The following is a 57,671-nucleotide window of genomic DNA, read 5'->3' as shown; positions in this document are numbered from 1 at the left end:
TTCAATCATGACCTGCTCGTTCAACTCTCTGTCCACACAACCTCCACCACGAGATACTGTATAAACATACAGTAGCACGTATTCATAAAAAGAGTGAAGCGAAAAATCAGAACCCTTCACGGTATGTACATGATATGGATGGAGATTAGCGGGTTCTCTGAGCGAAGCGATCCGTTAAATACCCAATACGTTCAAGGATTTTCCGCGCCTTTTGCTGGTAAGAACACGGTGCCGGAAATAGCGATCCGTCAGCTGCGCCCCTGCACCATTTATCCTTAAAGCGGCTGATGCCTCCCGCCATCAGATGCAGGGCTTCTGCCCGGCTGATGGTTATCCCTGTAGCGAGCCCTATCTCATCGATCACCTTCTCCGGTACCCCGTTCTGCGGGTCGCTCGCGTAGACGACGGACGCTGTAGCGCCAGGGCGGATGAATTTGATGCGTTCGGTTAACGCCCGCCTCGCACGCCGGTTAAGAGATTGAGAAAGATCGGTCAGCGTACAGTTATTGACAGAACTCCGAGAAGGCGCAGAAGCATCCTCAGGCTCCAGGGCCCGCTTGGGGACAATTTTCCACTGCGTGAGTCGGGTTACAATCGGGCTGCCCGCGCCAACGGCGGAATCGTACACGCCGCGGATGCGGACCGTTTCCTCGCCGTACTGGTTAAACCCGGCGCGCAACTCATAAAGCATGCGCACCTGTAAATCATCGCGACGCACAAACGGCCCGCCCTGCGCAGAGACGTAACCCGCCCAGTCCCCGGCGTCGGCAGCTTCATGGACGGCAGCAAACTCAACGCTCAGACCGCGCGCGGCATCGGTATCCGCCAGACGTCGCAGCTCGCGGTAGACCGTTACCGGCGCGCCGCCGATGAACTGAAACTGGCGAATGTGCCAGCGTCCCGCCCAGGCCGACACGGCGGACGCTGTCTCCTTTAGCAGCCCGCCGCTTTCGTTATCGGTCTCGCCATCGAGCGCATAGCCGTCGATATTCTTTGAGATGTATTTGGCGATATAGCCGGTAGCGCTGCCTTTCTGAGGATCGATCGCGTCCGCGTGAAAGCGCGCCTGTCTGGCGCTTTCGCTCTGCAGCTCAACGGCATCCTCCTGCCGGGCGTAATCCCCGATAATCCGGCGAACGCATTCGACGTCTTCCGGCAGCATAAACATCAGCATGTGCCAGTGGGGCGTACCGTCGTGATGGGGTTCCGCAACGCGGATACCAAAGATACGGCGCCCGTCCCGGTGGAGCTTTGCGCGGATACGCGCCCAGAGACGGGTAAAGTAGATTTGCGTCTCCGCCGGGCTGGCCCCGTTCCACTTCGCGTTGGGGAAGCCTGATTTCAGCGTCGCGTGATACTGCGCGGGCGCGGTTAAGGTATAGAACTCGCCCACGTAGCCCAGCGCCTCACAGATATTTTCAAACCCGCGGATACGGGTCATCAGTTCACAGCGACGTATCGCCGGGTTGGCCACCGAGATGTCGTATTTTTCAATCAGGCTGATGCGGTTGCCCTCTTCATCTTCCAGCTCCATGCCCTTGAGAAATTCGCGCGTGCGGCGCTTCTGCTCGCGCCACTCGGTCACGCAGCGTTTGCTCGCATACGCCGCTCTCCGTTTGCTGACGTTGCCGAGGGCAATCTGCAGATGCTCGCGCCAGGCAGCCGCGACCCGACGCAGGCGCCCGCGCCACCACGCCTCGGAAAACATGCGGATCACCGCCGCGGCAACGTCTTCTTTGTTGAAAAACGTCTTCGACACCCGCTCCCAGTGCGGAGGCGACACGTTGAACTGCCGGGCGATCAGTCCTGCGCGCTGATACCAGACGTACAGCGTCTGGTATTCGCCCATTTCAGCATCGTTAATATTCGCCAGCTCGCCGCGAATAAAGCTGGCGATATCTGCGGCCAGCAGGTCGATGTCCGCGCGGGACATATCCGGAAGGCGGTTATAGCGGGCAACCAGTTCGACCATCCGCGAGGCGAGGTATTGCAGAAGCTGAGTGTCGAAATGGCCGTCGAACACGGCCCTGGAGACCTCGTCGTGCAGGCCTGTGCAGGCATAGCGATCAGAGACCCGCCGCAGGCGAGGTAACATCCTTTTGCAGAAGCGGATCAAAAAGGCGTTAGCCTGCGGGCTGCCCCGATGCTGTTCGAGGGCGTCAACCGTGCGCCAAATTTCGAAGCGTACGCAGTCAGGCTGCTGTGAGAGGGAAATTCTTGCCTGCTGCAGCGCCGCGAAAAGGCGATCGCGGCGCTGCTGTTGGGCATGGGTGAGATAAGGGCTGGCAATGGCCAACCGTGGGGCATTCCACGGATAAGCAAATGACGTAGCCAACTTATCCTCCCCGGACGTGCTTATTTTTCATCTCTGCAATCTCCTGGCAGGTTACGCACAGGGCTACGCCGGGCACCGCTATTCGGCGCGCCTCCGGTATCGGCGCCTCGCAGTTCTCGCAGAGGAAACGCGAAGGCGATACGGGTCGTCTGCGGGCGCGATTAATGTACCGCTCTCTGTCTTCCTGCTCGCGCGCCTGCGCAAGATCGATAAAATCGGCCATCAGTGCAGCTCCTGGGATTCGCGCTCGTAGCGGGCCGCCTCATGGCACAGCAGTTCGGCAACATCTTCTCCGCTCATGCCGGTTTTGTAGATATGGCTCGCCAGGGCCTCCAGACGAAGGGAGACCGCGAGAGCTCGCGCGCATCGTTCCTCTGTTTTTGCCTCTGCCAACAAGCGCTTCAGTTCTTCACTTCCGGTTGGATAAGGGCGGTTTTCACTGTTTCGCATCACGCGTTCTCCTTAAATTCAGGCAACAGGGTGCCCGGCGGGTTTACGCCATTAGGTTTCTGGTTGGGTTAGATCGGCATGGTCAGCCGTTCAGGAAATAAACTCACGACAGCACGAAAATGATTCATGGCGTTAATCAGCGCCCTTTTCTCCTCTGTGGTTAGCTCACCGAGCTCGCACTCATGACGGGCGACGGGCAATCTCGCCAGGAAAAAGAGAGCGGCCAGCGCCCTGCTGTTCTCCTCAAAACAGGGATCGCGCTTATCGCGCATTTCGGCCATAAACCGCGCCAGCTCTTTTCCGCTATCGCTCCCGTATCGGGCGCGAAGTTCAGCGACGTGGTTAAGGCCGCTAAGGCGCGCCCCCACGCTAAGTGGAACCCTTGCACGGGCAGCTTCTATCGCCATATCTCCCCTCGCGTAAATTCACGCATGCTAGTGCGCTGAAATCGGGCAGAGCACGGTTTTTTCCGCCGTTTGATGATTGCGATTTCAGATGCCATGCTGCATGATTCCCATTTTGATAATGTCTGCAATCACTAGCCTCTGTTTGCCAACGTCTGCCGCTGATTGCCCGAATTTGTAATGATACTAATACCCAAATGAGTATTAGTAAACACCCAAAGGAATATATTTTGATTTTAGATTCTCAAGTGAATAATGAAGAGTTACTCGATAGAATCTGTCAGGTATATGGTTTCACGCAGAAAATCCAGCTGGCCCGGCACTTTAATATCGCCGCCAGCTCGCTTCAGAACCGCTACGCGCGCGGCACCGTCTCTTATGACTTTGCGGTTCAGTGCGCGCTGGACACCGGCGCCAGCCTTCGCTGGCTGATGACCGGACAAGGTGCGCAGTTTGAAGGTCACCCCGCGCCGGGCGATCCGGTTTCGGTTTCCAAATTCACACTGAGTGATGGAAGGCTGGAAGAAAATACCACTTTGAGTATTGACTCTGGTTTCTTTAGCAAACCGCTGGCTCGCGGCATCGCCGTTCGGGCGGAGGGAAAGCTGCACTTTATTGAAAAAGAAGCATCGTTAACCGACGGCCTGTGGCTGGTTGAGATTGAAGGTACTGCCAGCATCCGCGACCTCACGCTGCTGCCGGGTAAAAAACTCCACGTGGCGGGCGGCAAGGTTCCGTTTGAGTGCGGTATCGACGAGATAAAAACGGTGGGTCGCGTGGTGGGGATTTACAGCGAGGTTAATTGAGGGTGGGTCGTGAGAATCCTACCGGCGGTTGGATTTGCGAGCACTTACCAGACGGTGCAAAAGGCAAACGTATCAGAAAGAAATTCGTCACCAAAGGCGAAGCGCTGGCGTTTGAACAGTACACCGTCCAAAACCCGTGGCAGGAAGAAAAGGAAGACAGGCGCACTTTAAAAAAGCTGGTTGATTCATGGTATAGCGCTCGTGGCATTACCTTAAAAGATGGCTTAAAACGCCAGTTAGCCATGCACCATGCTTTTGAGTGTATGGGCGAACCACTCGCACGCGATTTCGATGCGCAGGCATTTTCCCGCTACCGAGAAAAACGGTTAAAAGGTGAGTATGCGCGTTCAAACAGGGTTAAAGAAGTGTCGCATTGCACGCTTAATTTTGAGTTGGCCTACTTCCGGGCGGTGTTCAATGAGCTAAAACGCCCTAGAGAATGGAAGGGTGAAAACCCACTGAAATACATGCGCCCATTCCGCACAAAAGAAATGGAAATGGAATGGCTAACTCACGACCAAATATCGCTACTTTTAGGAAAGTGCAAACGGCATGACCACCTTGATTTAGAAACCGTGGCAAGAATCTGTCTCGCCACTGGCACACGGTGGTCTGAGGCCGAGAGACAGAGAAAAAGCCCGCTCGCGAAATACAAAATCACATATACCAACACGAAAGGCAGAAAAAACCGCACTGTTTCTATTAGCAAAGAGCTTGATGACTCTCTACCTGATGATAAAAAAGGTCGGTTGTTTAATGATTGCTATGGCGCGTTCCGGTCTGCGCTGGAAAGAACAGGCATCGAATTACCGGCATGGCAACTTACCCACGTTTTGCGTCACACCTTTGCCAGCCACTTTATGATGAATGGTGGTAATATTTTGGTCTTGCAGCGCGTGCTAGGCCATACCGACATAAAAATGACGATGCGGTATTCACATTTTGCTCCAGATCATTTAGAAGATGCTGTTAGATTAAATCCTATCAACAATATTCAGAGGTAAATATTCATGACTATAAAGCCTAAAGTTCATATTTCTGGAATAACATTTTCTGATGGGCAAACAATCTCTTTCAACGAAAATGAAAAAATAATCATCGTTGGACCAAACAATAGTGGGAAATCTCAAACACTACGAGAGATGATTGATATAAGCTCATCTGATGGAACTGATAGTGGCCAAGTTATCAAGCATTTAGTTCTGCACAAAACAGGTACCAAAGAAGATCTTATACAAATGCTTAAAAGCGGCGGTAGATTTAAAAATGACAACTACTACTATGGTGCTCAATCAATACATCACTCATGGCTTTATTCATGGGATAGTGGCGGAAAACTAACAAACATATCTCCAGTTTTCATGAAAAACATAACCGCTAATGATAGATTGAGTATTTGCAACCAACAAAACAGCATACGTTCAGATGAACCCAAAACACGCCCTCAGCATATATTATACGAAAACAGTCAATTAATGAGCCATATTAGCTCCTTATTCAAAAGAGCATTTAATAAAGACATAATTTTTAATTACCGTGGAGGAAGTGTTTTGCCAATCCATGTTGGTAATCTTCCTCAGGAAAATTTACCGGCAGACAGGGTTAGTGATGAATATGTTGAATTAGCAACTCAAAACCCGTTACTTGACAAACAAGGCGATGGTGTAAAAAGTTATGCTGGGATACTATTTGAGTGTATTGTCCAAAAGCTTGACATCATCATGATTGATGAACCTGAGGCTTTTCTTCACCCTCCACAGATGAGATTGCTTGGCGAAACTTTATCTTCAGAAGTATCAGGTCAACTTTTTGTTGCAACACACAGTAGTGATATTTTAAGGGGCTTCTTAGAAGGCACTAAAGGGAATATTAAGATACTAAGAATTCAACGAGAAGATGACAAAAACGTCGTTCATGAAATAGACAAGAAATCCGTTGAGTTATTATGGTCAAAACCAGTTCTACGATATTCCAATGCCTTAGATTCTCTATTTCATGAGCAAGTTATAATATGCGAAGATGATAGTGATTGTCGTTTATTTAACTTTGTAGCAGATCATTTAAAGAATAACAGCGCTCATATTTACCCAGATACCTGTTATGTCCCCACAGGTGGCAAACATGCTATTCCAGGAATTGTTGAAGCGTTAAGGCCTTCAGGTGTTCCGGTAAAGGCCATTTTTGATTTTGATTTAATATCCGAAAGAAACACACTGTCAAAAACCTTAGATTCTTTTGGGTGTAATGACTCACTTAAAAGTGAAATACTTGAACTATGGAAAAGAATTAACGCTGAGGTAATACAAGATTTCAAACCTATCGCTCCTGATGTATTTAAGAAAAATCTGATGAGTTTCATCGAGTCAACCGCTCCTGATAAACTATCAAAAAGTATAGTAGAAGAACAATTTAAAAATAAAAAGCCATGGAGCAATGTAAAAGCCAATGGGTTTTATGGTTTGCCAAGAGGCAAAATACGTGATGTATACAAAGAACTAAATGAAAAATTAAAGTCATTGGGTATATTTTTAATTCCCGTTGGGGAGGTTGAAAATTTTAGTGCAGAAACAGGATTACATGGTCCGGCTTTTGTTGAAGCATTCCTTTCTTCACGCGATGTATCTGAAACTGATTTGGCCCCATTACGAGAGTTTGTTCATGATGTATACACTAAAAAAATGACCCTACCAGCACTCACACGGCTATGAGTGATAGCACTCGTAGTAATGGCGATGAAGTGGCGGTAGAAATGGCGGATAATGGAATATCATTGGCAAATGGTGGCAATCTATGTCAATGATAAATAAGGTAAACCATTGATTTTCTGTTGTTTCGACAGGAACTCATAATCGCTTGGTCGCTGGTTCAAGTCCAGCAGGGGCGACCAAATTTTAGCTTTGTAATCATATAATTAAGCCACTCCAGCGAGTGGCTTTTTTCTATGTTACTGACAGCGGCCCTTTATCGTCCCCCTACTTCTTAACTGAACCCGTTCCCAATCCAGACCCCAACTGTATGACGCAGAGCAGGACAGGCTTAACTTCGCCTCGACGACCACCTTGTGGGTCAGTTTTATGATTAGCTTTTGTATCGAGTGAAATGCCGGTAAATTTTTTTCGTTGCCAAAATGGCGAGTACGCCCAGGAGAATTGAAGCTAAGCCAAGGAAAACTAGTAAAGAAAGGAGATGACTGAACAAGCCACCAAAGCTTGTGAAATCACTCAATCGTGCAAACTGCTCCGGAGTGAGTACACGAACGACGATCTCTGGAATAGTTAGAAAGAAAATAATTACTACCAGAACATAAATTGTCACTCTACCGCTTTTTTTCATTATCTTCCTTGCCCCCTATGACAATGATGATCAATTATTGACAGGGTCATGTTACAACAAGGGAAATTACAATGGCAGACGGCTATGCAAAAATGAAGCTGCAATCAGAAAGGAATTTAGCTCTGGCGCTTACCAAAGCATTGCGAGAAATCCAAGCCACCAATATGAGCACTATCGAAAATCTGAAGCTTGGTACACAGCGTTTAATCAACTATGGCTCGTGCTTGATACCAGACGATTACTATCGCAATGCCTGTCGCGAGCTAATAAATGAGGACCGCCGTCTAACATTAGCACTTGCTGAAATCTATAATCGAAACGATGTTGCTCTTGATATGGTTGAGATTTACTTTCGGAAAACTCTTAAACGACTTGGAGAGCAAAAGAGTAGCAATCTCGCTGTCTTTCTTAAAAAGGAACTAGGCGATAAGGCTTATGAGTACGCCGAAAAATCCAGCAAACTAGCGCTGTCCTTAACTATTGCAAAGCTCATAATCAGTAGTGGTGATTTTCATCAGTCGCATATCAGAATGGTCAATTCATTATCATCAATGTACGTTAACGGCGCCATAATCTATTCGAAAGCGCAGGTGGCTGCATTAGCGGCTAATAAGCTCAAATTTCAGGATTCAGCATATTATCAGGCCTTGTACCAACAGAATCTTGAGATGCTTTACTTTCTTATTGAACCACAAATGACAAAAATAATTTATCAAGTTGAATCAGGTGGGAACAATGAGGAAATAATCGGCGATGCTTTATATGAGTTATTAAAAAGATGAAACGAGCAATATTATGGTTTCTGCAGTCTTATATTTATTACATCCCTATAGCACTCATCGTTGCTGGTGCTTATATATTCGCGCGTTTCCTGCCTGACTATTTTGGTTTTCTTACTTTTGCATGGATCATCATTGTTACCTATTTTTATGTAAAACATAATCGTTGGTTCTGATGGGAGCAGGGAAATCAACAGCCCTGACGCGCGCAAAAAAAGCCAACCCCGTACTCTCCAGGTGTTGGCCCTATCTTAAAGCTGCGACAATCTCACCATGTTAAAACACGTACGCATGTCCAGCAAAAATTCGTTAGAAACGATATGTGCCTTCAATCTATATACAGATGCTCAACCGGCGTGTAGCTACGCCTGCATCTAACGCGAAGTCAGATAATTTTACGCGAGCCGTATTCACGGCCAGGATTGTCCTGCCTGCTGCCTGAGTATTCCTTCTCTTACCCCCACACTGCCCGCCCCCCCGGAAAGGAACTAGAATCCCTCTGGTATCCATCTCTCTGGCCCACTGCCTAATCTACAGATATTTTACCGAATCGTAATGCCTTTACTTGCGTATTTAGCGTAGGGATCCGCCTTGCTTCAGAGATTATTTCCTTATATTTCAATGAATTATATTTAACTTCAAAAAGCAACTCTCTTATTCTTCTGTTAAGCGCCCATCTTCACACTCTGTAAATTCTAAAGAAATCCCCCATCGCGCCGATCATCATCCGTGTGTATTATTTCCTGTAGCTTTTACAACAACTAACCTTAACTCAAATACTTAAGCGCCAAAGCGAAAGGCATCATGAGCACACCGATCAAACGGCTAGAAATCATTAAAAATGCCATTGAACTGGAAGATGACGACATCATCCAGAGCCAGCTGACACGCCTGAAAAATGAAGCGTTTGACGATGAGCTACAGGCAATCGTCGTGGCGCTTGAGGAGAAGAACTACACCTCTGCGATGGCGGCCATTACCGCCTGGCTGCAGGGTCAGTGCGCCGTAACCCAATGGCGCGATCCGCAGGTGGCCGCCAGCAAGCTGGAGCTGAAGGCGCTGGAAGAGCGTCTGCGCGATCTGATTGACCGCCGCAACGCCCGGGTGCAACAGCTTGATGAGTTCAACGATCTCTATTTTTCTCGCCTCGGACCACTGATGCAGCAGATCCTCGCCCTGCGTAAAACGCTGGCCGAGCTCAACCTGCGTCGTCAGCAGGCGGAAGCGCGTCGTCGCGAGGAAGATTACCGTCGCTGCCAGCGCTATATGGCGCAGGCGGTAGAGGTGCTGACGACGCTCACCCAGAGCTGGCGCGATCTCCCGGCCGACTCCGTGCAGGCAGCCGAGGCGCGTAAACATCTGGAGCAGCAAAGCAATCTCATCGCCAACCTGCTGGCCGAAGCGCTGGAGCTGGAGAGCGGCTTAACGCGCGAAGAGGAGCCTGCGCGTCAGGCGCGCGACGACGCTAATGAAGAGTACGAGAAATATCGCGAGCAGCATCACGATGCCGAAGTGCGGCTGCGCAAGGGTAAGGACCTTTCGGAAGAGGATCGGAACGAGCTGAAGCGCCTCTGGCGGCAGGCGAGCAAGCTCTGCCACCCGGATCTGGTGGCGGATGACCTGAAAGAGGAAGCCAACGCGATGATGGTCCAGCTCAACCAGGCGAAGCAGCGTGGCGACGTTAAAACCATTCGCTCACTGGTGGCCCGCCTGCAGCAGGGCTTTGAGCCATTGATGGCAAGCGACAGGCTGAACGATCTGGAACGTATCCGCAAAAAAATGGCGCAGGTTCGCGAGCAAATCGACATTTTAGTGAACGAGCTGGCAGAGCTGGAGAAAGAGGAGTCCTGGCTTCTGGTCTCGTCGCTCAACAATATGGAAGCGTACTTCGCTCAGCAGGAGAAAGCCCTTCACGAGGTCCGCGCCTCGCTCGAACATCAGGTGAGCGAAGCGCAGCTGGATTCCGCCGCCTGATTATTTGGCGTGCCAGTATGCGCTGGCACGCACCAGCTGTGGGTCAATCGCGTCGGTTTCAAACTGACGGCTGAGCGTCTTCACCACCTTCCCTTCCCCGGTCAGCCAGATGAAGTAATCTTCCCCTGGGACGGTCAGCGCCGTCAGATGGTCCGCTACCGCCTGCTCGCTGTGGCCCACCACCCAGGTGATGTCGAATTCACTCAGGTGCGCCAGATACGCCTTATAAGAGTCGTCTCCGACCGTCACAACCGCATGAATTTCCGGGCGAACCGGCAGTTTAGCAATGCTCTCTAAGCGTCGACGCAGCGCGGGCATACCGGACTCGTCGCACACGTACAGCTGCCAGGCGTAATCCTCAGGCACCACCAGCGAACCGCGCGGGCCGCCGATGGTCAGGCTGTCCCCCGCTTTCGCCTCGACCGCCCAGCAGCTGGCAACGCCGCCATCATGAATGAAGAAATCGAGTACCAGCTCATGATTTTCCTCATCGTACAGAGGCGTATAGTCGCGCGCCTGAGGACGTACGCCATCGCCCCAGTCGATGCCTTCATCGGTGACCACCGGCGGCGTAAACGTCGTCCCGGGTGCCGGGAAAAAGACTTTGGTATGGTCGTCGAAACCGCGGGAGCTAAAGCCCTCCAGCGCCTCGCCGCCTAAAACAATGCGCTGGAAACCCGCGCTGGCGCGCTCGACGCGGAGCACCGTCAGCTCGCGAAAGCGCAGGTCATTACGAACACGCTGTGGATAACGCGTAGATGCCATTTTTAGCCCCTTCTCTGATAAATACGATATATCTAAATCAATTTTCAAATGATAATGATTACTAATAAGGAAAAATGCAAGATCTTTTAGATTGCATCTGAATATATCTTAGATATAGTTTAGATATATCAAATTGAGAGGGCTACTATGCGACACGAACACGAGGGCGGCGGGCGTCGACCACGCTTTTTCGGCCACGGCGATCTGAGGCTGGTGATTCTGGATATCCTGACCCGCAGCGCGAGCCACGGCTACGAGCTGATCAAAGAGATCGAGAATCTGACTCAGGGGAATTACACCCCGAGCCCCGGAGTGATCTACCCGACCCTGGATTATCTTCAGGATCAGTCGTTTATCACCATTACGGAAGAAGAGAACGGTCGTAAGACGATTAGGATTACCGCTGAAGGACAACGCTGGCTGGACGAGAACCGGGAGCAGCTGGAACAGATACAGGCACGTATTAAAGCGCGTTCCGTCGGTTTTCAGCTGCGCAAAAACCCGCAGATGAAGCGGGCGCTGGATAACTTCAAAGCGGTGTTAGACCTGAAGGTGAATCAGGGAGAGCTCAGCGACGCGCAGCTCAAGCAGATTATCGGCGTGATTGACCGCGCGGCGCTCGAGATCTCCCAGCTGGATTAAGCCGGAGCGTGCTCGGTCACGCGGAAGACGCGTACCAGCTCTTTCAGGTGCATCGCCTGTTCGTTAAGGGATGCTGCTGCAGCCACAGACTCCTCGACCAGCGCGGAGTTCTGCTGGGTGGTAGCATCAATCAGGCCAATCGCGCTGTTAATCTGCGAGATACCTTCCGTCTGCTCGTGGCTTGCCTGGCGGATTTCGCGCAGGATCACGTCCATCTCCTCCACGTTACCGACCATCCCGTTAATCAGCCCACTCGCTTTTTCAACCAGGTTCATCCCGTCCTGGGTCTGGCTGGTAGAGCTCTCAATCAGCTCGCGGATTTCGCTGGCAGACGACGCGCTCTTCTGGGCAAGCTGGCGAACTTCACCCGCCACCACCGCAAAGCCGCGACCGTGCTCGCCGGCGCGTGCAGCTTCCACCGCCGCGTTCAGCGCCAGAATATTGGTCTGGAAAGCAATGGCGTCGATCAGGTCGATAATGTCGGACATCCGGTTCGACGTCTCGTTAATCAGGCGCATTTTGCTGGTCACCTGCTTCATCATCTCGCCGTTGTTTTTAACCACCGTGGCGGCATCCGCCGAGAGGTTGGTCGCTTCCCCGGTATGCGAGGCGGTATTTTTCACCGTCGCGGTGATCTGCTCCATCGAGGCGGCGGTCTGTTCTACAGAACTTGCCTGCTCTTCCGTGCGCGCGGCCAGATCCTGGTTCCCGGCGACAATCTGCGCGGCTGCGCTGGAGATATTCTCCGAGCCGGTTTGCACCTGCTGCACGATGTCCAGCAGCCGCGTTTTCATCTCCATCAGCGCATGCAGCAGCAGACCCGTTTCGTCTTTACCGTGTGGCGTGATGCTGCCCGTCAGATCGCCCTCAGAAATGGCTTTTGCAAAATGCACCGCCTCGCCGAGCGGACGAGTGATAGCGCGCACGATAAACCAGCCAATCATGCTGCCTGCCGCTACGCTAAAGAGCGTGAGCAGGATTAGCAGCAGACGGTTAGACCTGAAATCCCCTTCCACCTGCGCGCCAGCGCTTTGCATCTCGCTGTTTTGAATGGTAATCAGCTCCTTCACCTTCGCTTTATAAGCCTGCTGCACGGCGAGGGTGGTGGTGGTCATCTCCTGAATAGCACCCGCACGATTGTTGTTCTGCACCGCCTGCAAAATGCGGTAGCGCGAGTCCAGATACTGCTGGCGCACGCTGCGGATTTCCGCCAGCACCTGCTGAGACTTTTGATCCTGCAACGCGTTGTTCAGCTCGCCCAGGATCACCGTAATGTGCTCGCTGATCTCTTTCAGGCGCTGCTGAGATTGCCCCGTGTAAGTGCCCTGCTCGTCCAGCAGCATCAGCTGTTGAGTGCTAATAAATTCCTGGAAGTTATCGATTAACTGGTTCGCTTTTACCGTGGTCGGATAATCACTGGTAATAATCGATTGCATCCCGTTATTAGCCCGGTTCAGGCTCATCAGAGACAGGTTCGCGCTGATGGCCATCAGGACAATAAAGAACCCAAACGCCAGAAATAATTTCGTGCCGATCTTTACGTCATGTAAGAACATATTTTCTCCATCGATGTGATTATTTCTCAGACGATCGCTGTTATCGGTAACGATTCCGCTAACTTTATGAGTTTGATCGTTTTTTTATTTCATAACCGTCGCAATGGATAGGTAGAGGCTATTAATATTGCTCCATCGATCGTTACCAGACCACCAGAGGGGTATTTTTCAAAATAGCGTTCTGTATAACTGACTTAGGCAGGAATAAATAACTGAGGCACTTTCTTTAGTTATTTAATATTAAATTAACAATAAACCACATTAATAGTCACAACCAGAAAAATAAAAAGCCGCTTATTCCTTACGGAATAAGCGGCTTTTTTGGAACATTACTGGCTCAATGAAGTACAGTCACCGCATCCTTGAGGCGTCCGGCGCGGTGCTTCACCATAGCAGAAATGTGCGCGCTCTCCTCGACCAGGTCGGCGTTTTTCTGCGTGATGCTGTCGAGTTCAGCCACCGCGCGGGTCAGCTCTGACAGCCCGGTTGCCTGCTCGGAGGTCGCGTGGCTGATCTGGGCGATAAGCTGCGTCACGTTTTTCACCTGTACAACGATATCATCCATCGTGCGGCCTGCGGCATGCACCTGCTCAGAGCCGGACTGCACCTTGCTGGCGCTGGCATCAATGAGTTTACGAATATCATTGGCGGCGCTGGCGCTGCGGCTGGCGAGATGGCGCACTTCGCCTGCGACCACGGCAAAACCTTTTCCCTGCTCTCCTGCCCTTGCCGCTTCAACCGCCGCGTTCAGCGCCAGAATATTGGTCTGGAAAGCGATGTCGTTAATCAGGGAGGTAATCGAGCCAATCCGCTGCGTGCTGTCGGCAATGTCATCCATGGTTTTGACGACGGTCTGCATCGCATTGCCCCCTTTCGTCGCCGCGCTGCTCGCGGCCACGGAGAGTTTGTCCACCTCGGCGGCGGTTTCAGAGTTACTCTGAACGGAAGCGGCCATCTGGTTCATTGTCGCGACGGTCTGCTGCACGTTCGCCACGGTCTGACGCGTGCGATCGTTCAGGTCTTCATTTCCCTGCGCCAGCCTGTCGCTGCCGTCACGGACGCTTACCACCTGGCTAGACACGTCATTAATCAACCAGCGGCACATCAGGCCCAGTTGCCCGACCGCGCGCAGCGTCAGCCCGAGCTCGTCGCTGCGGTTCAGATGCTGCACGCTATTGCGCTCGCCGGTTGCGACCTTCAGGGCCTGTCGCGCCACATTCTCGATAGGGCGGACAATCTGTTGCTCAAACAGCAATGTCCCCAGCAGCATCACCACCGCGGCAGCAACCAGCGGCATCCACCCGGCGGAGGTCGCGACCAGCGTGGCGGCGAGCAGGGCAAAAAGCACCGCCATCACGCTGCGCACGCGCCAGCGCAGCGGCATCGCCGGCAGTTTGCCCAGCCAGCCTTTTCCAACCACCAGCCCTTTATGAATACGTTTTTTACAGCGCCCGTCGTTCAGCGCCCGGTAGAGCGGCTCTACGGCGGCAATCTCTTCCGCGGTGGCTTTGGTGCGAATGGACATATAGCCCGTGACCTGCCCGTGGCGCACCATCGGCACCGCATTCGCACGCACCCAGTAGTGGTCGCCGTTTTTGCGCCGGTTTTTGACAATCCCGCTCCACGGCTCGCCCTGCTGCAGCGTGTACCACATATCGGCAAACGCGGCTTTTGGCATATCGGGGTGACGAACCATATTGTGCGGCTGGCCCGTCAGCTCATCGAGCTGGTAGCCGCTCACCTGCACAAAGGTGTCGTTGGCGTGCGTGATGTAGCTGTGGACGTCTGTGGTAGACATTAAGGTGGTGTCATCGTCCAGAGGATATTCATTCTGGGTGACATAGGTTGGAGAGGACATCGTGGGCATCCCTTGCAGGTTATTTGAATGTTAATTTTGTGGGTCAATGTTTTTTCGGCGGTAAACAATTTATCTTTAGTTGTTAAACTTGATGAAGATCGCAGATTTGACTTAAACCATACTTTTTGTACGATTTTATAATTCATTGATTTCAAATACTTTCGTAAAGAAATTACCTATAAAGCATGACCAGTTAACGCCCACTTAAGTTGCAGCGAATGCACTTCTTTAGTGCAGATGCGCTTTTCCGCCTACATTTATCCTTTCTGTCCTGTACGGCTAAATCCCGTTTAGGTTGCTCCGGCATGATTAAATATTGTGCAACATTAATTTAACCTGGCGTTTATCCCGATTTTCGTTAAGTCATCTGAAGTGGCGTAATCCCTGCAATACTTAAACCAGTATCATGTGATACGCGATCCCCGGGAGCACATTTTGAACAGGTTACCTTCCAGCGCCTCGGCTCTTGCCTGTACCGCGCACGCACTGAATCTCATTGAGAAGCGAACGCTCGATCATGAGGAGATGAAACAACTTAACCGAGAGGTCATCGATTACTTTAAAGAGCACGTCAATCCAGGGTTTCTTGAGTATCGCAAATCTGTTACCGCCGGCGGGGATTACGGAGCCGTAGAGTGGCAAGCGGGGAGTCTTAACACGCTTGTCGACACCCAGGGACAGGAGTTTATCGATTGCCTGGGTGGTTTTGGTATCTTCAACGTGGGGCACCGTAATCCAGTTGTGGTTTCCGCCGTACAGAATCAACTTGCGAAACAACCTCTCCATAGCCAGGAACTGCTCGACCCGCTTCGCGCCATGCTCGCGAAAACGCTGGCGGCCTTAACGCCCGGCAAACTGAAATACAGCTTCTTTAGCAACAGCGGCACGGAATCGGTCGAAGCGGCGATAAAACTCGCCAAAGCGTACCAGTCGCTGCGCGGGAAATTCACCTTTATCGCCACCAGCGGCGCGTTCCACGGTAAATCTCTGGGCGCACTGTCTGCTACCGCCAAATCCACCTTCCGCAAACCGTTTATGCCGCTGCTGCCGGGCTTCCGCCACGTGCCGTTCGGCGACATTAACGCCATGCGCACCGTGCTGAGTGAATGCCGTAAAACCGGCGATGACGTGGCGGCGGTGATCCTCGAGCCGATTCAGGGTGAAGGCGGCGTGATCCTCCCTCCGCAGGGCTATCTGCCTGCCGTGCGTCAGCTGTGCGATGAGTTTGGCGCGCTGCTGATCCTCGACGAAGTCCAGACCGGGATGGGGCGCACCGGCAAAATGTTTGCCTGCGAGCACGAGAACGTGCAGCCGGACATCCTGTGCCTGGCGAAGGCGCTCGGCGGCGGCGTGATGCCGATTGGCGCGACGGTGGCTACCGAAGAGGTGTTCTCGGTGCTGTTCGACAACCCGTTCCTGCATACCACCACCTTTGGCGGTAACCCGCTGGCCTGTGCGGCCGCGCTGGCAACCATCAACGTGCTGCTGGAGCAAAACCTGCCCGCGCAGGCGGAGCAGAAAGGCGACATGCTGCTGGACGGCTTCCGTCAGCTAGGCCGGGAGTATCCGGACCTGGTGCAGGATGCGCGTGGGAAAGGGATGCTGATGGCAATTGAGTTTGTCGATAACGAAACCGGCTACAGCTTCGCGAGCGAGATGTTCCGCCAGCGGGTGCTGGTGGCCGGGACGCTCAACAACTCGAAAACCATCCGCATTGAACCTCCGCTGACGCTGACGATTGAGCAGTGCGAGCAGGTGCTCAAAGCGGCGCGTAAAGCGCTGGCAGCGCTGCGGGTGAGCGTGGAAGAGGCGTAATTCCTCGCGGTCATGAAAAACGCCGGGTGGCGCTAACGCTTACCCGGCCTACATAATCAACACAATCTCTTACCCGTACAGCTACTCCGGCAACAACCCAACAAAACTGCGTTTCTTACGCGGCTCCGACATCAGCTCTTCAAGCCTATCCACGCACGCCAGGTAGTGCGGGGTTTGCTTATGCGCCAGCACCGCCTCCTCGTCTTTATAGGCCTCGTAGATAAAGAACCGGGTTTTCACCCGCGGGTCCTGCAATACGTCAAAGCGCAGGTTTCCCGGCTCCTTGATTGCCCCCTCGTGGTTGGCGCGAAACACCTCCAGAAACTCGTCCACCCGCTCGGGCTTGATGTTGATCTCCACCAGCGTCACGTTCATTTTGCTTCTCCCTGTTTCTCTTCCTGCCAGAACTGAAACGCGTCACGGGCATTCCAGTTCTCGTGAACCACTTTCTTCACCGCCTTCAGCATGGCGAGCGGCGCGCTGGACTGGAAGATGTTGCGCCCCATGTCCACGCCGGACGCCCCCTGGTCGATCGCCCGCCAGCACATCTCCAGCGCCTCGTGCTCCGGCAGCTTTTTGCCCCCGGCGATCACAATCGGCACCGGGCAGCTGGTGGTCACTTTTTCAAAGCCCTCGTCCACGTAGTAGGTTTTGACGAACTGCGCCCCCATCTCGGCGGCAATGCGGCTGGCCAGCGAGAAATAGCGAGCGTCGCGCGCCATCTCCTTGCCGACGCCCGTCACCGCCAGCGTCGGCATGCCGTAGCGCGCGCCCGCGTCCACCAGCTTGATGATGTTGTTGATCGACTGATGCTCAAATTCGCTGCCGATATACACCTGCGCCGCCACCGCGCAGACGTTCAGGCGCAGCGCGTCCTCCATCGCCACCGCCACGCACTCGTTCGACAGCTCGCCCAGAATCGAGTTACCGCCCGAGGCGCGCAGCACCACCGGTTTGTTGGTGGCGGCTGGCACCTGGCTTCTCAGGATACCGCGCGTGCACATCAGCACGTCGGTTTCGCCAAACAGCGGCGCGATGGAGAGATCGATACGCTCAAGGCCGGTGGTCGGCCCCTGAAAGTAACCGTGGTCAAAGGCCAGCATCACCGTGCGGTTGCTCTGCGGGTTGAAGATGCGCGAAAGCCTGGACTGCATGCCCCAGTCCAGCGAGCCGCAGCCCTTCAGGGTGTAAGGCACATTCTGCTGCGGCGTGCCGATGCCAAAATCCTTGCCGTCTTTGATGTCGTCTAAATCAGCCATTTGCTCCCCCGTCAGAAATCGTATTTGCTGATGTTCTCTTTGGTGAACACCACCCGCTCCGGCAGCAGCACGATGCCGTTGCCTTTCGCCTCATACTGGTAGCCCTGCACGCTGTTCGGCTCGACCTTCAGCGCGCCGATATTTTTGACGTCCACGCTGTCGCCGACGTTAAGATCGCCTTTTTTCAGCAGGCGATCGGCGACATTGACCGCAATTTTGCCCTGTTGCACCACATCCCACAGGCCGAAGGCTTTTACCGTGCCGCGCTCAACGTACGGGCGCATCACGTTCGGTGTGCTGAAGCCGACAATCGCCACCCCTTCGCGCTTCAGATTTTCCGCCGCCTGCGCCGCAGCCGGCAGCGCGTTGGCGTCCGGGGCGATGATCGCATCCAGATCCGGATACGCTTTTAAGATCCCTTCGGCGGTTTGCAGGGATTTGGTGGCATCGTTATAGCCAAATTGGGTCGTCACGACCTGCCACTGAGGGTGGTCTTTCTCGATTTTGGCCTTCGCCTCTTTCACCCACTGGTTCTGGTCGGTTACGGTCGGGCTTGAGTAGAAGAACGCCACTTTGGCATTGGGTTTGGTTACCTGTTTGCCCGCCATCTCCACCAGCAGGCCGCCCAGCTGTTCCGGCGTCCCTTGGTTGATATAGATGCTGCGGCACTCCGGTTTGGTGTCGGAATCCCAGGTCAGGACCTTGACGCCGCGCTGCATCGCGCGCTTGAGCGCCGGGCAGAGGCCGTCCGGCGACACGGCGGAGACGATAATGGCGTTATAGCCCTGGTTGACGAAGTTATTGATGAGCTGCACCTGGCCAGAGACGCTCGGCTCGGTCGGGCCGTCGTAGGTCACGTCCACGCCGAGGTCTTTCCCCGCCTCTTTCGCGCCGTTGCCGCCGCTGGTGAAGAAGCCCACGCCCACCAGCTTCGGGATAAAGGCAATGCGGTCCGCCGCCTGCGCCGAAGCGAAGCTGAGGGCCATTGCCAGGAAGAACAGTTTTGTTTTCATCTTACGCTCCGGATAGTTTTCTAAAGAGAGATCGCACCCATTCGCGGTGCAGACTCAGCGAACGCCCCATCACCACCACAACCAGCAGCGCCCCTGACAGCGCGCTCGACACCTGGTTGGGGATGCCGACCATCTGTAAACCCTGCTGCAGGTAGCCCACCAGCAGTGCCGCCAGCGCGGTACCCACAACCGAACCTGAACCGCCGTAGATATTCGCCCCGCCAAGCACGGCGGCGGTGAGCGCAGGCATCAGCAGATCGCGGCCCAAATCCGAACGCGCCGAGCCGAAGTAGGAGACCATCACCAGCGCAGCAATGGCCGAGGCCACGCCCACCAGGCCGTACAGCGCGTAGGGCATGCCGTTCACCGACAGCGCCGCATAGCGCGCCGCGCGAGGATTCTGGCCGATTAAAAACAGATGACGGCCAAAGCGCCCGCGGTGGGTAATCAGCCAGAAGAAGACGGTAATCACCGCGAACAGCACCAGCGGGATCGGCAGACCCAGCACCGTGAGGTTAGCGAACGCCGTGAAGCTGTCCGGGAAGCCGCCGATGCCCTCGTAGCCCGTCGCCCCGGCCATGCCGGAGAGCAACAGCGCGCCGCCGCCGTAGAGGTAGAGCGTGCCGAGGGTGATAACCAAAGGACTGATGCCGGTGTAGTGGATCAGCGCGGCATTAAATAATCCGCACAGCAGGCCGAGCAGCAGCGTCAGCGGAATAGCGACCGCCATCGGCCACCCGGACTGCATCATCACGCCCAGCGCGATGGCGCACAGGCCGATGGTTGAGCCGAGGGAGATGTCGATCCCGCCGCTGATGATCACAAGCGTGAGCGGCAGCGCTACGATGCCGATGCAGATAAAATCGCTGGTGCTGAACAGCAGCATGTTGATGTCGAGCATGCGCGGGTTGATGGCGCCAAAGAGCAGGATCTCCAGCACCAGCAAAATCAGCAGCGCGCTTTCCCAGTTAAGCCTCATTTACGCCACCTCTTTTTTGCGTTTGGGAAACGGGGTGACGTGCTTTCCCCCTCTGTTACCCGGCTGGAAGCGACCGTACTTCAGCGCCCGCTGATGGCGCGCCAGCGCCTGACGCAGACGTCCGTCGAGCACCAGCACGCCCAGCAGCACCAGCCCGGCGATAAAGTCGTTCCACCACGCCGGGAGCCTGAACAGCACCAGCACGGTATCGATTTGGGTCAGGAAGAAGGCGCCCAGCAGCGCGCCAATCAGCGTGCCGGTGCCGCCCAGCAGCGAAATACCGCCGAGCACGCAGGCGGCGATGGCCTTCATCTCCAGCCCGCTGCCGGTCTGGTTGGGCACAAAGCCAATCTGCGCGGCAAAGACGATCCCGGCGCAGGCCGCCAGCATGCCGTTCAGGGTAAAGGCGAGCATCCGCGTGCGGTTCACCGCCACGCCCAGCTGGCGCGCGGCGGCGAGGTTATCCCCCACCGCGTAGAAATCACGCCCGAACGCGGTGCGCGAGAGCGTCCACGCGCCGGTGACCGCGATAATCAACACCAGCATGCCGAGCGGCGAAATGCCGATGGCGGCAGGCTCAGAGAGGGATTTCAGCCCCGGCGGCAGCCCCTCAATCCACTTTCCGCCCGTCCAGAGCAGCATCGCGCCGCGGTACAACCCCAGCGTGCCGAGGGTGGCGACAATCGCCGGGATGCGCAGCCCCACCACCAGAAAACCGTTGAACGCACCGGCCAGCGCGCCAATAGACAGCGCGAAGAGAATGGAAACGGGCAGGCTGTAGCCGCTGTTCAGCGCCACGCCGACGGCAATGGCGGACAGCCCGACGGTTGAGCCGACGGACACGTCGATATTGCGGGTCAGCATTACCAGCGCCGCGCCGATGGCCAGCAGGATCAGGATCTGCGAGCTGGCGAAGATCATCCCCAGCGTCTGCAGGCTGAAGTAGGACGGGTTCAGGGCGACCAGCACGGCGAACAGCGCCAGAATGGCGAGAAACGCGCTCAGCTCGCGGTTTTTGAGTAAGGTCTTCATGATTGGCCTCCAAACGCCAGCGCCATCATTTTGTCGAGGCTGACGGCGTGGCGCGGCAGCTCGCCGCTGAGCACGCCCTGATGCATCACCAGCACGCGGTCCGCAAGGCCCGGGAACTCGTCAAGATCGCTTGAGATCATCAGCACCGCCACGTTCTGCGCCGCCACGCTTTTTATCAGCTGGTAGATGTCGGCGCGCGCCGAGACGTCCACCCCGCGCGTGGGTTCATCGACAATCAGCAGCAGCGGATTGGCCTCCAGGCAGCGCGCCAGCAGCACCTTCTGCTGGTTGCCGCCGGAGAGCGTGCGCACGGTTTGATCCGCATGGTTGAGCTTGATCCCCAGCGCCCGGTGGTAGCGCTCCACCACCGCAGACTCCCGCTTGCGTTGCTGCCAGAGAGACGGCTCGTTCAGCGCCACGGTATTCCAGCGGATCGGCGCGTCGAGGAACAGGCCGGACACCTGCCTGTCCTCCGGCAGATAGACCAGCCCTTTTTCCAGGCGTGAACTTACCGGATCGCCGGTGATCTCCTGGTTTTCCAGCCAGATGCGGCCCCCGCGTACCGGCCGCAGGCCGTAGAGCGTTTCCGCAAACTCGGTGCGCCCGGATCCCACCAGCCCGGCCAGGCCGACGATTTCCCCGGCGTAGATCTCAAGGCTGAGATCGATAAACCCTTCCCCGGTAAGATCCTCCACCCGTAGCACCGGGAAATCCTGCGGCTGCGTGCGGCGGTTGCCCGGCAGCGCCAGCCACAGCTTTTGCGTATCGCTGAGGGATTTCTCCCTGCTCACTGGCGTCATGGCGGCGATCAGGGCGCTGTCGTCAAACTGCGCGGTTTCACCGCTCAGCACCACCGCGCCGTCGCGCATCACCGAGACGTGGCTTGCCAGCTGGCGAATCTCCGGCAGCTTGTGCGAGATAAAGACAATCCCGACGCCGAGCGCCTGCAGGGCGCGGATCTGGCGGAACAGCCGCTCGGTTTCGCCGGGCGTGAGGGAGGCCGTGGGTTCGTCGAGGATCAGGATCCTGGCGTTGCGCATCAGCCCGCGCAGGATCTCCACCATCTGCTGATCCGCCACTTCCAGGGTGCTGGCAGCGGCGTCGAGGTTAAGCTGGCACTGTAGCTGCTGGAGCTTCTCCACCAGCCGCTTTTCCAGATCGCGTTCGCGCGGCAGGCGAAACAGGATATTTTCCCGCACCGTCAGGTTGTGGAACAGCAGCGGCTCCTGCGGCACCAGATAAATGCCTAACCCGTGCGCCTGAGCGGGCGTGAGGCGCGCATATGACTGCCCCTCGACGGAAAGTTCACCGCTGTCCGGCGTTTCCACCCCGGCGATGATCTTCATCAGCGTCGATTTTCCCGCGCCGTTTCCGCCCATCAGCGCGTGCACTTGGCCCGCAAGCAGCGTGAAATCTATGCCTTTTAGAACCGGCACGCCTGAGAACTGCTTGCTGATATTCCGCGCGTCGAGAAGTGAGGTCATCATCGCTCCGCTATTGAACAAATGATTTTTAGATTTAATAATGTTCAAAAGCGTAGACGGTGAACTATATTTACAACCGTGCAGGGATCACAGTTTTATCGATTGAGATACAGATAAACCAGAAACGATCTAAAAGATCCGTTTTGTCGCGTGGCTCACACTTTCCCTTCGCGCCATCACGAACATATGATCTAAATTTTTATAAGAGTTCAACTATGAGCGATAAACGCACTGCGGAAGAAGGACGGTTTGCCGGGCTGGCACTGGCGGAAGAGGAACTCGTGGCGCGCGTGGCCTGGTGCTACTACCACGACGGATTAACCCAGAACGACATCGGCGAGCGGCTCGGGCTGCCGCGCCTGAAGATCTCCCGCCTGCTGGAAAAAGGCCGTCAGTCCGGGGTGATCCGCGTGCAGATCAACTCCCGCTACGAGGGCTGTCTGGCGCTGGAGACCGAGCTACAGCAGCGTTTTGGCCTGAAGCTGGTGCGCGTGATGCCCGCGTTAAATACGCCGCCGATGAACGTGCGGCTCGGCATTGGCGCGGCGCAGTCGCTGATGGGCGTGCTGGAGCCCGGCCAGCTGCTGGCGGTGGGGTTTGGTGAAACCACCATGAGTAGCCTGCAGCACCTGAGCGGCTTTATCAGCTCGCAGCAGATCCGCCTGGTGACGCTCTCCGGCGGCGTCGGGCCGTATATGACCGGTATCGGCCAGCTGGATGCGGCCTGTAGCGTCAGCATGATCCCCGCCCCGCTTCGCGTGTCATCCGCAGAGGTTGCCGGGATCTTAAAACGCGAGACCAGCGTGCGGGACGTGATCCTCGCCGCGACGGCCGCCGACGTGGCGGTGGTCGGCATTGGTTCGGTGAACCAGCGCCGTGACGCCACGATACTGCGATCCGGCTATATCAGCGAAGGTGAACAGCTGATGTACGCCCGCAAAGGCGCGGTCGGCGACATTCTCGGCTATTTCCTTAATGCCGATGGCGAGTGCGTCGAGGAGCTGGAGATCCATAAAGAATTACTGGGCGTCACGCTCGATGAACTGGCGCAGCTGCCCACCATCGTTGGCGTGGCCGGAGGGGAAGAGAAAGCCGATGCGATTTATGCCGCACTGAAGGGTCGCCGTATCAATGGCCTGGTGACGGAGGAGACGACAGCCCGCGCGGTGCTGGCCCTGACGTAACGGGCATGCCCTGCGCTAACAACGAGGCAAGCTCATGAGTTACCTTTTAGCGTTAGATGCAGGGACAGGCAGCGTTCGCGCCGTTATTTTCGATTTACAGGGCAACCAGATTGCCGTCGGCCAGGCCGAGTGGAAGCACCTGAGCGTGGAGAACGTGCCGGGATCGATGGAGTTCGACCTCGACACCAACTGGCGGCTGGCCTGCCGGTGCATTCACCAGGCGCTTGAGCTGGCGCATCTGAGTAAGGCGGATATTCAGTCCGTCGCCTGCTGCTCCATGCGCGAAGGGATCGTGCTGTACGACCGCAACGGCGAGGCCATCTGGGCCTGCGCCAACGTCGACGCCCGCGCCAGCCGCGAGGTGGCCGAACTCAAAGAGATCCACGACGACCGTTTTGAATCCGAAGTGTATGAGGTTTCCGGCCAGACGCTGGCGCTGAGCGCCATGCCGCGCCTCCTGTGGCTGGCGCACCATCGTCCGGATATTTACCGCAAGGCCGCCACCATCACCATGATCAGCGACTGGCTGGCGGCGAAGCTCTCCGGCGAGCTGGCGGTCGACCCGTCTAACGCGGGCACCACCGGCATGCTGGATCTGTTTTCCCGCGACTGGCGTCCGGCGCTGCTCGACTTGGCCGGGCTGCGCGCAGATATCCTCTCCCCGGTGAAAGAGACCGGCACCGTGCTGGGCGCGATTACCAAAGAGGCCGCACAGCAAAGCGGCCTGCGCGAGGGCACGCCGGTGGTGATGGGCGGCGGCGACGTGCAGCTGGGCTGTCTGGGGCTGGGCGTGGTCCGCGCCGGCCAGACGGCGGTGCTGGGCGGCACCTTCTGGCAGCAGGTGGTCAACCTGCCGCTGGTGCGCACCGACCCCGAGATGAACATCCGCGTGAATCCGCACGTTATTCCCGGCATGGCGCAGGCGGAGTCGATCAGCTTCTTCACCGGGCTGACCATGCGCTGGTTCCGCGACGCCTTCTGCGCCGAGGAAAAGCTGATTGCCGAGCGGATGGGGATGGACACTTATTCCCTGCTGGAAGAGATGGCGAGCCGCGTGCCGGCGGGCTCCTACGGGGTGATGCCGATCTTCTCCGACGCGATGCATTTCAAGCAGTGGTACCACGCCGCGCCGTCGTTTATTAACCTCTCCATCGACCCGGAAAAGTGCAACAAAGCGACGCTGTTCCGCGCCCTGGAGGAGAACGCGGCGATCGTCTCGGCCTGCAACCTGGCGCAGATCTCGCGCTTCTCCGGCGTGACGTTTGAAAGCCTGGTGTTTGCGGGCGGCGGGGCCAAAGGCGCCCTGTGGAGCCAGATCTTAAGCGACGTCACCGGGCTGCCGGTGCGCGTGCCGGAAGTGAAAGAGGCGACGGCGCTCGGCTGCGCGATTGCCGCAGGCGCGGGCGCGGGGCTGTTTGCGGATATGGCCTCGACGGGCGAGCGGCTGGTGAAGTGGAGCCGCGAGTTCACGCCGAACCCGCAGCACCGCGAGCTGTACGACAGCATGATGCAGAAGTGGCAGGCGGTATATGCCGACCAGCTCGGGCTGGTGGACAGCGGGCTGACGACGTCGATGTGGCAGGCACCGGGACTGGTGCGGACATCCCCCTCACCCCGGCCCTCTCCCTGAGGGAGAGGGTTAGGGTGAGGGCATCAGGCCACACCAATATTTGAATCCCATCACAATCACTGCATTCGCCTTTTCCCTTTTACTCCCCGCTGGCTAAATTAGTAACTCATCCGACCACATAACAATAATTTTACATTGGAAGAGACTATGAGCCGCTACCCGTCGTTATTCGCCCCCCTCGATCTGGGGTTCACTACCCTCAAAAACCGCGTGTTGATGGGCTCGATGCACACGGGGCTGGAGGAGCATCCGGACGGGGCCGAGCGTCTGGCGGCCTTCTATGCCGAGCGCGCCCGCCACGGGGTAGCGCTGATTGTCACCGGCGGCGTAGCCCCGGCTCCTTCCGGCGTGGGCATGGAGGGCGGCGCGGTCCTGAACGATGCGTCACAGCTGCCGCACCACCGCATTGTGACCGACGCGGTACACCGCGAGGGCGGAAAAATCGCCCTGCAAATCCTGCATACCGGGCGCTACAGCTACCAGCCGAACCTGGTCGCGCCGTCGGCCATTCAGGCGCCGATCAACCGCTTTAAACCTCACGCCCTCAGCCACGATGAGATCCTGGCGCTGATCGACGACTTTGCCCGCTGCGCGGCGCTGGCGCGTGAGGCAGGCTACGACGGCGTGGAGGTGATGGGCTCAGAAGGCTATCTGATTAACGAGTTTCTCGCCGCCCGCACTAACCAGCGCGATGACGAATGGGGCGGCGACTATGCCCGCCGGATGCGCTTTGCCGTGGAGGTGGTGCGCGCGGTGCGCGAACGTGCGGGCGCGGACTTTATTATCGTCTTCCGTCTCTCGATGCTCGATCTGGTAGAGGGCGGCGGCACGTTCGACGAGACCGTGCAGCTGGCGCAGGCGATTGAAGCCGCAGGCGCCACCATTATCAACACCGGCATCGGCTGGCACGAGGCGCGCATCCCGACTATCGCCACGCCGGTGCCGCGCGCGGCGTTCAGCTGGGTAACACGGAAGCTGAAAGGCAAAGTCTCTGTTCCGCTGGTCACCACCAACCGCATTAACGATCCGCAGGTGGCGGACGATGTGATTTCGCGCGGCGACGCCGATATGGTGTCGATGGCGCGTCCGTTCCTGGCGGATGCCGAACTGTTGTCCAAAGCGCAAAGCGGCCGTGCGGACGAGATTAATACCTGCATCGGCTGCAACCAGGCCTGTCTGGATCAGATCTTCGTCGGGAAGGTCACCTCCTGTCTCGTGAACCCGCGCGCCTGCCATGAAACCAAAATGCCGATCGTTCCGGCGGTCAATAAAAAGCGCCTGGCCGTGGTGGGCGCAGGCCCGGCGGGCCTGGCGTTTGCGGTGAATGCCGCCTCGCGAGGCCACAGCGTGACGCTGTTTGATGCGCTGGCGGAGATTGGCGGGCAGTTTAATATCGCCAAACAGATCCCCGGCAAAGAGGAGTTCTATGAAACCCTGCGCTACTACCGCCGGATGATCGACCTGACGGGCGTCGAGCTGCGGCTTAACCAGTTTGTGAATGCGGCAGACCTGATCGGTTTCGATGAAGTGATCCTGGCGAGCGGGATCGTCCCGCGCACGCCTGCGATCGAGGGTATCGATCATCCGAAGGTGTTGAGCTATCTGGATGTATTGCGTGACAAAACGCCGGTCGGCGAGAAGGTGGCGATTATCGGCTGCGGCGGGATCGGCTTTGATACCGCCATGTACTTAAGCCAGCCGGGCGAGGCCACCAGCCAGAACATTGCCGAGTTTTGCGTGGAATGGGGTATCGACACCAGCCTGAGCCAGTCCGGCGGGCTACGCCCGGAAGGGCCGCAGCTGCCGAAAAGCCCGCGCCAGATCGTGATGCTGCAGCGCAAGGCCAGCAAGCCGGGCGAAGGGCTGGGCAAAACCACGGGATGGATCCACCGTGCCACCCTGCTCTCTCGCGGGGTGAAGATGATCCCGGCGGTAAGCTACGAGAAGATCGACGATGAGGGGCTGCACGTCACGATCGGCGGCGAACCGCAGCTGCTGCGCGTGGATCATGTGGTTTTATGTGCCGGACAGGAGCCGAAACGGGATCTGGCGGATCCGCTGCGCGAAGCCGGTAAAACGGTGCATCTGATTGGCGGGTGCGACGTGGCGATGGAGCTGGATGCGCGACGCGCAATTGCGCAGGGCACCCAGCTTGCACTGATGATTTAGCGACGACGACCCAGCTTCACGGATTTCAGCACCACGAATTTGTTGTTGGTGGCAATCGTGACGCAGTTGCCGAAAATCTTCTTCAGCTTGTGGAAGTAGTCCAGATGGCGGTTAGCCACGATATAAAGCTCGCCGTTGATTTTCAGGCAGCGGCGCGCGTGGTGGAACATCTCCCACGCGACGTTATCCGTCAGGGCGTGCTTCTGGTGGAACGGCGGGTTGCAGAACACGGCGTTGAAGCGGAACGGCTCGACGCCGGACAGCGCGTTGTTGATCATAAACTCGCAGCGGTCCAGCGCTTCCGGTATGTTGGTTTCCACGTTCAGACGGCTGGAGGCCACCGCCATCGGCGACTCGTCGCTGAACACCACGCTGGCGTCCGGGTTCTTCGCCAGCAGCGTCAGGCCAATCACGCCGTTACCGCAGCCCAGATCGACAATCTCACCTTCCAGATTTTCCGGCAGATGTTCCATAAAGAAACGCGCCCCGATATCCAGCCCGGTGCGGGAGAAGACGTTCGCATGGTTGTGGATGGTCCAGTCGGTGCCTTCCAGCTTCCAGCTCAGGGTTTCCGGCGCGTCGGCCAGCTCCGGCGCGCTGAAGGTGCAGTTGATCAGGCGCGCTTTTTTCCACGCCAGCGTGGTGGTGGTTGGGCCGAGGACCTTCTCGAACAGCTCCAGCGTCGAAGTGTGAATATCGCGCGCTTTAGCGCCCGCGATAATACGCGTTTCCGGCGTCACCACTTTACGCAGGGCGCGCAGCTGCTGCTCCAGCAGCGCCATGGTTTTAGGCACTTTGATCAGCACCACGCCCGGCGCCTGCGGGTAGTCCGCGGTGCTGTCGAGGAACTTGACGCTCGACTCTTCGAGGTCGTTATGGCGCAGGTTTTCACGCGTCGCCAGCTCGCTCAGGTAGGAATCGCCGATGCTGTACGGCGTGTGCTCCACCAGGGCGCAGCCCAGCGCGCCAAAGGCGTCATTCAGGATCAAAACCGGGCCGCGGATTTCAGTCTCATCCAACTGCTGCAGCAGATATTCATCCGCCGCTTCCCACGCCATGAGCGGGTTAACGTCGTCCGTTTCCGGGAAACGTTTAAGGTTGAGTGAACGGAAACCGTTGTCTAAGTGGCTCATCGGCCCTCCTGAATGGTAAAATTTGGCGTATCCCTGAAAAGGGTGCGTGAGTATACCCGTTTTATTGTCGATTTGGGGCGTTGATGAACCAACTTACTTATCTCCTGGGCTATCCGGAGCATTTACTGACTCAGGTTCGCAACCTGATTGCCGAGCAGAAGCTCGGCGCGGTGCTGGAAAAACGCTATCCCGGCACGCATGATTTCGCGACCGATAAGGCCCTTTGGCAGTATACGCAGGATCTGAAAAGCCGGTATCTGAAGAGCGCGCCGCCGATCAACAAGGTGATGTACGATAACAAGATCCACGTTCTGAAAAACGCGCTCGGCCTGCACACGGCGATTTCCCGAGTGCAGGGCGGCAAGCTGAAAGCGAAGGCTGAAATCCGCGTCGCGACGGTTTTCCGTAACGCGCCGGAAGCCTTTCTGCGGATGATCGTGGTGCACGAACTGGCGCACCTGAAAGAGAAAGAGCACGACAAAGCGTTCTATTCCCTGTGCTGCCACATGGAGCCGCAATACCACCAGCTGGAGTTTGATACTCGTCTGTGGCTTACGCATTTATCGTTAAATGGTAATGCGGAATAGCGCACGCGAATTGTCATGATGACGTGCTACAGTGGCTAAAGGTTCCCCGCTACGGAGTACGTAAACGTTTATGATACGTTTCGCAGTCATTGGAACGAACTGGATCACGCGCCAGTTCGTCGACGCCGCCCACGAAACCGGCAAACTGAAACTTACCGCAGTCTATTCCCGCAGCCTTGAGCAGGCGCAGAGTTTTGCCAACGATTACCTCGTTGAGCATCTCTTCACCTCGCTTGATGAGATGGCGCAAAGCGACGCCATTGACGCGGTGTATATCGCCAGCCCGAACTCCCTGCACTTCCCGCAAACGAAGCTGTTCCTCAGCCATAAAAAGCATGTGATTTGCGAGAAGCCGCTGGCGTCAAATATTGAGGAAGTGGAAGCGGCCATTGCGCTTGCCCGCGAAAACCAGGTGGTGCTGTTCGAAGCGTTCAAAACCGCCAGCCTGCCGAATTTCCTGCTGCTGCAGCAGTCCCTGCCGAAAATTGGCAAGGTGCGTAAAGCCTTTATCAACTACTGCCAGTACTCGTCGCGCTACCAGCGCTATCTGGACGGCGAGAATCCGAACACCTTTAACCCGGCCTTCTCGAACGGCTCGATTATGGATATCGGTTTCTATTGCCTGGCCTCTGCCGTGGCCCTGTGGGGCGAACCGCACGGCGTCAGTGCGCAAGCCAGCCTGCTGGAGAGCGGCGTGGATGCGCACGGTGTAGCGGTGCTGGACTACGGTGATTTTAGCGTCACGCTGCAGCACTCCAAAGTCAGCGATTCCGTGCTGCCGAGCGAAATTCAGGGCGAAGCGGGCTCGCTGGTTATCGAGAAGATCTCCGAGTGCCAGAAAGTGAGCTTTGTGCCGCGCGGCGGCAAAGCGCAGGAGCTGACGCAGCCTCAGCATATTAACACTATGCTCTATGAGGCAGAGGTCTTCGCCCGTCTGGTGGAAGACAACGAAGTGAATCACCCTGGCCTCGCGGTGAGCCGCACCACGGCGAAACTGCAAACGGAGATCCGCCGTCAGACAGGCGTGGTATTCCCGGCAGACGGCGTGAGCGCGGAAGTTATCGCGTAAAGCTGTGTAATGAAACGGCGCAGACCATTGACGAAACCAATAGTCTGACATATTTTGTTACCTGCAAAGGGGAGTAACTTCTTCGCCGGTGGATCGTCATTACGATGCGTTAAACGCGCATCCGGTCGCCGGGCAACCTTCATGGTTGTAAGTGAGACCTTGCCGGGAGGCGAGGTCTATGCATAAAAAGCTAACGGCTATCGTCTTCTGACCATGGCCGTTTTTGTTTTTTATGTGTAAGGAAAATAGTATGCATTCTGTCGGCACTCCAATGTTGTGGGGCGGATTCGCGGTTGTCGTGCTCATCATGCTGGCGATCGACCTCTTTTTGCAGGGCCGTCGCGGCGCGCACGGCATGACCATGAAGCAGGCCGCCGCCTGGTCGCTGGTCTGGGTTACCCTTTCCCTGCTGTTCTGTGCCGCCTTCTGGTGGTACCTGGCCTCGACCGAAGGCCGCGCAGTGGCCGACCCTCAGGCGCTCGCCTTCCTCACCGGTTATCTGATTGAAAAAGCCCTGGCGGTTGATAACGTCTTCGTCTGGCTGATGCTGTTCAGCTACTTTGCCGTGCCTGCTGCCCTGCAGCGACGCGTGCTGGTCTACGGCGTGCTGGGCGCGATTATCCTGCGTACCATCATGATCTTCGCCGGCAGCTGGCTGATTACCCAGTTCGAATGGCTGCTGTACGTCTTCGGCGCGTTTCTGCTGTTCACCGGGGTCAAAATGGCGCTGGCGAAAGAGGACGGCTCCGCGATTGGCGATCGCCCGCTGGTTAAGTGGATCCGCGGTCATCTGCGCATGACAGATAAGATTGAGAGCGAGCACTTCTTCGTGCGCAAGAACGGCCTGCTGTTTGCCACTCCGCTGCTGCTGGTACTGATTCTGGTTGAGCTGAGCGACGTGATTTTCGCGGTGGACAGCATTCCGGCGATCTTCGCGGTGACCACCGACCCGTTCATCGTCCTGACCTCAAACCTCTTCGCCATCCTCGGCCTGCGTGCGATGTACTTCCTGCTGGCGGGCGCGGCGGAGCGCTTCTCAATGCTGAAGTACGGTCTGTCGGTGATCCTGGTGTTTATCGGTATCAAGATGCTGATTGTTGATTTCTACCATATCCCGATCGCCATTTCGCTCGGCGTGGTGTTTGGCATTCTGATCGTGACGCTGATTATCAATACCTGGGTTAACCGCCAGCACGATAAGAAGCAGCAGGTGGAGTAATCCCCCTCACCCCGGCCCTCTCCCACAGGGAGAGGGTGAACACACTTTTGTAACGCAGCAGTTAAAAAATATGATGCAACACGTAAAATCCAGCATTTTACGCTTCCTTCCTTTCGCGCATTCCCTATACTCGACCAGGCAAACATTTACTTACATCCGGACATAAATGTGACTAAGAGCACATCAGGATGGAACGCAATTTCACTCAGGAAAAACGTATGAGCACACAATCAAGCGGTCTGTTCGCGCGCCTGGCGCAGGGCAGCCTCGTTAAACAAATTCTGGTCGGGCTGGTGCTGGGTATTCTGCTGGCGATGGTGTCAAAACCTGCGGCGGAGGCCACGGGGCTGCTCGGGACCCTTTTCGTTGGCGCGCTGAAGGCCGTAGCACCGGTACTGGTTCTGATGCTGGTCATGGCGTCGATTGCCAACCACCAGCACGGACAAAAAACCAACATTCGCCCCATTCTGTTCCTGTATCTGCTGGGAACCTTCTCGGCGGCCTTAACGGCCGTGGTGTTTAGTTTCCTGTTCCCGTCCACGCTGCACCTGACCAGCGCGGCCGGTGACATCACGCCGCCATCCGGCATTGTCGAAGTGCTGCGCGGACTGCTGATGAGCATGGTTTCTAACCCCATCACCGCGCTGATGAGCGGAAACTACATTGGCATCCTGGTCTGGGCGATTGGTCTGGGCTTCGCGCTGCGTCACGGTAACGACACCACGAAAAACCTGGTCAACGATCTGTCCAACGCCGTCACCTTTATGGTGAAGCTGGTGATTCGCTTTGCGCCAATCGGCATTTTCGGGCTGGTCTCCTCTACGCTTGCAACCACCGGTTTCGACGCGCTGTGGGGCTATGCGCAGCTGCTGGTTGTGCTGGTCGGCTGTATGCTGCTGGTGGCGCTGGTGATTAACCCGCTGCTGGTGTTCTGGCAGATCCGCCGTAACCCGTATCCGCTGGTGCTGACCTGCCTGCGCGAGAGCGGCGTGTATGCCTTCTTCACCCGCAGCTCTGCGGCGAATATTCCGGTGAACATGGCGCTGGCGGAAAAGCTGAACCTGGACCGCGATACCTATTCTGTATCGATCCCGCTGGGCGCAACCGTGAACATGGCGGGCGCGGCAATCACCATTACCGTGCTGACCCTGGCGGCGGTGCATACGCTGGGCATTCCGGTGGATCTGCCAACCGCGCTGCTGCTGAGCGTCGTGGCGTCGCTGTGTGCCTGTGGTGCATCCGGCGTGGCGGGCGGTTCGCTGCTGCTTATCCCGCTGGCGTGTAATATGTTCGGCATCCCGAACGAGGTTGCAATGCAGGTCGTGGCCGTCGGCTTTATCATCGGCGTACTGCAGGACTCCTGTGAAACCGCGCTGAACTCCTCCACCGACGTGCTGTTTACCGCAGCGGCCTGTCAGGCGGAAGACGCGCGTTTAGCGAAGAACGCCCTGCGAGGTTAACAGCAAAACGGCAACCCTGAGGTTGCCGTTTTTAGTGTTTGTAGCCTCTCTCCGTGGGAGAGGCTCAGGGTGAGGGCATCTGGCCGCACCGATTAAAGCGTCACACCACTCTTAAAGATCGCCAGCTCGCGGAAGTCGTTCTTCTCGTTACAGGTCTGCTTGCCGTTAGCAAATTCCACGATAGTGTCCACGAACTCCGTCAGCAGCTGCGGCATGGCTTTGCCGTGAATCAGCTGTCCCGCATCAAAGTCGATCCAGTGCTTTTTCTTTGCCGCCAGCTCGCTGTTGGTGGCGATTTTCACCGTCGGCACAAAACCGCCGTACGGCGTGCCGCGACCGGTGCTGAACAACACCATATGGCAGCCGGCACCCGCCAGCGCGCTGGTGGCGACCGCATCGTTGCCCGGTGCGCTCAGCAGGTTCAGACCGTGCGTTTTCAGGCGCTCGCCGTAGCGCAGCACGTCCACCACCTGGCTCGCGCCCGCTTTCTGGGTGCAGCCGAGGGATTTCTCTTCCAGCGTGGTGATCCCGCCCGCTTTATTGCCCGGCGACGGGTTCTCGTAAATCGGCTGATTGTGGGCGATGAAGTACTGTTTGAAGTCGTTCACCATGGTGACGGTCTTCTCAAAGGTCTCTTCGTCGCGGCAGTGGCTCATCAGAATACGCTCCGCGCCGAACATTTCAGGCACTTCGGTCAGCACCGTCGTGCCGCCGTTGGCAATCACGTAATCCGAGAAGCGGCCCAGCATCGGGTTGGCAGTAATACCGGAAAGGCCATCAGACCCGCCGCACTCCAGCCCAAACTTCAGCTCGCTCAGCTTGCCCGGCTCGCGCCTGTCGTGACGCATCACCTCATAAAGCTGGTGTAGCTGTTCAACGCCCGCTTCCACTTCGTCGTCCTGATGCTGGCACACCATAAAATGCACGCGCTCAGGATCGAACTCGCCCAGCGTGTCGCGGAAGGCGTCCACCTGATTGTTCTCGCAGCCGAGGCCAATCACCAGCACCGCGCCCGCGTTCGGGTGACGCACCATGTTTTGCAGCATGGTGCGGGTGTTAATGTGGTCGTCACCGAGTTGCGAGCAGCCGTAGGTGTGGCTGAACAGATGCACGCCGTCAGTCCCTTCGGCGTTGTTTGTCTCTTTCAGGAAGCGCGTCTGGACCTGACGCGCAATTCCGTTGACGCAGCCGACGGTCGGGAGGATCCACAGCTCGTTGCGGATCCCCACGTCACCGTTGGCGCGACGGTAGATCTGCACCTCACGATCCGCCGCCTGATGCTCTTCCGCGGGTAAATCAGGTTGATAGCTGTACTCGTCCAGATCGCTCAGATTGGTGCGGGTATTGTGTGAGTGAATGTATTCACCCGGCGCAATATCCGCCAGCGCATGGCCGATGGGCAAACCGTACTTGACCACGTTCTCCCCTTTCGCAATGGGGCGCAGGGCAAACTTGTGTCCACGAACGATCGCCTGACGCAGGGTGACGCTCTGGTTATCAACGGTCACCACGTCGCCTTCAGCGAGATCCGTCAGCGCGACGGCCACGTTATCCAGCGAATGGATTTTGATGTATTGCATATCAACCTCAAACGGCCTTAGTTCAGTTCAATGGCGAAGTAGTCACGCGCATTGTTAAAGCAGATGTTTCTCACCATTTCGCCCAGCAGCTGGATATCCGCTGGCGCTTCGCCCGCGTGTACCCAGCGGCCAATCATCTGGCACAGAATGCGGCGGAAATATTCATGACGGGTATAGGACAGGAAACTGCGGCTGTCGGTCAGCATGCCGACAAAGCGGCTCAGCAGACCCAGCTGGGCAAGCTGCGTCATCTGACGCTCCATACCGTCTTTCTGATCGTTGAACCACCAGCCGGAACCAAACTGCATCTTGCCCGGCATCCCTTCGCCCTGGAAGTTGCCGACCATGGTACCCAGCACTTCGTTATCGCGCGGGTTCAGGCAGTACAGGATGGTTTTAGGCAGCAGATTTTGTTCGTTCTGTTTGCTCAGCAGTTTTGACAGCTCTTCCGCCAGCGGACGGTCGTTGATGGAGTCGAAGCCTACGTCAGCACCGATCAGTTTGAACTGGCGCTGGTTGTTATTGCGCAGCGCGCCAATATGGTACTGCTGTACCCAGCCGCGACGCGCGTATTCCGCACCGAGGAATACCAGCACCGCCGTTTTGAACTGCGCCACTTCGTGCTCGCTTAAGACTTCGCCAGAGAGACGACGCGCCAGAATGCTGTCCAGCTCGGCTTCGTTTGCTTCCGCAAACAGCACCACGTCCAGCGCGTGGTCAGACACTTTACAGCCGTGCGCCGCGAAGTGATCCAGACGTTTGGTCAGCGCGGTTTGCAGATCGGTGAAACGACGGATGTCGGTATCCGACACTTCCGCCAGCTTCGCCATGTAGTCGGTGAAGGTGGCCTGCTCAATGTTGAAGGCTTTGTCCGGGCGCCAGCTTGGCAGCACTTTGATATCGAAAGAGGTGTCTTTCGCGACAACGGCGTGATGTTCCAGGGAGTCAATCGGATCGTCGGTGGTGCCCACCATCTTCACGTTCATCTGCTTCATGATGCCGCGCGCGGAGAAGTTATCCTGCGCCAGCAGCGCGTTGCAGCGATCCCAGATTTCATCCGCGGTCGTTGGGGAGAGCAGCTTGCCGGTGATGCCAAACGGACGGCGGAGCTCAAGATGGGTCCAGTGGTAGAGCGGGTTGCCGATGGTGTGCGGAACGGTTGCCGCCCAGGCGTCAAATTTCTCGCGGTCGGTCGCATCGCCGGTACACAGGCGCTCAGCCACGCCGTTGGTGCGCATGGCACGCCATTTGTAGTGGTCACCCTTCAGCCAGATGTCATACAGGTTTTTGAAGCGATAATTTTCGGCAACCTGCTGCGGCGGTAAATGGCAGTGGTAGTCGAAAATCGGCTGGTCTTTTGCGTATTCGTGGTACAGGCGGCGAGCAAATTCGGTATCTAACAGAAAATCTTCGGTCATAAACGGCGTCATTATCGTCTTCCTCATTACGGGAGCGCAGAAAGCGTATGTTCATATGCTGCAAAGTTATCACACCAATTTCCACCAACCGAAGCTTTTTTCGTGAGTGAGATCAATAAACGCCAACAAATAAATTACCCTCAATGGAGTAAACCCTTCTGCAGACCGCGCCAATTCTGGCTTTGCGCGCGAAGATTAATGCCCCCACAAAGAATCATACATTTGTGATGTCACTCACCTTTTAAAGTTGTATGACAAGTTATCTTTTCGCCGTCGCAAACACTCAGCCGACGGAATGCATTACCGGTGTGAGAGACATCGGGTTTAACGGTACGGATACCGACTTATGCACGCTTACTTATGGCAAGGTTCGGGCCGTTCCGGGACATGCTCCTGGTTACGCCCCTCCCGTTACACAACTGCTCCCGGAAACGGTTGAGAGGTTGCCGTGCTCTGGCGCGGAAATAACATAACGATGAGGTTTTAGATGCGTAAAATTAAAGGGTTACGTTGGTATATGATCGCACTGGTGACGTTAGGCACCGTGCTGGGCTACCTGACGCGTAACACCGTGGCAGCAGCAGCGCCAACGTTGATGGAAGAGCTGCATATCTCCACGCAGCAATACTCCTACATCATTGCCGCCTATTCCGCGGCTTATACCATCATGCAGCCTGTTGCTGGCTATGTGCTGGATATTCTCGGTACCAAAATCGGTTATGCCTTCTTCGCCATCGCCTGGGCAGTGTTCTGCGGCGCAACCGCGTTGGCAGGCAGCTGGGGTGGACTTGCGCTGGCGCGCGGTGCGGTCGGTGCGGCGGAAGCCGCGATGATCCCGGCGGGTCTGAAGGCCAGCTCCGAGTGGTTCCCGGCGAAAGAGCGTTCCATTGCCGTCGGCTACTTCAACGTGGGCTCGTCCATTGGGGCGATGATAGCGCCGCCGCTGGTGGTGTGGGCCATCGTGATGCACAGCTGGCAGATGGCGTTCATCATCTCAGGCGTGCTGAGCTTTGCCTGGGCGATGGCGTGGCTGATTTTCTATAAACACCCGCGCGATCAGAAAAAGCTCTCCGAAGAAGAACGCGAATACATCATTGGCGGTCAGGAAGCGCAGCATCAGACCAACAACGGCAAAAAAATGACCGTCTGGCAGATCCTGGGCACCCGTCAGTTCTGGGGTATCGCTCTGCCGCGTTTCCTGGCTGAACCAGCCTGGGGGACCTTTAACGCGTGGATCCCGCTGTTCATGTTTAAAGTGTACGGCTTTAACCTGAAAGAGATCGCGATGTTCGCCTGGATGCCCATGCTGTTCGCTGACCTGGGCTGTATCGTGGGCGGCTACCTGCCACCGCTGTTCCAGCGCTGGTTTGGCGTGAACCTGATCGTTTCCCGTAAGATGGTGGTGACCATGGGCGCGCTGCTGATGATTGGCCCGGGCATGATTGGCCTGTTCACCAGCCCGTATGTCGCCATTGCCCTGCTGTGCATCGGTGGCTTTGCTCACCAGTCCCTGTCCGGGGCGCTGATAACGCTCTCGTCTGACGTCTTTGGTCGTAACGAAGTGGCAACCGCCAACGGCCTGACCGGCATGGCCGCCTGGACCGCGAGCACCATGTTTGCACTGGTGGTCGGCGCGCTGGCGGATACCATCGGCTTCAGCCCGCTGTTCGCGGTGCTGGCGATCTTCGACCTGATGGGTGCGGTGGTTATCTGGACGGTGCTGAAAAGCAAATCGGCAGAGGAACTGGCGAAAGAGTCCCTCGGGAAACCGGCGACGCAGAGTTAGCGAAAATACGTTTCGCCGAAGCCGCCTCCGGGCGGCTTTTTTAATGGCAAAATCTGGAGAGTGGCACGCAAAAGTGGTATAACAAATCATCTGCCGTACCCTGCCTGGAGCGCATATGGAAATCACCGAACCACGTCGTTTGTATCAACAACTTGCTGCGGAGCTGAAAGATCGCATCGAGCAAGGGGTCTATCTTGTCGGTGATAAACTTCCCGCCGAGCGCTTTATCGCGGATGAAAAAAGCGTGAGCCGCACCGTGGTGCGTGAAGCAATTATCATGCTGGAAGTGGAAGGCTACGTTGAGGTGCGCAAAGGCTCCGGCATTCACGTGATTTCTAATCTGCCGAAACACTCTCCCGTCGCGGATGAAAGTCTTGAATTCGCCAGCTATGGCCCGTTTGAGCTGCTCCAGGCTCGCCAGCTGATCGAAAGCAATATTGCTGAGTTTGCGGCGACGCAGGTGACCAAGCAGGACATCATGAAGCTGATGGAAATCCAGGAGAATGCCCGTAAGGAAAAATGTTTCCGCGATTCAGAGTGGGATCTTCAGTTCCACGTTCAGGTCGCCCTGGCAACCCAAAATACGGCCCTGGCGGCAATCGTAGAAAAAATGTGGACTCAGCGCGTTCACAACCCCTACTGGAAAAAACTGCACGACCATATCGATTCCCGTACCGTCGACAACTGGTGCGACGATCACGACCAAATCCTTAAGGCGCTGATTCGTAAAGATCCGCATGCTGCCAAGCTGGCGATGTGGCAGCACTTGGAAAACACCAAGCAGATGCTGTTCAACGAAACCAGCGATGACTTCGAATTTAACGCTGACCGCTATCTTTTTGCCGATAATCCTGTTGTTCATCTCGATACGGCGTCCAGTGCCGCAAAATAGATGACCTTTCTGCTGGCAGGCGCTACGTTGCGCCTTCCGGCTTCAGTGGGTAAGCAAAACATATATAGTGTCAGCCTTTGTAAATCCCCTCGCTCACTTCCTGGGCTTACGCCAAAATCAACTCACGCCTGCAAATTCTGTGACGCAGAACGTTGGGCTTTGTTACAATTGGATTCAATTCCTTATTTTGTAAGTTAGTGCTTGCTAACCAGCCAATTAACAGGGAACAGTGTTGGCCACACCGCAATGTGTCCGCGAGCGACCATAATGAAATCACAACAATGTCGCCGTGCTGTTTGTCCCGGATAACAGGCGTGACGTTAACCGATTTCCAGGAACACTGAATGGAACTTTTGACCCAACTACTGCATGCCCTCTGGGCGCAGGATTTTGAAACGCTGGCCAACCCTTCCATGATTGGCATGCTCTATTTCGTCTTGTTTATGATCCTGTTCCTTGAGAATGGTTTGCTGCCTGCTGCCTTCCTGCCCGGTGACAGTTTGCTGGTGCTTGTCGGCGTGCTGTGCGCCAAAGGGGCGATGGCGTTTCCACAAACCATTTTATTACTGACCATTGCGGCCAGCCTCGGCTGCTGGGTGAGCTATATCCAGGGACGATGGCTGGGCAATACCCGGATCGTCCAGAACTGGCTCTCTCATCTTCCCGCACATTATCACCAGCGGGCGCACCACCTTTTCCACAAGCACGGGCTTTCCGCACTGCTGATTGGCCGCTTTATCGCCTTTGTTCGCACCCTGTTGCCGACCATTGCCGGTCTGTCAGGGCTGAGCAGCGCGCGCTTCCAGTTCTTTAACTGGATGAGCGGCCTGTTATGGGTGCTTATTCTGACGACGCTGGGCTATGCGCTGGGTAAAACCCCGGTCTTCATGAAATATGAAGACCAGCTAATGTCCTGCCTGATGCTGCTGCCCGTTGTGCTGCTGGTCTTCGGCCTGATTGGCTCACTGGTCGTGCTGTGGAAAAAGAAATACGGAGCCAGAGGCTGACGATGGCTATCTCACCGCTCGCCCTGCGCCGTTTTGCCGTTTCCGTGATTACGCTGATCGTACTCAGCGCCATGCTGCTGGCATGGAGCGCGCTTTCGCATCAGGAATCGACGCTGGCCATCCGCCCGGTAAACCAGGGTGCCAGCGTGCCTGACGGTTTTTCTGTCTGGCATCATCTGGACGCGAACGGGATCCGCTTTAAGAGCATTACCCCGCAGGATGACGTTTTACTGATCAAGTTTGATTCCCGTGCGCAAAGTGCCGCCGCGAAAGTGGTTCTCGACCGCACGCTGCCGCACGGGTATATCATTGCCCAGCAGGAAGATGAGAGTCAGCCAGCTGCCTGGCTCTCATTGATTCGCGATACGTCGCATCGGTTCGGATAACTTCCAGGATTCCGAATCTTTTCACTCACTTTGGTGAATCCCCCGTTTACTTACTATGCTTAAGTACGTGGAGCACCCCTCAATGTACTCCGCATAACTTTGGATAGCGGCTTATGCCGCCACACAATGGAAGGTTTCGATAATGAAATTCCGCATGACTCTGGCTCTGGCCCTTTTTTCTTTAAGCACAGCATCCTTCGCAAACTCTCTCTGTCATGAGAAAGAACAGGATATTCAGCGTGAGATCGGTTATGCCGAAAAGCATAACAATCAGCACCGTGTTGATGGTCTTAAAAAAGCGCTTAGCGAAGTGAAAGCGAACTGTTCAGACAGCAAGCTTCGTGCCGACCACCAGAAAAAAATCGCTGAACAGAAGGACGAGATAGCCGAGCGCCGTCGCGACCTGCAGGAAGCGAAAGAGAAAGGGGATGCGGAAAAAATTGCCAAGCGCGAGAAGAAGTTGAAAGAAGCGCAGGATGACCTGAAAGCGCTGGAAGCTCGCGATTATTGAGTTAACGGAAATCTCAACAGGAGAGAGAATCATGTCAAAAGATACGACGTCTGAACATCTGCGCGCTGAACTGAAATCCCTGGCCGATACCCTTGAAGAGGTGCTGAACTCCTCTGCTGACAAGTCAAAAGAAGAGGTCAGCAAGCTGCGCAGCAAGGCGGAGCAGGCGCTGAAAGAGAGCCGCTATCGCCTGGGTGAAACCGGTGATGCGCTGGCGAAACAGACCCGCGAAGCGGCTGCCCGCGCGGACGAATATGTGCGTGATAATCCATGGACGGGTGTAGGGATTGGTGCCGCAGTGGGTGTGGTACTGGGTGTCCTTCTGACGCGTCGCTGATATGGAAGATCCTCGTCACGCACAAGGGCCTGCTAACAACGTCCTCGGCATCGGCCAGCGTATTTTAACGACGCTGGTCGGGATTGCCGAAACGCGCGTCCGGCTGGCAGTGGTCGAGCTGGAAGAGGAGAAAGCGAACCTCTTCCAGATGCTGCTGATGCTCGGACTGACCATGCTCTTCGCCGCGTTTGGTCTCATGAGCCTGATGGTGTTAATCATCTGGGCCATTGACCCGCAGTATCGTCTTAACGCGATGATTGCCACCACCGTCGTTCTGCTGGTCGCAGCGTTGATAGGCGGTATTTGGACGCTGCGTAAAGCGCGCAAGTCCACTTTCCTGCGCCATACGCGTCAGGAGCTGGCGAACGATCGCGCTCTGCTGGAGGATGACAAGCCGTGAGCGATAAAGCGGAACGTCAGAAGCGAAAAGCGTACCTGTTAAGTCAGATCCAGCAGCAACGGCTGGATCTGTCTGCCAGCCGCCGCGACTGGATTGACGCGACGCGACGGTTTGACCGCGGCTGGAACACCTTCCTGAGCCTGCGCTCATGGGCGCTGGTCGGCAGCAGCGTGATGGCTATCTGGACGGTTCGTCATCCAAATATGCTCATCCGCTGGGCACGTCGCGGATTCGGCGCCTGGAGCGCCTGGCGTCTGGTGAAAGCCACGTTGCGACAGCAGCAGCTGCGGTGATAAAAGCAAAACGGTAACTCAGGTTACCGTTTTTTGTTTTTGCGCCCTCTCCCCGTGGGAAAGGGTTGGGTGAGGGCACCAGCGCGCACGCCCTTTACTCAATATCTTTGAAGAAGATTGACAGTTTTCCTTGCTAACAATTACCACCCGCCCCGTTTATTATCCTCTCCATCGACAGCAACGCCGCGGTATCTACCCGGAATTGCAGACAAATAACGTTCAGCCGCTCATGTGGTTTCCTGGAGAGTAAAATGAAAAAATTAGAAGATGTTGGTGTACTGGTAGCGCGTATTCTGATGCCAATTCTGTTCATCGTGGCAGGTTGGGGAAAAATCACCGGTTATGCGGGTACCCAGCAGTATATGGAAGCCATGGGCGTTCCGGGGTTCCTGCTGCCGCTGACCATTCTTCTTGAGTTCGGCGGCGGCCTGGCGGTACTGTTCGGCTTCCTGACCCGTACCACCGCACTGTTTACCGCAGGCTTCACCGTGCTGACAGCGTTCATCTTCCACAGCAACTTTGCGGAAGGCGTGAACTCTCTGATGTTCATGAAAAACCTGACCATCGCGGGTGGCTTCCTGCTGCTGGCCGTCACTGGCCCGGGCGCATACAGCATCGACCGCGTTCTGAATAAGAAATGGTAAGCACGCTATACTAAATGAACACAAAGCGAGGAGACATCTCCTCGCTTTTGCTATCTGACGGAGGAGAAAAAATGGGACAACTCGTAGACGGCGTATGGCAGGATGTCTGGTATGACACCAAATCCACCGGAGGTCGCTTCAAGCGCTCAGTTTCGGCCTTCCGTAACTGGCTGACCGCCGACGGTGCGCCGGGCCCGAGCGGCGAAGGCGGCTTCGCGGCTGAGAAAGACCGTTATCATCTTTATGTTTCGCTTGCCTGCCCGTGGGCACACCGCACGCTGATTGTGCGCAAGCTTAAAGGTCTCGAATCCTTAATTCCGGTTTCGGTCGTGAACCCGCTGATGCTGGAAAACGGCTGGACGTTTGACAGTGATTTCCCCGCGGCGACCGGCGACGATCTTTACCACCACGATTTCCTTTACCAGCTCTATCTGCGCGCCGATCCTCACTACACCGGGCGCGTTACCGTGCCGGTGCTGTGGGACAAGAAAAACCAGACGATTGTCAGCAATGAGTCTGCGGAAATCATCCGCATGTTCAATACCGCCTTTGACGCGCACGGCGCCCGCGCCGGAGATTACTATCCGGTTGAGCTGCGTGAGAAAATTGACGAGCTGAACAGCTGGATTTACGACAACGTCAACAACGGCGTCTACAAGGCCGGTTTCGCCACCAGCCAGGAAGCGTATGACGAAGCGGTCGGAAAGGTGTTTGAATCGCTTGAGCGTCTCGAGCAGATCCTGGGCCAGCATCGCTACCTGACGGGCGATCGCCTGACGGAAGCGGATATTCGCCTGTGGACCACGCTGGTTCGCTTCGATCCGGTCTATGTCACCCACTTTAAGTGCGACAAGCACCGCATCAGCGATTACCTGAACCTGCACGGTTTCCTGCGCGACATCTATCAGATGCAAGGGATCGCCGAAACGGTCGACTTCGACCATATTCGCACCCACTATTTCCGCAGCCACAAAACCATCAACCCAACGGGCATTATCTCCATTGGGCCGTGGCAGGATCTGGATGAACCTCACGGGCGCGACGTCCGATTTGGCTAAATATTAAGGGCATCACCAGATGCCCTTTTTTAATTCACAATCTCCATCTATCCTTACCTCGATCGCTTAGAAAACAAGTGATTGACTGACTAATGAGGCAAGGAAAATGGACTGGTATTTAAAAGTACTGCGTAACTACATTGGATTTGGTGGCCGCGCCCGCCGCAAAGAGTACTGGATGTTCGTTCTGGTGAACTTCGTCCTGATTATGGTGCTGGGCATCGTGGATAAAATTCTCGGCTGGGAGCGGGCTGGCGGTGAAGGCGTACTGACCACCATCTATGGCCTGTTAGTCCTGCTGCCATCGTGGGCGGTACTGTTCCGTCGGCTGCACGATACCGATCGTTCGGCGTGGTGGTTGCTACTTCTGCTGATCCCGATTGTGGGCTGGATCGTGATTTTGATCTTCAACTGCCAGAGCGGGACGCCGGGCGAAAACCGCTTTGGTCCCGATCCTAAGATCGGCGCGTAAATTACTGCCCGGTGGCGCTTACGCTTACCGGGCCTGTACGCTTATTTGTTGTGGTGCGCAAAGAGCTTTGGAATTTCTCGCAGGCACCACGATTTGGCTTCGCCCATGCTGTCGCGACGCCACGCCATAATGATATCCACTTCGCTGGTGTACTCCGGGCTCACGACCCGCAGTCGCCCTTCCGCAATATCTTTTTCCACAAACGGGTACGGCATTGTCGCCACGCCCAGACCGGCCAGCAGCGCCTGCCTTTTGTCTTCCAGCGAGGTCACCGTCAGACGAGGCTGCTTATCCAGAAGCTGCACCGTCAGCACCGGACGCTCGCGCGCGGTATCCGCGACCGCCACGCCGCGATACTTCACGCGCGTCACTTCAGAGAGCGGCTCCGGCTCCTGATGAATCGGGTGGTTGGGTGCGGCAACGTAAACGTTCATCACGCTGTAGAGCTTGCGCGAGTTGATTTCCGACGATGAGCGGAAGTGCATGTCCGGGGCGATGACAATATCCGCCCTGCCCGTCTCCAGACGTTCCCACGCGCCTGCCAGCACCTCGGTGATGATGGACAGCTGCGTATTAGCCTTCGCCGCCAGGCGGTCCACCAGCGGGAACAGCGCTTCAGTCGGCACCAGCGCTTCGGTAACTAACGTCAGATGGGTTTCCCAGCCGCGCGCCAGCGCTTCGGCGTCTGTCGTCAGCTTGTCCGCCGCTTCCAGCAGCACGCGGCCGCGCTCCAGCAGCATTCGCCCCACGTTGGTGAATTTTGTTCGATGACCGGAGCGGTCAAACAGCACCACGTCCAGCTCTTCCTCCAGCTTCTGCATGGTGTAGCTTAGCGCAGACGGAACGCGCCCCAGCTCATCTGCCGCCGCCGCAAAACTGCCGCGCCGGTCAATCGCGTCCATGACGCGAAGCGCCTCAAGCGTCAATGCTCTCTCTTTAGCCATCTCGTTCTCATTCAGGAAATTTGAACATACCGGGCAGAATATCTGGCTAACAATGCAGCGTCCATACCTTTACCATTGTTTTAGTGTAAAGAGAGGTCAAGTTTATGATTACGACAAGAACAGCTAAACAGTGCGGACAAGCCGATTTCGGTTGGCTGCAGGCCCGCTACACCTTTTCCTTTGGACACTACTTTGACCCTAAACTCCTCGGTTACGCTTCATTGCGCGTGTTGAATCAGGAAGTGCTCGCCCCGGGCGCCTCCTTCCAGCCGCGTACGTACCCGAAAGTCGATATCCTGAACCTGATCCTGGAAGGCGAGGCAGAATACCGCGATAGCGAGGGCAATCATGTCCAGGCAAAGGCTGGCGAAGCGTTGTTAATTTCCACGCAGCCGGGCATCAGCTACAGCGAGCATAACCTCAGCAAAGATAAAACGCTGACCCGCATGCAGCTGTGGCTAGACGCCTGCCCCGAGCGGGAAAATCCGCTGGTACAGAAGTTAGATTTAACGGGCGATAAACAGCAGCTGATTGCATCGCCGGACGGCAGTAAAGGTAGCCTGCAGCTGCGCCAGCAGGTGTGGCTGCACCATATCGAACTGAAGAAAGGTGAACAGGCGAGCTTCCAGCTTCATGGTCCGCGCGCCTATTTGCAGTCTATTCACGGTACGGTGCATGCGGTGACGCACACGGAAGAGAAAGAAGCGCTCACCTGCGGCGACGGGGCGTTTATTCGTGATGAAGCGAACATCACCCTGGTGGCGGATACGCCGCTGCGCGCGCTGCTGATTGATTTACCGGTTTAGAGAATGCCCTCACCCTAACCCTCTCCCACCGGGAGAGGGAAACGATCGAGCCACGGCAGAATCATCCGGCGCCGTTCGCGACGTACGAAATCACGCTGCCAGCGAGGCGGCGACCAGCGCAATACGGGTCATTTTCATCATCTTACTGTCCTTACATGCTGTGATAGGGAAAAGCAGGCGTATTGTTTTTCAAGAGCGGATGAAGATGTGTGAGTAATTATATAAACAATTTTGTATGTTTAGCGGGCAAAAAAATGCCCCCTGCGTTGAGGGGGCATGAGACCTGAATGTCGTCAGATAGATTGCGTAAACGTCCTCGAAATCACATCCTGCTGCTGCTCACGCGTCAGCGCATTAAACCGCACCGCATAGCCCGAAACGCGGATGGTCAGGTTCGGGTAGTTCTCGGGATGCGCAATGGCATCGAGGAGCATCTCCCTGTTCATAACGTTAACGTTCAGATGCTGCCCGCCCTCAATGGACGCTTCGTGATGGAAGTACCCGTCCAGCAGCCCCACCAGGTTGGTTTTGCGCACCAGCTCGTCCTTGCCCAGCGCCTGCGGCACGATGGAGAAGGTGTAGGAGATCCCGTCTTTGGCATAGGTGAACGGCAGTTTGGCCACCGACGTTAGCGAGGCCACCGCCCCTTTTCTGTCGCGGCCGTGCATCGGGTTCGCGCCAGGCGCAAACGGCGTGCCGCCGCGGCGTCCGTCCGGCGTGTTCCCGGTCTTCTGACCGTACACCACGTTGGAGGTGATGGTCAGAATCGACTGGGTTGGCACCGCGTTGCGGTAGGTTGGCAGCGCCTGAATTTTCTTCATAAAGCGCTCCACCAGGTCGCAGGCGATGCTGTCCACTCGGTCGTCGTTGTTGCCGTACTGCGGATAGTCCCCTTCAATCACAAAATCGACCGCCAGACTGGTATGGTCGCGCACCGGCTTCACCGTAGCGTATTTAATGGCCGACAGGGAGTCCGCCGCTACCGACAGCCCGGCAATGCCGCAGGCCATGGTGCGATAGACGTCGCGGTCATGGAGCGCCATCAGCGAGGCTTCGTAGCTGTACTTATCATGCATGTAGTGAATGAGGTTCAGGGCGCTGATGTACTGCACCGCCAGCCAGTCCATAAAGTGGTCGAGGCTCGCCATCACGGTATTGTAATCCAGCACGTCGTCCAGCAGCGGCTCGGTTTTCGGGCCGACCTGAATCTTCAGCTTCTCGTCCACCCCGCCGTTGATCGCGTACAGCAGCGTTTTGGCGAGGTTGGCGCGCGCGCCAAAGAACTGCATCTGCTTGCCGATCACCATCGGGCTGACGCAGCAAGCAATGGCGTAGTCGTCGCTGTTGAAGTCCGCACGCATCAGATCGTCGTTCTCATACTGCAGCGAAGAGGTGACGCTCGAAACCTGCGCGGCGTATTTCTTGAACGCAATCGGCAGTTGTTCAGACCAGAGGATCGTCAGGTTCGGCTCCGGCGCAGGCCCCATGGTGTGCAGGGTATGCAGATAGCGGAAGCTATTTTTGGTCACCAGCGTGCGGCCGTCCAGCCCCATGCCGCCAATCACTTCCGTCGCCCAGATCGGATCGCCGGAGAAGAGCGTGTCGAACTCCGGCGTGCGCAGGAAGCGCACCATGCGGATCTTCATAATGAAGTGGTCGATCAGCTCCTGCGCCTGGATTTCATTCAGCCGCCCCGCCTGCATGTCGCGTTCAATGTAAATATCGAGGAACGAGGCCGTGCGCCCCAGCGACATTGCCCCGCCGTTCTGGGATTTCACCGCTGCCAGGTAGGCAAAATAGACCCACTGCACCGCTTCCTGAGCGCTCATCGCCGGACGCGAGATATCAAAGCCATAGCTGGCCGCCATCTGCTGGATCTGCAGCAGCGCGCGCTTGTGCTCCGCCAGCTCTTCGCGCAGGCGGATCGTCGCCTCCAGATCTTCACCGCGCTCCAGCCTGCCCTGCAGATCGGCAAACTGCAGTTCGCGCTCGCGCACCAGATAAGCGATCCCGTATAGCGCCACGCGGCGATAGTCGCCGATGATGCGTCCGCGCCCGTAGCCGTCCGGCAAGCCGGTCAGCACGCCGGATTTACGGCAGCGCATCATCTCCGGCGAATAGACGTCAAACACCCCCTGGTTGTGGGTTTTGCGCAGGTCGGTAAACAGGTATTCGAACTGCGGATCCATCTCCCGGCCATAGGCTTCAAACGAGCTGCGGATCATGTTGATCCCGCCATACGGGTGCAGCGCGCGCTTGAGCGGCTTATCGGTTTGCAGGCCGACGATCGTCTCCAGATCCTGGTCGATGTAGCCCGGCCCGTGGGCCGTAATGGTGGTGGCAATGTTGGTGTCAAAATCCACCGGGGCGTGGGTGGCATTCTCCTGGCGAATGCCGACCATTACCTTCTGCCACAGCGCCGTCGTTGCTGGCGTCGCCTGCGCGAGGAAAGCTTCATCGCCTTCATAAGGGGTGTAGTTATGCTGAATAAAATCGCGGACGTTGACGGCGTTTTTCCATTCTTCACCGCGAAACCCGGCCCATGCGTCGCTGTAGGGCGCGACGCCCGTATCGATAGTTACTTTCATATGTTTCTCGCTTTATCAGGCGTAAGCCGCGGCCGGGATAACCTTTCCAAGACGGAGGGCGTCCAGCGCGATCATTTTTTCTTCGTTGGTAGGGACAACCGCGCAGGCCACGCGGGACGACTCGGAGGAAATCACGCGCTCACCCGCGCTGCCCGGCAGGTCATTTTTGGCGTCGTCGAGAACGATGCCGAAGACTTTCAGATGGTCCGCCACCAGCGCGCGGACAAGCTTCGAGTTTTCGCCAATGCCGCCGGTAAAGACCACCCCATCCAGGCGGTGCAGCGACGCCGCGTGACCGGCGATATGTCGCGCAATGCGGTGCACGAAGGTGTGTATTGCCAGCTGTGCCCGCTCGTTGCCTTCGTGCCAGGCTTTCTCCAGCGTACGTAAATCGGAGGAGATGCCGGAGATCCCAAGCAACCCGGACTCTTTATTGACCACGCGCTCCAGATCCTCGAACGACTGCCCGGTCTGCTGGGCAATCCACGCCATCGCGCCGAAGTCCACGTCGCCGCAGCGCGTCCCCATTACCAGCCCTTCCAGCGGCGTCATCCCCATCGAGGTGTCGACGCTTTCGCCGTTGCGCACCGCGCAGATGGACGCCCCGTTGCCGAGATGGGCAATCACCAGGCCGCTGTCGTCGGGGGACAGCCCGAGGAGCGTATGCGCCTGCGCGGCCACGTAGCGGTGAGAGGTCCCGTGGAAGCCGTAGCGGCGCACGCCCAGCTCTTCAAAATAGCGGTAGGGCAATCCGTACAGATACGCCTTCGGCGGCAGCGTCTGGTGGAAGCTGGTATCAAATACCGCGACCTGCTGCACGCCCGGGAACAGGCGCTCTGCCGCTTCCACGCCGCTCAGGTTGGCGTAGTTATGCAGCGGTGCCAGCGGGGAGACCTGGCGGATCTGCGCGATCGCCTCTTCCGTGATCAGGGTCGACTCGCTGAAGAGATTTCCCCCGTGCGCAATGCGGTGGCCAATTAAGGCCACGCTGCTCATCAGGTTACGCTTCTCCAGCTCCAGGGCGATGGCAGCCAGCGCCCCTTCGTAGTCCTGGTGAGCCATTCTGGCTGGCTCACCCCCGTTCACGGAAATAAAGGCTTTTTCAGTGTTGATGCCGTCTGCAATGCCCGTGATCAGGGCATCGCAGCTGCTAGCGTCGAGCACCGAAAACTTAACAGAGGACGATCCGCAGTTAATAACCAGTACAACCGGAAACTCAATCATCATGTGACTCCGCTCTTCCTGAGCAATGGGTTAGAACAGTTTGTAAACGATATTCAGAATGGTCAGCAGCCCGACCGCGGTAACGAAGATGTTCTCGGTGCGCCCTTTGTATTTCGCCAGCGCCGGTGCTTTGCGGATGGCATACATCGGCAGCAGGCACAGCAGAGAGGCGATGATTGGTGCGCCCATGGCTTCAATAAGGTCCAGAATGTTCGGGTTGGCGTAGGCCACAACCCAGGTGGAGCCCATGATGAACACCATGCTGATGGTGTTCAGTTTGCCAACGGAGACTTTCTTCTTATCGCCCTTGTAGCCGAACTTGAGGATCAGGCCGTTCAGCCCTTCCAGCGTGCCCAGGTAGTGACCGAAGAAGGATTTGAAGATAGCCACCAGCGCGATGATGGAGGCACCGTATTCCAGTACCGTCGCGAACGTCGACTTGGTGCCGGACATTGACGCAAAGTGGTTCGCAAGGTAAGAGAGCACCGGAATGTTCTGCGCCTTGGCGTCCGCCATGTTCTGCGGAGAGAGCGTAAACAGGCAGCTAAAGGCGAAGAACATCACCACGGCCACCATTAGCAGGCTGGCGCGACCGATGATTTTGGAACATTTCTGCTCGGTGAATTCTTTACCGAACTCAGGCTCGTACTCTTCGCGCTTGGAGACCACAAACGAGGAGACGATAGGCGAGAAGTTGAAGGAGAAGACCATGATGGAGATACCCAGCCACACCGTGACCAGAATGCCGTCATGACCGGTGAAGGCGATATCGCTCAGGTTGACCTGGTCAATCACCGCCGAGTTCCAGTAAGGGATCAGCGACAGGGAAATCAGCACCAGGCTGGCGATAAACGGGAACACCAGGAAGCTCATGACCTTCACCATCAGGTCTTTACCAAACCAGATAACAAAGGCCATCAGCAATAGCAGGAACAGCGCCACCACGCCGCGGTTCAGCGCAGGCAGCTGGAGCTGGTTTTCCCAGAAGGTCATAAAGGTGTTGGTAATGGTGACGCCGTAAATCCACAGCAGCGGGCAAATGGCGAAGAAGTAGAGGAAGGTGATCACCACTCCACCGGTTTTGCCAAAATGCTCTTCCACCGTTTCAGTGATGTTGCCGGAGACGTTGCTGCCGGAGAGGCACAAACGCGCCAGCGCGCGGTGGCAGTAAAACGCAATCGGGAACGCGAGAACCAGCATCAGCAGGATAGGGATCAATCCACCAAAGCCTGCGCGGATGGGGAAGAACAGCACGCCTGCGCCAATGGCGGTACCAAACAGGCCGAGCGTCCATGTGGTATCAGACTTACGCCAGGAGGACGTCTTTGTCTGGCCAACGATAATGCTTTCTGTGTTGCTCATAGGTCACCTTTATGCGTCAACGAAGCCGGTAATTTGGGAAACACGGGAGAGATCGATATTGCCGCCGGAAATAATGCAGACGGTTTTACGACCCTGAATATAGTGGTCAAGCTTGCCGCTTAATAACGCGGCACAGGCCAGCGCGCCGGCACCTTCCGTCACCACTTTATTTCGCTGAATAAGCGCGATCATGCTGTCGCGAATGTTGTCTTCGCTGACCAGCACAATGTCATCAACCAGCTCGCGAACAATTTCGAACGGTAAATTACCGGGACGAGAAACATCACAGCCGTCGGCCAGCGTGCCGGTAACGCGATGGCTCATTATTTCTCCGGCCTGATACGATGCCGCCATGCCGTGAACATTTTCTGACTGCACGCCGATGATATTAATGGTGGGGTTGATGGATTTAATTGCCGTCGCAATCCCGGCAATTAAACCGCCGCCGCCGATAGGCACAATAACGTTATCCACGTCGTATAAATCTTCGAGAATTTCCAGACCGATGGTGCCCTGCCCGGCGATCACTTTGGCATCGTCGTACGGCGGAATAAAAATACGCCCTTCCATCTCGACGATTTCGCTGACTTTGGCGATGGTGTCGTTAAAATTCTCGCCGTGCAGCACCACTTCGGCAGAGTAGTCGCGGGTGGCGGCAACCTTAGACTTCGGCGCGCCCATCGGCATCACCACTTTACCGTCAATGCCAAGCATCGCGCAGGAGAGGGACACACCCTGCGCGTGGTTCCCCGCGGAGCAGGCGACAACGCCTTTGCGTTTTTCAGCGTCGGTCAGCGAGCTTAATTTGTTAAACGCGCCGCGGATCTTAAACGAGCCGGTACGTTGCATATTCTCGAACTTCAGGAATATTTCGCCCTTACAGCGTTCGCTGAGATAATTCGAGCGAGGCATACCGGTTTTATATATTTTTCCTGCCAGTCGTTTTCTGGCGTCCTGAATATCTTCAATCGTTACCGGGAGATCGTAGGTAATATGCATAATATCCTCGTTATAATAATTCATTCTTTTCAGGCAAAGTCAGGGTATCAGAGCGTTACAGAGATAAGCTCTGGGTGTTTTTAAAATGATTACTCATTATTCATCGTCGTCTTTCGATATTCATCGACGAATACTGTTTTGCCAGCTCAACTAATACTGACGCCGATTTTTTAATCCTGTAATTTTTTGACCACACGGCGGCATAACGCGCCACGGGTAATTTATCTTCCACGGGCAGCACAATAAACTGGTCAGAACCGAACGGGGCAATCATGTCGCGGGGAATGACCGTCAGATAATCGGCATTCAGGACAAGGTTATAAATGGTGACGACGGAATCGGTCTGGACGATGTTTTCGATGCTGATGTGGTTGTCTTGCAGAGTAGTCAGAAGTTCTTTGTAGTAGCCCATATCGGTTTGCGGCATTACCCACTGCTCGTGCGTGAGCGATGCCAGTGTCGTCGGGCCGGTGCACGTTCGCGTTTTGCTGGCGACCAGCACAAACTCGGACTCAAACAGCGGTTCGACGTGCAGATCCTGCAGCAGCATTTCATCGCTCAGCGTGCCGATAGCGAAATCCAGACGACCGTCGCGAATGGCCGGAAGGAAAGAGGAGAGCTGGGCTTCATACATCGAGACGCGTGCTTTCGGGAACACTTCCTTGAATTTTTTGATCATTTCAGACAGGAAGGTAAAGCCGATCAGCGACGGGTAGCCAAAGGAGACGTCCATAACGGTGCTGAAACTCAGGCTGTTAATCTCACTCACCATATTTTTCATTTCGCGGGTGATCGACTCTGAGTACGAGAGCAGAACCTGGCCCGCGGCAGTGAGTTTTACGCCGGTGTTTTTACGCACCATCACTTCCACGCCGAAGTAGGACTCAATATCGCTGATGATTTTGCTGACGGCGGGTTGCGTCAGGCCAAGCTGTCTTGCTGCAGAACCTATGGAGCCACTTTTAATGACTTCCTGAAATACCACGAGGTGCTGTGTTTTCGGTAGAATAATAGTGTTCATAATATTCTGCGCTTATTTCCCTATGACGGAGCGGATTCTACCTAATAGTGTTTAAGGGGGTATGTGCTGTCACTCACAATTTGCTTTTCCGCACGCTTCACTGGAACAACAACAACCTAAAAAAACCTTTATTATCAATAAAATGAATAATTTCAGCCACACCATTACGCTGATATCGATCAATAAAATCAGTGGCAATAAATTTATTTTATGGCGATAACCTTGATAAATTTTTCTGCGTTAAAAAAATCAATAAAGACGATCTTTCAGGCAATTAAAGACCAATAAATAACCGCTATTGGTTTGAAACATTCTTTCATTTTATTAAATTTTTCCGATGCGAATTTTCAGGTTTGTGGAAAAGAGTGGAATGCGTCACATATTCACGGGGGAAATGTATTTGATTTCAATATATGCATATCAAACGAGAAAACATTCGCGATCATAAAAGCAACAAACATAACAAATTATCAATACTAAAAATCGTGTGTTTTTTAGCGTGAAATTTTGTGATGACGATCGTCTATAGATGCAGAAGCGATACTGAAGGGATAAAAACAGTGAAATGTGCTTAATGTCGCAAATATGAGAATTGATGTCGTTTGTCAGGCGCTGCGCTTACCCATCCAGCATCACCCGGAAAGCAAAAACCCCGCCGAGGCGGGGTTTTTTAAGAAGTTGAAGCTGACCGATAAGCCGGGTTCTGTCGTGGACAGTCATTCATCTAGGCCAGCAATCGCTCACTGGCTCAAGCAGCCTACCCGGGTTCAGTACGGGCCGTACCATGTGAACCCCTATTTGGCCTTGCTCCGGGTGGAGTTTACCGTGCCACGGACTGTTACCAGCCGCGCGGTGCGCTCTTACCGCACCCTTTCACCCTTACCTGATCCCGCTTGCGCGGGCCATCGGCGGTTTGCTCTCTGTTGCACTGGTCGTGGGTTTCCCCCCCAGGCGTTACCTGGCACCCTGCCCTATGGAGCCCGGACTTTCCTCCCCTTCGCCCGTCTCCCCCGAAAGGGACGACGACGAAGCGGCGACTGTCTGGTCAGCTTCGGCGCGCAGTATAGAGGGTTTGCGCGCCGCTGTCACCCTCAGGTGTGGGCAAGGCGTGATTAACGCGCCACTTCCACCTTCGCCAGTTTTTCGTAGTAGCACGCAATCGCGCTGTGGTCGGCCGTGCCCAGGCCATCGGCACGCAGCGCCTGCATCATCTCCATGACCGCCGCGGTCAGCGGCAGCTGTGCGCCTACGCCGTGAGAGGTATCCAGCGCGTTCGCCAGATCTTTGATATGCAGGTCGATGCGGAAACCGGGTTTGAAATTACGATCCATGACCATCGGCGCTTTGGCATCCAGCACGGTACTGCCCGCCAGACCGCCGCGAATGGCCTGATAGACCAGATCCGGATTGACGCCCGCTTTGGTTGCCAGCGTCATCGCTTCGGACATGGCGGCAATGTTCAGCGCCACAATCACCTGGTTGGCCAGCTTGGTCACGTTACCCGCCCCGATGTCCCCGGTATGCACCACGGAGCCCGCCATTGCTTTCATCAGATCGTAAAATCTATCGAAAACGGCTTTATCACCGCCGACCATCACCGACAGCGTGCCGTCGATCGCTTTCGGCTCACCGCCGCTGACCGGCGCATCCAGCATATCGACGCCTTTCGCTTTTAACGCCTCGCTGATTTCACGGCTTGCAAGCGGTGCGATAGAGCTCATATCGATCAGCACCAGACCCGGCTTCGCACCTTCGATAATGCCGTTCTCACCCAGCGCAACCTCTTTAACATGCGGTGAGTTTGGCAGCATGGTGATGATGACGTCGCACTGCTCGGCAATGGCCTTCGCGGTGGTGGCCGTTTCAGCGCCCGCCGCCATTACCTCTGCCACGGCCTGCGGATTGTGATCGGATACCACCAGCGAGTAACCCGCTTTGATGAGGTTCTTACTCATTGGTTTACCCATGATGCCCAGGCCAATAAAACCCACTTTCAGCGTCATAATCTGTTTCCTCAATGATGGTTATTTTTTAAAAGCGTCGGCTAATTTCTGCGTGGCCGAGCGGAATACGCCGAGGTCGCTGCCGACGGCAACAAACGTGGCTCCCCACTCCAGATAGCGACGGGCGTCAGCCTCAACCGGCGCCAGAATGCCGCACGGTTTGCCGTGTGCTTTAGCGCGGGCAAAGATGTGCTGGATCGCGCGCTGCACGTCAGGGTGGCCGGCGTTACCCAGGTGGCCAAAGGCGGCCGCCAGATCGCTTGGCCCGACGAAGATGCCGTCCACGCCGTTTGTGGCCGCAATCGCGTCAACGTTATCAACGCCCTGCTGGCTCTCGATCTGAACCAGAATGGTGATGTTGCTGTTGGACTGCGCGAAGTAGTCCGGCACGGTGCCAAACATATTGGCGCGATGCGAAACGGAAACGCCGCGGATCCCTTCTGGCGGATAGCGCGTTGAGGCTACGGCCAGGGCCGCTTGTTCTTCCGTCTCCACAAACGGGATCAGGAAGTTGTAGAAACCGATATCCAGCAGGCGCTTGATAATCACCGGCTCGTTAGTTGGCACGCGCACTACCGGGGCGCTGGGGCTGCCTTTCAGCGCCATCAGCTGCGGAATAAAGGTGCTGATATCGTTTGGCGCATGTTCGCCGTCCAGCACCAGCCAGTCGAACCCGGCCAGGCCCAGCACTTCGGTGCTGATTGGGTTTGCCAGCGCGGACCAGCAGCCAATCTGAATCTGGTGCGCCGCGAGGGCCGCTTTAAATTTATTCGGGAAGATATCGTTATTCATCGTATTTACCTTTTTAATTCCGCAGCCTATATCAGCATCATTTTATTTATCCAGACACCGCGCCAGCATTATATTTATTATTCTGACGTATTTTGGCGTTATAAATTCGTCATTCAGTATAAAACGCAACCCACGACCGCACATTGTTTTAATGCTCAAGCATTGCGTAACATTTCAATGAATTTTTTTGCATATGCACAAGGCGCTGGGCGCTAATGCACAGAATCAGGCATTCCTGGCTCGGGAGCGATCGAGATCACATTTTCATATCTCCTATGCTGACATGCTTTATTTCTGAAAGCCGCGTATTTATTTCTACAATTAGAAAATTGGCTGAATTTATTATCAGACACTTTGCTGGAGAATACTGAACAATGGCCGACATTGAAATTCGACAGGCATCGCCGACGGCGTTTTATATAAAAGTCCACGACACTGATAATGTGGCGATTATTGTCAACGACAATGGCTTAAAAGCGGGCACCCGCTTTCCGGACGGGCTGGAACTGATTGAGCATATTCCGCAGGGACATAAAGTCGCCCTGGTGGATATCCCTGCTAACAGCGAAATCGTACGTTACGGTGAAGTCATCGGCTATGCCGTTCGCTCTATACCGCAGGGGAGCTGGGTTGAGGAGTCGCTGGTGGCGCTGCCGGAAGCGCCGCCGCTGAACACGCTTCCGCTGGCGACCCGCGTGCCGGAACCGCTTCCTCCGCTGGAAGGCTATACCTTCGAAGGCTACCGAAATGTGGACGGCAGCGTCGGTACCAAGAATCTGCTTGGCATTACTACCAGCGTGCACTGCGTGGCGGGCGTAGTGGATTACGTGGTGAAAATCATCGAACGCGATCTGCTGCCGAAATACCCGAACGTCGACGGCGTGGTTGGCCTGAACCACCTCTACGGCTGCGGCGTGGCGATTAACGCACCCGCTGCGGTAGTGCCTATCCGTACCATCCACAATATTGCCCTCAACCCGAACTTTGGCGGCGAGGTGATGGTCATCGGTCTGGGGTGTGAAAAATTGCAGCCAGAGCGCCTGCTGCAGGGCACCGAAGATGTCAAAGCCATTCCGGCAGACGAGGCCAGCATCGTGCGCCTGCAGGACGAACGCCACGTGGGTTTCCGCTCAATGGTCGACGATATTCTGCAGGTGGCTGAACGCCATCTGGACAAGCTCAACAAGCGCCAGCGCGAAACCTGCCCGGCCTCTGATTTGGTAGTAGGCACCCAGTGCGGCGGCAGCGATGCTTTCTCCGGCGTGACGGCCAACCCGGCGGTGGGCTATGCGTCCGATCTGCTTGTGCGCTGCGGCGCCACGGTGATGTTCTCCGAGGTAACCGAAGTACGTGATGCCATCCATCTGCTCACACCACGCGCAGTTAATGAAGAGGTCGGCAAGCGCCTGCTTGAGGAAATGGCCTGGTACGATAGCTATCTCGATATGGGCAAAACCGACCGCAGCGCCAATCCCTCACCGGGGAACAAAAAAGGCGGCCTGGCAAACGTGGTGGAAAAAGCCCTTGGTTCGATTGCCAAATCCGGCCAGAGCGCAATTGTGGAAGTCCTCTCTCCGGGCCAGCGCCCGACGAAGCGCGGCCTAATCTACGCGGCAACGCCGGCCAGCGATTTCGTCTGCGGCACGCAGCAGGTGGCATCCGGCATTACGGTACAGGTCTTTACCACCGGGCGCGGCACGCCGTACGGCCTGATGGCGGTGCCTGTGATCAAGATGGCGACCCGCACCGAGCTGGCGAACCGCTGGTATGACTTAATGGATATCAACGCGGGCACCATCGCCACCGGAGAAGAAAGCATTGAGGACGTGGGCTGGAAGCTGTTCCACTTCATTCTGGATGTCGCCAGCGGGCGGAAGAAAACGTTCTCCGACCAGTGGGGACTGCATAATCAGCTGGCGGTGTTTAACCCGGCACCGGTGACGTGATTTCCCCTCACCCTGCCCTCTGTACGGTCCGGGGACATAGTGAACACTTGTTCGGGGACATGGTAGACACTTACAACTAAGGCATAAGAACCCGTTTATGGAGTCGCTTATGCCCTGGGATGCGAGAGATACCATGTCATTACGTACTGAGTTTGTTTTGTTCGCCTCGCAGGACGGGGCGAACATCCGTTACCTCTGCCGTCACTACGGCATTTCACCTGCCACCGGCTACAAGTGGCTTCAGCGCTGGGCTCAGGAAGGCCCGTC

Annotated in this window: 54 protein-coding genes and 1 other RNA gene (1 of these 55 running past the window's edge); 28 read left to right on the top strand and 27 right to left on the bottom strand. The window is 56.1% G+C overall.

The window, feature by feature from the left end; translation table 11 throughout:
• The 5 genes from LA04_RS24165 to LA04_RS19130 form a co-directional block, all read right to left on the bottom strand.
• Positions 1-36 carry the beginning of a DinI-like family protein gene (locus LA04_RS24165; RefSeq protein WP_029741403.1) on the bottom strand. It extends 405 nt beyond the left edge of the window, so the window shows 36 of its 441 coding nt (coding positions 1-36); its start codon is at positions 34-36; its stop codon lies beyond the left edge, outside the window.
• Positions 37-145: 109 nt separating this feature from the next.
• A complete protein-coding gene (locus LA04_RS19145) occupies positions 146-2,335 on the bottom strand; it encodes a replication endonuclease (protein WP_047652780.1) in 2,190 nt (729 codons plus the stop codon).
• A 1-nt stretch (position 2,336) separates the two neighbouring features.
• The gene (locus LA04_RS19140; RefSeq protein ID WP_047652779.1) at positions 2,337-2,558 is read right to left on the bottom strand and encodes a TraR/DksA family transcriptional regulator; all 222 of its coding nucleotides are present in this window, start codon (positions 2,556-2,558) and stop codon (positions 2,337-2,339) included.
• Positions 2,558-2,785, bottom strand: coding sequence for a DUF2732 family protein (locus LA04_RS19135; RefSeq protein WP_029741400.1), 228 nt, complete (start codon positions 2,783-2,785; stop codon positions 2,558-2,560). Before LA04_RS19135 ends, LA04_RS19140 begins: the two co-directional genes overlap by 1 nt.
• 68 nt (positions 2,786-2,853) lie before the next feature.
• Positions 2,854-3,192, bottom strand: a complete 339-nt coding sequence (locus LA04_RS19130; protein WP_047652778.1) for a DUF5347 domain-containing protein — start codon at positions 3,190-3,192, stop codon at positions 2,854-2,856.
• Positions 3,193-3,419: 227 nt separating this feature from the next.
• On the opposite strand from LA04_RS19130, the gene LA04_RS19125 reads away from it, so the two are divergent.
• From LA04_RS19125 to LA04_RS19115, 3 genes are read left to right on the top strand one after another with little or no spacing between them, the layout of a single operon-like run.
• The gene (locus tag LA04_RS19125; protein ID WP_047652777.1) at positions 3,420-3,995 is read left to right on the top strand and encodes a phage repressor protein CI; all 576 of its coding nucleotides are present in this window, start codon (positions 3,420-3,422) and stop codon (positions 3,993-3,995) included.
• Between the two features lie 2 nt (positions 3,996-3,997).
• Positions 3,998-4,999 (top strand): phage integrase, encoded by a 1,002-nt coding sequence (locus LA04_RS19120; protein ID WP_052119563.1) that lies wholly within the window; start codon positions 3,998-4,000, stop codon positions 4,997-4,999.
• A gap of 6 nt (positions 5,000-5,005) precedes the next feature.
• The gene (locus LA04_RS19115; RefSeq protein WP_047652776.1) at positions 5,006-6,703 is read left to right on the top strand and encodes an ATP-dependent nuclease; all 1,698 of its coding nucleotides are present in this window, start codon (positions 5,006-5,008) and stop codon (positions 6,701-6,703) included.
• 370 nt (positions 6,704-7,073) lie between these two features.
• On the opposite strand, the gene LA04_RS19110 is transcribed toward LA04_RS19115, so the two are convergent.
• The gene (locus LA04_RS19110; RefSeq protein WP_047652775.1) at positions 7,074-7,328 is read right to left on the bottom strand and encodes a hypothetical protein; all 255 of its coding nucleotides are present in this window, start codon (positions 7,326-7,328) and stop codon (positions 7,074-7,076) included.
• Positions 7,329-7,399: 71 nt separating this feature from the next.
• On the opposite strand from LA04_RS19110, the gene LA04_RS19105 reads away from it, so the two are divergent.
• Together LA04_RS19105 and LA04_RS19100 are read left to right on the top strand one after the other, a co-directional pair.
• Positions 7,400-8,110 (top strand): hypothetical protein, encoded by a 711-nt coding sequence (locus LA04_RS19105; RefSeq protein WP_047652774.1) that lies wholly within the window; start codon positions 7,400-7,402, stop codon positions 8,108-8,110.
• 801 nt (positions 8,111-8,911) lie between these two features.
• The gene (locus LA04_RS19100; RefSeq protein ID WP_047652773.1) at positions 8,912-10,081 is read left to right on the top strand and encodes a DNA repair protein; all 1,170 of its coding nucleotides are present in this window, start codon (positions 8,912-8,914) and stop codon (positions 10,079-10,081) included.
• Here the strand turns inward: LA04_RS19100 and LA04_RS19095 are convergent, their stop codons facing one another.
• Positions 10,082-10,846, bottom strand: a complete 765-nt coding sequence (locus LA04_RS19095; RefSeq protein ID WP_047652772.1) for a siderophore-interacting protein — start codon at positions 10,844-10,846, stop codon at positions 10,082-10,084.
• A 147-nt stretch (positions 10,847-10,993) separates the two neighbouring features.
• On the opposite strand from LA04_RS19095, the gene LA04_RS19090 reads away from it, so the two are divergent.
• A complete protein-coding gene (locus LA04_RS19090; protein WP_047652771.1) occupies positions 10,994-11,488 on the top strand; it encodes a PadR family transcriptional regulator in 495 nt (164 codons plus the stop codon).
• Here LA04_RS19090 and LA04_RS19085 read toward each other — a convergent pair.
• Together LA04_RS19085 and LA04_RS19080 are read right to left on the bottom strand one after the other, a co-directional pair.
• Positions 11,485-13,044 carry a methyl-accepting chemotaxis protein gene (locus LA04_RS19085; protein WP_047652770.1) on the bottom strand — a complete coding sequence of 520 codons (1,560 nt, stop codon included), beginning with the start codon at positions 13,042-13,044 and terminating at the stop codon, positions 11,485-11,487. The two genes, LA04_RS19090 and LA04_RS19085, sit on opposite strands and share 4 nt — an antisense overlap.
• A gap of 337 nt (positions 13,045-13,381) precedes the next feature.
• Entirely contained in the window at positions 13,382-14,902 is a 1,521-nt protein-coding gene (locus tag LA04_RS19080; protein WP_047652769.1) for a methyl-accepting chemotaxis protein, read from the bottom strand.
• A 435-nt stretch (positions 14,903-15,337) separates the two neighbouring features.
• Here LA04_RS19080 and ygjG point away from each other — a divergent pair, with 435 nt between their 5' ends.
• Positions 15,338-16,717 carry a putrescine aminotransferase gene (gene ygjG, locus LA04_RS19075; protein WP_047652768.1) on the top strand — a complete coding sequence of 460 codons (1,380 nt, stop codon included), beginning with the start codon at positions 15,338-15,340 and terminating at the stop codon, positions 16,715-16,717.
• Between the two features lie 81 nt (positions 16,718-16,798).
• On the opposite strand, the gene lsrG is transcribed toward ygjG, so the two are convergent.
• The 6 genes from lsrG to lsrA are packed head-to-tail and all read right to left on the bottom strand — an operon-like array spanning position 16,799 to position 22,484.
• Positions 16,799-17,092, bottom strand: coding sequence for a (4S)-4-hydroxy-5-phosphonooxypentane-2,3-dione isomerase (lsrG, locus tag LA04_RS19070; protein WP_023333521.1), 294 nt, complete (start codon positions 17,090-17,092; stop codon positions 16,799-16,801).
• The gene (gene lsrF, locus LA04_RS19065) at positions 17,089-17,976 is read right to left on the bottom strand and encodes a 3-hydroxy-5-phosphonooxypentane-2,4-dione thiolase (protein WP_047652767.1); all 888 of its coding nucleotides are present in this window, start codon (positions 17,974-17,976) and stop codon (positions 17,089-17,091) included. The genes lsrG and lsrF overlap by 4 nt, the downstream gene beginning before the upstream one ends.
• A gap of 11 nt (positions 17,977-17,987) precedes the next feature.
• Positions 17,988-18,989, bottom strand: a complete 1,002-nt coding sequence (gene lsrB / locus LA04_RS19060; RefSeq protein ID WP_047652766.1) for an autoinducer 2 ABC transporter substrate-binding protein LsrB — start codon at positions 18,987-18,989, stop codon at positions 17,988-17,990.
• Between the two features lies 1 nt (position 18,990).
• Positions 18,991-19,968 carry an autoinducer 2 ABC transporter permease LsrD gene (lsrD, locus tag LA04_RS19055; protein ID WP_047652765.1) on the bottom strand — a complete coding sequence of 326 codons (978 nt, stop codon included), beginning with the start codon at positions 19,966-19,968 and terminating at the stop codon, positions 18,991-18,993.
• On the bottom strand, positions 19,969-21,000 hold the full coding sequence (gene lsrC, locus LA04_RS19050) for an autoinducer 2 ABC transporter permease LsrC (protein ID WP_047652764.1): 1,032 nt from the start codon (positions 20,998-21,000) through the stop codon (positions 19,969-19,971).
• Complete coding sequence (gene lsrA / locus LA04_RS19045; protein ID WP_047652763.1) at positions 20,997-22,484, bottom strand: autoinducer 2 ABC transporter ATP-binding protein LsrA; 1,488 nt, start codon at positions 22,482-22,484, stop codon at positions 20,997-20,999. The genes lsrC and lsrA overlap by 4 nt, the downstream gene beginning before the upstream one ends.
• Positions 22,485-22,699: 215 nt before the next feature.
• On the opposite strand from lsrA, the gene lsrR reads away from it, so the two are divergent.
• The 3 genes from lsrR to LA04_RS19030 all read left to right on the top strand — a co-directional run bounded on the left by lsrR (position 22,700) and on the right by LA04_RS19030 (position 27,467).
• Positions 22,700-23,668, top strand: a complete 969-nt coding sequence (lsrR, locus tag LA04_RS19040; protein WP_047652762.1) for a transcriptional regulator LsrR — start codon at positions 22,700-22,702, stop codon at positions 23,666-23,668.
• Positions 23,669-23,702: 34 nt separating this feature from the next.
• On the top strand, positions 23,703-25,298 hold the full coding sequence (gene lsrK, locus LA04_RS19035) for an autoinducer-2 kinase (RefSeq protein WP_047652761.1): 1,596 nt from the start codon (positions 23,703-23,705) through the stop codon (positions 25,296-25,298).
• A gap of 147 nt (positions 25,299-25,445) precedes the next feature.
• On the top strand, positions 25,446-27,467 hold the full coding sequence (locus LA04_RS19030; protein WP_047652760.1) for an NADPH-dependent 2,4-dienoyl-CoA reductase: 2,022 nt from the start codon (positions 25,446-25,448) through the stop codon (positions 27,465-27,467).
• Here LA04_RS19030 and rlmG read toward each other — a convergent pair.
• The gene (rlmG, locus tag LA04_RS19025) at positions 27,464-28,600 is read right to left on the bottom strand and encodes a 23S rRNA (guanine(1835)-N(2))-methyltransferase RlmG (protein WP_047652759.1); all 1,137 of its coding nucleotides are present in this window, start codon (positions 28,598-28,600) and stop codon (positions 27,464-27,466) included. The genes LA04_RS19030 and rlmG overlap by 4 nt on opposite strands.
• Positions 28,601-28,683: 83 nt before the next feature.
• On the opposite strand from rlmG, the gene LA04_RS19020 reads away from it, so the two are divergent.
• From LA04_RS19020 to sstT, 4 genes are all read left to right on the top strand, one after another.
• Complete coding sequence (locus LA04_RS19020) at positions 28,684-29,187, top strand: YgjP-like metallopeptidase domain-containing protein (protein WP_047652758.1); 504 nt, start codon at positions 28,684-28,686, stop codon at positions 29,185-29,187.
• Between the two features lie 70 nt (positions 29,188-29,257).
• Positions 29,258-30,256 (top strand): Gfo/Idh/MocA family protein, encoded by a 999-nt coding sequence (locus LA04_RS19015; RefSeq protein ID WP_047652757.1) that lies wholly within the window; start codon positions 29,258-29,260, stop codon positions 30,254-30,256.
• A gap of 250 nt (positions 30,257-30,506) precedes the next feature.
• Complete coding sequence (locus LA04_RS19010; RefSeq protein WP_023309283.1) at positions 30,507-31,475, top strand: TerC family protein; 969 nt, start codon at positions 30,507-30,509, stop codon at positions 31,473-31,475.
• A gap of 218 nt (positions 31,476-31,693) precedes the next feature.
• The gene (sstT, locus tag LA04_RS19005) at positions 31,694-32,935 is read left to right on the top strand and encodes a serine/threonine transporter SstT (RefSeq protein ID WP_047652756.1); all 1,242 of its coding nucleotides are present in this window, start codon (positions 31,694-31,696) and stop codon (positions 32,933-32,935) included.
• A gap of 92 nt (positions 32,936-33,027) precedes the next feature.
• On the opposite strand, the gene LA04_RS19000 is transcribed toward sstT, so the two are convergent.
• Positions 33,028-34,515 carry a UxaA family hydrolase gene (locus tag LA04_RS19000; RefSeq protein ID WP_047652755.1) on the bottom strand — a complete coding sequence of 496 codons (1,488 nt, stop codon included), beginning with the start codon at positions 34,513-34,515 and terminating at the stop codon, positions 33,028-33,030.
• Between the two features lie 17 nt (positions 34,516-34,532).
• Positions 34,533-35,945 (bottom strand): glucuronate isomerase, encoded by a 1,413-nt coding sequence (gene uxaC, locus LA04_RS18995; RefSeq protein ID WP_047652754.1) that lies wholly within the window; start codon positions 35,943-35,945, stop codon positions 34,533-34,535.
• A gap of 475 nt (positions 35,946-36,420) precedes the next feature.
• Here uxaC and LA04_RS18990 point away from each other — a divergent pair, with 475 nt between their 5' ends.
• The 11 genes from LA04_RS18990 to LA04_RS18940 all read left to right on the top strand — a co-directional run bounded on the left by LA04_RS18990 (position 36,421) and on the right by LA04_RS18940 (position 43,719).
• Positions 36,421-37,719, top strand: coding sequence for an MFS transporter (locus LA04_RS18990; protein ID WP_023333537.1), 1,299 nt, complete (start codon positions 36,421-36,423; stop codon positions 37,717-37,719).
• A gap of 115 nt (positions 37,720-37,834) precedes the next feature.
• A complete protein-coding gene (exuR, locus tag LA04_RS18985; RefSeq protein WP_023309288.1) occupies positions 37,835-38,611 on the top strand; it encodes a transcriptional regulator ExuR in 777 nt (258 codons plus the stop codon).
• A gap of 344 nt (positions 38,612-38,955) precedes the next feature.
• A complete protein-coding gene (yqjA, locus tag LA04_RS18980; protein WP_047652753.1) occupies positions 38,956-39,618 on the top strand; it encodes a DedA family general envelope maintenance protein YqjA in 663 nt (220 codons plus the stop codon).
• A gap of 2 nt (positions 39,619-39,620) precedes the next feature.
• Complete coding sequence (mzrA, locus tag LA04_RS18975; RefSeq protein WP_047652752.1) at positions 39,621-40,004, top strand: EnvZ/OmpR regulon moderator MzrA; 384 nt, start codon at positions 39,621-39,623, stop codon at positions 40,002-40,004.
• 142 nt (positions 40,005-40,146) lie between these two features.
• Positions 40,147-40,515, top strand: coding sequence for a DUF1090 domain-containing protein (locus LA04_RS18970; protein ID WP_047652751.1), 369 nt, complete (start codon positions 40,147-40,149; stop codon positions 40,513-40,515).
• Between the two features lie 31 nt (positions 40,516-40,546).
• Positions 40,547-40,852 (top strand): DUF883 family protein, encoded by a 306-nt coding sequence (locus tag LA04_RS18965; protein ID WP_008503141.1) that lies wholly within the window; start codon positions 40,547-40,549, stop codon positions 40,850-40,852.
• Position 40,853: 1 nt separating this feature from the next.
• Entirely contained in the window at positions 40,854-41,252 is a 399-nt protein-coding gene (locus LA04_RS18960) for a phage holin family protein (protein WP_014885329.1), read from the top strand.
• Positions 41,249-41,545: a YqjK-like family protein gene (locus LA04_RS18955; RefSeq protein WP_014885330.1), complete on the top strand. Its 297-nt coding sequence runs from the start codon at positions 41,249-41,251 to the stop codon at positions 41,543-41,545. The genes LA04_RS18960 and LA04_RS18955 overlap by 4 nt, the downstream gene beginning before the upstream one ends.
• A 251-nt stretch (positions 41,546-41,796) precedes the next feature.
• Positions 41,797-42,189, top strand: coding sequence for a DoxX family protein (locus tag LA04_RS18950; RefSeq protein WP_023309292.1), 393 nt, complete (start codon positions 41,797-41,799; stop codon positions 42,187-42,189).
• Positions 42,190-42,260: 71 nt separating this feature from the next.
• Positions 42,261-43,247, top strand: coding sequence for a glutathione S-transferase family protein (locus LA04_RS18945; protein ID WP_047652750.1), 987 nt, complete (start codon positions 42,261-42,263; stop codon positions 43,245-43,247).
• Positions 43,248-43,353: 106 nt separating this feature from the next.
• Positions 43,354-43,719: a DUF805 domain-containing protein gene (locus LA04_RS18940; protein WP_023615581.1), complete on the top strand. Its 366-nt coding sequence runs from the start codon at positions 43,354-43,356 to the stop codon at positions 43,717-43,719.
• 41 nt (positions 43,720-43,760) lie between these two features.
• On the opposite strand, the gene yhaJ is transcribed toward LA04_RS18940, so the two are convergent.
• The gene (gene yhaJ, locus LA04_RS18935) at positions 43,761-44,663 is read right to left on the bottom strand and encodes a DNA-binding transcriptional regulator YhaJ (RefSeq protein ID WP_008503135.1); all 903 of its coding nucleotides are present in this window, start codon (positions 44,661-44,663) and stop codon (positions 43,761-43,763) included.
• Between the two features lie 104 nt (positions 44,664-44,767).
• Here yhaJ and LA04_RS18930 point away from each other — a divergent pair, with 104 nt between their 5' ends.
• On the top strand, positions 44,768-45,469 hold the full coding sequence (locus LA04_RS18930) for a pirin family protein (protein WP_023309295.1): 702 nt from the start codon (positions 44,768-44,770) through the stop codon (positions 45,467-45,469).
• Between the two features lie 293 nt (positions 45,470-45,762).
• Here LA04_RS18930 and pflB read toward each other — a convergent pair whose 3' ends face one another.
• The 8 genes from pflB to garL all read right to left on the bottom strand — a co-directional run bounded on the left by pflB (position 45,763) and on the right by garL (position 55,458).
• Entirely contained in the window at positions 45,763-48,057 is a 2,295-nt protein-coding gene (gene pflB, locus LA04_RS18925; protein WP_047652749.1) for a formate C-acetyltransferase, read from the bottom strand.
• Positions 48,058-48,072: 15 nt separating this feature from the next.
• On the bottom strand, positions 48,073-49,281 hold the full coding sequence (tdcD, locus tag LA04_RS18920) for a propionate kinase (protein ID WP_047652799.1): 1,209 nt from the start codon (positions 49,279-49,281) through the stop codon (positions 48,073-48,075).
• Positions 49,282-49,311: 30 nt separating this feature from the next.
• Entirely contained in the window at positions 49,312-50,643 is a 1,332-nt protein-coding gene (gene tdcC, locus LA04_RS18915; protein WP_023333551.1) for a threonine/serine transporter TdcC, read from the bottom strand.
• 9 nt (positions 50,644-50,652) lie between these two features.
• Positions 50,653-51,642 (bottom strand): bifunctional threonine ammonia-lyase/L-serine ammonia-lyase TdcB, encoded by a 990-nt coding sequence (gene tdcB / locus LA04_RS18910; protein WP_032640996.1) that lies wholly within the window; start codon positions 51,640-51,642, stop codon positions 50,653-50,655.
• 100 nt (positions 51,643-51,742) lie between these two features.
• Positions 51,743-52,663 (bottom strand): transcriptional regulator TdcA, encoded by a 921-nt coding sequence (tdcA, locus tag LA04_RS18905; RefSeq protein WP_047652748.1) that lies wholly within the window; start codon positions 52,661-52,663, stop codon positions 51,743-51,745.
• A 676-nt stretch (positions 52,664-53,339) separates the two neighbouring features.
• Positions 53,340-53,716, bottom strand: an RNA gene (rnpB, locus tag LA04_RS23150) — RNase P RNA component class A.
• 59 nt (positions 53,717-53,775) lie between these two features.
• Positions 53,776-54,666 (bottom strand): 2-hydroxy-3-oxopropionate reductase, encoded by an 891-nt coding sequence (gene garR / locus LA04_RS18900; protein WP_047652747.1) that lies wholly within the window; start codon positions 54,664-54,666, stop codon positions 53,776-53,778.
• 21 nt (positions 54,667-54,687) lie between these two features.
• Positions 54,688-55,458 (bottom strand): 2-dehydro-3-deoxyglucarate aldolase, encoded by a 771-nt coding sequence (gene garL, locus LA04_RS18895; RefSeq protein ID WP_023309303.1) that lies wholly within the window; start codon positions 55,456-55,458, stop codon positions 54,688-54,690.
• Positions 55,459-55,832: 374 nt separating this feature from the next.
• On the opposite strand from garL, the gene garD reads away from it, so the two are divergent.
• Positions 55,833-57,404 (top strand): galactarate dehydratase, encoded by a 1,572-nt coding sequence (gene garD / locus LA04_RS18890; protein WP_047652746.1) that lies wholly within the window; start codon positions 55,833-55,835, stop codon positions 57,402-57,404.
• Between the two features lie 109 nt (positions 57,405-57,513).
• Positions 57,514-57,671 (top strand): helix-turn-helix domain-containing protein (locus LA04_RS23860; protein WP_442854765.1); only part of this gene is annotated, 158 nt, incomplete at its 3' end.

The sequence above is a fragment of the Enterobacter sp. UCD-UG_FMILLET genome (assembly GCF_000762975.1).
In the GTDB taxonomy this organism is placed as follows: Bacteria; Pseudomonadota; Gammaproteobacteria; order Enterobacterales; family Enterobacteriaceae; genus Enterobacter; species Enterobacter dykesii.
Note: the sequence above shows the minus strand (reverse complement) of the source record. Positions and strands in the feature narration are given on the sequence as shown.

Bases quoted from the DNA above. Each gene is read 5' to 3' on its own strand.
- LA04_RS19140 (WP_047652779.1), bottom strand. From the start codon at position 2,558: ATGGCCGATTTTATCGATCTTGCGCAGGCGCGCGAGCAGGAAGACAGA.
- LA04_RS19135 (WP_029741400.1), bottom strand. From the start codon at position 2,785: ATGCGAAACAGTGAAAACCGCCCTTATCCAACCGGAAGTGAAGAACTG.
- LA04_RS19130 (WP_047652778.1), bottom strand. From the start codon at position 3,192: ATGGCGATAGAAGCTGCCCGTGCAAGGGTTCCACTTAGCGTGGGGGCG.
- LA04_RS19115 (WP_047652776.1), top strand. From the start codon at position 5,006: ATGACTATAAAGCCTAAAGTTCATATTTCTGGAATAACATTTTCTGAT.
- LA04_RS19110 (WP_047652775.1), bottom strand. From the start codon at position 7,328: ATGAAAAAAAGCGGTAGAGTGACAATTTATGTTCTGGTAGTAATTATT.
- LA04_RS19105 (WP_047652774.1), top strand. From the start codon at position 7,400: ATGGCAGACGGCTATGCAAAAATGAAGCTGCAATCAGAAAGGAATTTA.
- LA04_RS19100 (WP_047652773.1), top strand. From the start codon at position 8,912: ATGAGCACACCGATCAAACGGCTAGAAATCATTAAAAATGCCATTGAA.
- LA04_RS19095 (WP_047652772.1), bottom strand. From the start codon at position 10,846: ATGGCATCTACGCGTTATCCACAGCGTGTTCGTAATGACCTGCGCTTT.
- LA04_RS19090 (WP_047652771.1), top strand. From the start codon at position 10,994: ATGCGACACGAACACGAGGGCGGCGGGCGTCGACCACGCTTTTTCGGC.
- LA04_RS19085 (WP_047652770.1), bottom strand. From the start codon at position 13,044: ATGTTCTTACATGACGTAAAGATCGGCACGAAATTATTTCTGGCGTTT.
- LA04_RS19080 (WP_047652769.1), bottom strand. From the start codon at position 14,902: ATGTCCTCTCCAACCTATGTCACCCAGAATGAATATCCTCTGGACGAT.
- lsrG (WP_023333521.1), bottom strand. From the start codon at position 17,092: ATGAACGTGACGCTGGTGGAGATCAACATCAAGCCCGAGCGGGTGGAC.
- lsrF (WP_047652767.1), bottom strand. From the start codon at position 17,976: ATGGCTGATTTAGACGACATCAAAGACGGCAAGGATTTTGGCATCGGC.
- lsrB (WP_047652766.1), bottom strand. From the start codon at position 18,989: ATGAAAACAAAACTGTTCTTCCTGGCAATGGCCCTCAGCTTCGCTTCG.
- lsrD (WP_047652765.1), bottom strand. From the start codon at position 19,968: ATGAGGCTTAACTGGGAAAGCGCGCTGCTGATTTTGCTGGTGCTGGAG.
- lsrC (WP_047652764.1), bottom strand. From the start codon at position 21,000: ATGAAGACCTTACTCAAAAACCGCGAGCTGAGCGCGTTTCTCGCCATT.
- lsrA (WP_047652763.1), bottom strand. From the start codon at position 22,484: ATGACCTCACTTCTCGACGCGCGGAATATCAGCAAGCAGTTCTCAGGC.
- lsrR (WP_047652762.1), top strand. From the start codon at position 22,700: ATGAGCGATAAACGCACTGCGGAAGAAGGACGGTTTGCCGGGCTGGCA.
- lsrK (WP_047652761.1), top strand. From the start codon at position 23,703: ATGAGTTACCTTTTAGCGTTAGATGCAGGGACAGGCAGCGTTCGCGCC.
- LA04_RS19030 (WP_047652760.1), top strand. From the start codon at position 25,446: ATGAGCCGCTACCCGTCGTTATTCGCCCCCCTCGATCTGGGGTTCACT.
- rlmG (WP_047652759.1), bottom strand. From the start codon at position 28,600: ATGAGCCACTTAGACAACGGTTTCCGTTCACTCAACCTTAAACGTTTC.
- LA04_RS19020 (WP_047652758.1), top strand. From the start codon at position 28,684: ATGAACCAACTTACTTATCTCCTGGGCTATCCGGAGCATTTACTGACT.
- LA04_RS19015 (WP_047652757.1), top strand. From the start codon at position 29,258: ATGATACGTTTCGCAGTCATTGGAACGAACTGGATCACGCGCCAGTTC.
- LA04_RS19010 (WP_023309283.1), top strand. From the start codon at position 30,507: ATGCATTCTGTCGGCACTCCAATGTTGTGGGGCGGATTCGCGGTTGTC.
- sstT (WP_047652756.1), top strand. From the start codon at position 31,694: ATGAGCACACAATCAAGCGGTCTGTTCGCGCGCCTGGCGCAGGGCAGC.
- LA04_RS19000 (WP_047652755.1), bottom strand. From the start codon at position 34,515: ATGCAATACATCAAAATCCATTCGCTGGATAACGTGGCCGTCGCGCTG.
- uxaC (WP_047652754.1), bottom strand. From the start codon at position 35,945: ATGACGCCGTTTATGACCGAAGATTTTCTGTTAGATACCGAATTTGCT.
- LA04_RS18990 (WP_023333537.1), top strand. From the start codon at position 36,421: ATGCGTAAAATTAAAGGGTTACGTTGGTATATGATCGCACTGGTGACG.
- exuR (WP_023309288.1), top strand. From the start codon at position 37,835: ATGGAAATCACCGAACCACGTCGTTTGTATCAACAACTTGCTGCGGAG.
- yqjA (WP_047652753.1), top strand. From the start codon at position 38,956: ATGGAACTTTTGACCCAACTACTGCATGCCCTCTGGGCGCAGGATTTT.
- mzrA (WP_047652752.1), top strand. From the start codon at position 39,621: ATGGCTATCTCACCGCTCGCCCTGCGCCGTTTTGCCGTTTCCGTGATT.
- LA04_RS18970 (WP_047652751.1), top strand. From the start codon at position 40,147: ATGAAATTCCGCATGACTCTGGCTCTGGCCCTTTTTTCTTTAAGCACA.
- LA04_RS18965 (WP_008503141.1), top strand. From the start codon at position 40,547: ATGTCAAAAGATACGACGTCTGAACATCTGCGCGCTGAACTGAAATCC.
- LA04_RS18960 (WP_014885329.1), top strand. From the start codon at position 40,854: ATGGAAGATCCTCGTCACGCACAAGGGCCTGCTAACAACGTCCTCGGC.
- LA04_RS18950 (WP_023309292.1), top strand. From the start codon at position 41,797: ATGAAAAAATTAGAAGATGTTGGTGTACTGGTAGCGCGTATTCTGATG.
- LA04_RS18945 (WP_047652750.1), top strand. From the start codon at position 42,261: ATGGGACAACTCGTAGACGGCGTATGGCAGGATGTCTGGTATGACACC.
- LA04_RS18940 (WP_023615581.1), top strand. From the start codon at position 43,354: ATGGACTGGTATTTAAAAGTACTGCGTAACTACATTGGATTTGGTGGC.
- yhaJ (WP_008503135.1), bottom strand. From the start codon at position 44,663: ATGGCTAAAGAGAGAGCATTGACGCTTGAGGCGCTTCGCGTCATGGAC.
- LA04_RS18930 (WP_023309295.1), top strand. From the start codon at position 44,768: ATGATTACGACAAGAACAGCTAAACAGTGCGGACAAGCCGATTTCGGT.
- pflB (WP_047652749.1), bottom strand. From the start codon at position 48,057: ATGAAAGTAACTATCGATACGGGCGTCGCGCCCTACAGCGACGCATGG.
- tdcD (WP_047652799.1), bottom strand. From the start codon at position 49,281: ATGATTGAGTTTCCGGTTGTACTGGTTATTAACTGCGGATCGTCCTCT.
- tdcC (WP_023333551.1), bottom strand. From the start codon at position 50,643: ATGAGCAACACAGAAAGCATTATCGTTGGCCAGACAAAGACGTCCTCC.
- tdcB (WP_032640996.1), bottom strand. From the start codon at position 51,642: ATGCATATTACCTACGATCTCCCGGTAACGATTGAAGATATTCAGGAC.
- tdcA (WP_047652748.1), bottom strand. From the start codon at position 52,663: ATGAACACTATTATTCTACCGAAAACACAGCACCTCGTGGTATTTCAG.
- garR (WP_047652747.1), bottom strand. From the start codon at position 54,666: ATGACGCTGAAAGTGGGTTTTATTGGCCTGGGCATCATGGGTAAACCA.
- garL (WP_023309303.1), bottom strand. From the start codon at position 55,458: ATGAATAACGATATCTTCCCGAATAAATTTAAAGCGGCCCTCGCGGCG.
- garD (WP_047652746.1), top strand. From the start codon at position 55,833: ATGGCCGACATTGAAATTCGACAGGCATCGCCGACGGCGTTTTATATA.